At 69.7% G+C, this 56,328-nt stretch carries 55 protein-coding genes (2 of these 55 cut by a window edge); 19 read left to right on the top strand and 36 right to left on the bottom strand.

What is annotated here, in order from left to right; all coding sequences use genetic code 11:
- From K338_RS0106935 to K338_RS0106915, 5 genes are all read right to left on the bottom strand, one after another.
- Positions 1–678: the 5' portion of a carbohydrate ABC transporter permease gene (locus K338_RS0106935; protein WP_022917451.1), read on the bottom strand. The gene continues 276 nt to the left of window position 1, outside the view; 678 of the gene's 954 nt are visible here — the first part of the coding sequence; it begins with the start codon at positions 676–678; the stop codon falls past the left edge of the window.
- 12 nt (positions 679–690) lie between these two features.
- Positions 691–1,593, bottom strand: coding sequence for a carbohydrate ABC transporter permease (locus K338_RS0106930; protein WP_022917450.1), 903 nt, complete (start codon positions 1,591–1,593; stop codon positions 691–693).
- A gap of 47 nt (positions 1,594–1,640) precedes the next feature.
- Positions 1,641–2,882, bottom strand: a complete 1,242-nt coding sequence (locus K338_RS0106925; RefSeq protein ID WP_051154703.1) for a Gfo/Idh/MocA family protein — start codon at positions 2,880–2,882, stop codon at positions 1,641–1,643.
- Between the two features lie 41 nt (positions 2,883–2,923).
- A complete protein-coding gene (locus K338_RS0106920) occupies positions 2,924–4,105 on the bottom strand; it encodes an ROK family transcriptional regulator (protein ID WP_169579527.1) in 1,182 nt (393 codons plus the stop codon).
- Between the two features lie 151 nt (positions 4,106–4,256).
- Entirely contained in the window at positions 4,257–5,438 is a 1,182-nt protein-coding gene (locus K338_RS0106915; protein WP_022917447.1) for an N-acetylglucosamine-6-phosphate deacetylase, read from the bottom strand.
- Between the two features lie 334 nt (positions 5,439–5,772).
- Here K338_RS0106915 and K338_RS20995 point away from each other — a divergent pair, with 334 nt between their 5' ends.
- Positions 5,773–6,489 (top strand): methyltransferase family protein, encoded by a 717-nt coding sequence (locus K338_RS20995; RefSeq protein WP_245542911.1) that lies wholly within the window; start codon positions 5,773–5,775, stop codon positions 6,487–6,489.
- 60 nt (positions 6,490–6,549) lie between these two features.
- Here the strand turns inward: K338_RS20995 and K338_RS20990 are convergent, their stop codons facing one another.
- Positions 6,550–7,809, bottom strand: coding sequence for a type II toxin-antitoxin system HipA family toxin (locus K338_RS20990; protein WP_040653152.1), 1,260 nt, complete (start codon positions 7,807–7,809; stop codon positions 6,550–6,552).
- Positions 7,806–8,045, bottom strand: coding sequence for a helix-turn-helix domain-containing protein (locus K338_RS0106900; protein WP_040653232.1), 240 nt, complete (start codon positions 8,043–8,045; stop codon positions 7,806–7,808). The genes K338_RS20990 and K338_RS0106900 overlap by 4 nt, the downstream gene beginning before the upstream one ends.
- A 145-nt stretch (positions 8,046–8,190) precedes the next feature.
- On the opposite strand from K338_RS0106900, the gene K338_RS0106895 reads away from it, so the two are divergent.
- Entirely contained in the window at positions 8,191–9,111 is a 921-nt protein-coding gene (locus K338_RS0106895; RefSeq protein ID WP_022917445.1) for an LLM class F420-dependent oxidoreductase, read from the top strand.
- 50 nt (positions 9,112–9,161) lie between these two features.
- Here K338_RS0106895 and K338_RS0106890 read toward each other — a convergent pair whose 3' ends face one another.
- From K338_RS0106890 to K338_RS0106880, 3 genes are read right to left on the bottom strand one after another with little or no spacing between them, the layout of a single operon-like run.
- Positions 9,162–10,244, bottom strand: a complete 1,083-nt coding sequence (locus tag K338_RS0106890; RefSeq protein WP_022917444.1) for an alpha/beta hydrolase — start codon at positions 10,242–10,244, stop codon at positions 9,162–9,164.
- A gap of 48 nt (positions 10,245–10,292) precedes the next feature.
- A complete protein-coding gene (locus K338_RS0106885; RefSeq protein ID WP_022917443.1) occupies positions 10,293–11,306 on the bottom strand; it encodes an LLM class flavin-dependent oxidoreductase in 1,014 nt (337 codons plus the stop codon).
- A complete protein-coding gene (locus K338_RS0106880; protein ID WP_022917442.1) occupies positions 11,303–11,659 on the bottom strand; it encodes a TIGR04076 family protein in 357 nt (118 codons plus the stop codon). Before K338_RS0106880 ends, K338_RS0106885 begins: the two co-directional genes overlap by 4 nt.
- A gap of 149 nt (positions 11,660–11,808) precedes the next feature.
- Between K338_RS0106880 and K338_RS0106875 the strand changes: the two genes are divergently transcribed.
- On the top strand, positions 11,809–13,260 hold the full coding sequence (locus K338_RS0106875; protein ID WP_022917441.1) for a Na+/H+ antiporter NhaC family protein: 1,452 nt from the start codon (positions 11,809–11,811) through the stop codon (positions 13,258–13,260).
- On the opposite strand, the gene K338_RS20985 is transcribed toward K338_RS0106875, so the two are convergent.
- Positions 13,212–13,799 carry a hypothetical protein gene (locus K338_RS20985; RefSeq protein ID WP_211218197.1) on the bottom strand — a complete coding sequence of 196 codons (588 nt, stop codon included), beginning with the start codon at positions 13,797–13,799 and terminating at the stop codon, positions 13,212–13,214. The genes K338_RS0106875 and K338_RS20985 overlap by 49 nt on opposite strands.
- Before the next feature lie 260 nt (positions 13,800–14,059).
- Between K338_RS20985 and K338_RS0106865 the strand changes: the two genes are divergently transcribed.
- Together K338_RS0106865 and K338_RS0106860 are read left to right on the top strand one after the other, a co-directional pair.
- The gene (locus tag K338_RS0106865) at positions 14,060–14,800 is read left to right on the top strand and encodes a GAP family protein (protein WP_027286526.1); all 741 of its coding nucleotides are present in this window, start codon (positions 14,060–14,062) and stop codon (positions 14,798–14,800) included.
- 28 nt (positions 14,801–14,828) lie between these two features.
- On the top strand, positions 14,829–15,860 hold the full coding sequence (locus K338_RS0106860; protein ID WP_022917439.1) for an LLM class F420-dependent oxidoreductase: 1,032 nt from the start codon (positions 14,829–14,831) through the stop codon (positions 15,858–15,860).
- 2 nt (positions 15,861–15,862) lie between these two features.
- Here the strand turns inward: K338_RS0106860 and K338_RS20980 are convergent, their stop codons facing one another.
- The gene (locus K338_RS20980) at positions 15,863–16,507 is read right to left on the bottom strand and encodes a phosphotransferase (RefSeq protein WP_245542910.1); all 645 of its coding nucleotides are present in this window, start codon (positions 16,505–16,507) and stop codon (positions 15,863–15,865) included.
- A gap of 498 nt (positions 16,508–17,005) precedes the next feature.
- On the opposite strand from K338_RS20980, the gene K338_RS0106850 reads away from it, so the two are divergent.
- From K338_RS0106850 to K338_RS0106820, 7 genes are all read left to right on the top strand, one after another.
- A complete protein-coding gene (locus tag K338_RS0106850) occupies positions 17,006–18,430 on the top strand; it encodes an MFS transporter (RefSeq protein ID WP_022917438.1) in 1,425 nt (474 codons plus the stop codon).
- Between the two features lie 109 nt (positions 18,431–18,539).
- Entirely contained in the window at positions 18,540–19,976 is a 1,437-nt protein-coding gene (locus K338_RS0106845) for a beta-N-acetylhexosaminidase (protein WP_022917437.1), read from the top strand.
- A 124-nt stretch (positions 19,977–20,100) separates the two neighbouring features.
- Positions 20,101–21,405 (top strand): M20 family metallopeptidase, encoded by a 1,305-nt coding sequence (locus K338_RS20975; RefSeq protein WP_022917436.1) that lies wholly within the window; start codon positions 20,101–20,103, stop codon positions 21,403–21,405.
- A gap of 24 nt (positions 21,406–21,429) precedes the next feature.
- Complete coding sequence (locus K338_RS0106835; RefSeq protein ID WP_022917435.1) at positions 21,430–22,140, top strand: VOC family protein; 711 nt, start codon at positions 21,430–21,432, stop codon at positions 22,138–22,140.
- A gap of 137 nt (positions 22,141–22,277) precedes the next feature.
- Complete coding sequence (locus tag K338_RS0106830) at positions 22,278–22,805, top strand: NUDIX domain-containing protein (protein ID WP_157612277.1); 528 nt, start codon at positions 22,278–22,280, stop codon at positions 22,803–22,805.
- Between the two features lie 20 nt (positions 22,806–22,825).
- A complete protein-coding gene (locus tag K338_RS0106825) occupies positions 22,826–23,899 on the top strand; it encodes a VanZ family protein (RefSeq protein ID WP_022917433.1) in 1,074 nt (357 codons plus the stop codon).
- A 49-nt stretch (positions 23,900–23,948) separates the two neighbouring features.
- A complete protein-coding gene (locus tag K338_RS0106820; RefSeq protein ID WP_022917432.1) occupies positions 23,949–24,899 on the top strand; it encodes a helix-turn-helix domain-containing protein in 951 nt (316 codons plus the stop codon).
- A 153-nt stretch (positions 24,900–25,052) separates the two neighbouring features.
- Here K338_RS0106820 and K338_RS0106815 read toward each other — a convergent pair whose 3' ends face one another.
- The 5 genes from K338_RS0106815 to nrdH form a co-directional block, all read right to left on the bottom strand.
- Entirely contained in the window at positions 25,053–25,580 is a 528-nt protein-coding gene (locus K338_RS0106815; RefSeq protein ID WP_022917431.1) for a CarD family transcriptional regulator, read from the bottom strand.
- 213 nt (positions 25,581–25,793) lie between these two features.
- Positions 25,794–26,774 carry a class 1b ribonucleoside-diphosphate reductase subunit beta gene (nrdF, locus tag K338_RS0106810; protein ID WP_022917430.1) on the bottom strand — a complete coding sequence of 327 codons (981 nt, stop codon included), beginning with the start codon at positions 26,772–26,774 and terminating at the stop codon, positions 25,794–25,796.
- A gap of 49 nt (positions 26,775–26,823) precedes the next feature.
- Positions 26,824–28,929 (bottom strand): class 1b ribonucleoside-diphosphate reductase subunit alpha, encoded by a 2,106-nt coding sequence (gene nrdE, locus K338_RS0106805; protein ID WP_084480733.1) that lies wholly within the window; start codon positions 28,927–28,929, stop codon positions 26,824–26,826.
- A 32-nt stretch (positions 28,930–28,961) separates the two neighbouring features.
- Positions 28,962–29,363, bottom strand: coding sequence for a class Ib ribonucleoside-diphosphate reductase assembly flavoprotein NrdI (gene nrdI, locus K338_RS0106800; protein WP_022917428.1), 402 nt, complete (start codon positions 29,361–29,363; stop codon positions 28,962–28,964).
- A 131-nt stretch (positions 29,364–29,494) separates the two neighbouring features.
- Positions 29,495–29,749, bottom strand: a complete 255-nt coding sequence (nrdH, locus tag K338_RS0106795; RefSeq protein WP_022917427.1) for a glutaredoxin-like protein NrdH — start codon at positions 29,747–29,749, stop codon at positions 29,495–29,497.
- A gap of 470 nt (positions 29,750–30,219) precedes the next feature.
- Between nrdH and K338_RS0106790 the strand changes: the two genes are divergently transcribed.
- Complete coding sequence (locus tag K338_RS0106790; RefSeq protein ID WP_027286523.1) at positions 30,220–30,441, top strand: hypothetical protein; 222 nt, start codon at positions 30,220–30,222, stop codon at positions 30,439–30,441.
- A gap of 70 nt (positions 30,442–30,511) precedes the next feature.
- The gene (locus tag K338_RS0106785) at positions 30,512–30,691 is read left to right on the top strand and encodes a DUF6440 family protein (protein ID WP_022917425.1); all 180 of its coding nucleotides are present in this window, start codon (positions 30,512–30,514) and stop codon (positions 30,689–30,691) included.
- Positions 30,692–30,777: 86 nt separating this feature from the next.
- On the opposite strand, the gene K338_RS0106780 is transcribed toward K338_RS0106785, so the two are convergent.
- The 8 genes from K338_RS0106780 to K338_RS0106745 all read right to left on the bottom strand — a co-directional run bounded on the left by K338_RS0106780 (position 30,778) and on the right by K338_RS0106745 (position 39,117).
- Positions 30,778–32,460: an FAD-binding oxidoreductase gene (locus K338_RS0106780; RefSeq protein WP_022917424.1), complete on the bottom strand. Its 1,683-nt coding sequence runs from the start codon at positions 32,458–32,460 to the stop codon at positions 30,778–30,780.
- Entirely contained in the window at positions 32,457–33,209 is a 753-nt protein-coding gene (locus K338_RS20970) for a lysophospholipid acyltransferase family protein (protein ID WP_022917423.1), read from the bottom strand. Before K338_RS20970 ends, K338_RS0106780 begins: the two co-directional genes overlap by 4 nt.
- A gap of 171 nt (positions 33,210–33,380) precedes the next feature.
- Positions 33,381–34,154 carry an SDR family NAD(P)-dependent oxidoreductase gene (locus tag K338_RS0106770; RefSeq protein ID WP_022917422.1) on the bottom strand — a complete coding sequence of 258 codons (774 nt, stop codon included), beginning with the start codon at positions 34,152–34,154 and terminating at the stop codon, positions 33,381–33,383.
- 23 nt (positions 34,155–34,177) lie between these two features.
- Entirely contained in the window at positions 34,178–36,445 is a 2,268-nt protein-coding gene (locus K338_RS20965; RefSeq protein WP_022917421.1) for an HAD-IB family hydrolase, read from the bottom strand.
- 38 nt (positions 36,446–36,483) lie between these two features.
- Complete coding sequence (locus K338_RS26140; protein WP_022917420.1) at positions 36,484–37,257, bottom strand: hypothetical protein; 774 nt, start codon at positions 37,255–37,257, stop codon at positions 36,484–36,486.
- Between the two features lie 49 nt (positions 37,258–37,306).
- On the bottom strand, positions 37,307–38,101 hold the full coding sequence (locus K338_RS0106755; RefSeq protein WP_022917419.1) for a ferritin family protein: 795 nt from the start codon (positions 38,099–38,101) through the stop codon (positions 37,307–37,309).
- A gap of 156 nt (positions 38,102–38,257) precedes the next feature.
- Positions 38,258–38,827: a TetR-like C-terminal domain-containing protein gene (locus K338_RS20960; protein WP_022917418.1), complete on the bottom strand. Its 570-nt coding sequence runs from the start codon at positions 38,825–38,827 to the stop codon at positions 38,258–38,260.
- A 23-nt stretch (positions 38,828–38,850) separates the two neighbouring features.
- Positions 38,851–39,117, bottom strand: coding sequence for an HPr family phosphocarrier protein (locus tag K338_RS0106745; protein ID WP_022917417.1), 267 nt, complete (start codon positions 39,115–39,117; stop codon positions 38,851–38,853).
- A gap of 192 nt (positions 39,118–39,309) precedes the next feature.
- Here K338_RS0106745 and K338_RS20955 point away from each other — a divergent pair, with 192 nt between their 5' ends.
- Positions 39,310–39,483 (top strand): CsbD family protein, encoded by a 174-nt coding sequence (locus tag K338_RS20955; RefSeq protein WP_022917416.1) that lies wholly within the window; start codon positions 39,310–39,312, stop codon positions 39,481–39,483.
- A 22-nt stretch (positions 39,484–39,505) separates the two neighbouring features.
- Here K338_RS20955 and K338_RS0106735 read toward each other — a convergent pair whose 3' ends face one another.
- Positions 39,506–40,333, bottom strand: coding sequence for an HAD family hydrolase (locus K338_RS0106735; protein WP_022917415.1), 828 nt, complete (start codon positions 40,331–40,333; stop codon positions 39,506–39,508).
- A 36-nt stretch (positions 40,334–40,369) separates the two neighbouring features.
- On the opposite strand from K338_RS0106735, the gene K338_RS0106730 reads away from it, so the two are divergent.
- From K338_RS0106730 to K338_RS20950, 3 genes are all read left to right on the top strand, one after another.
- Positions 40,370–40,939, top strand: a complete 570-nt coding sequence (locus K338_RS0106730; RefSeq protein WP_027286521.1) for a phosphoribosyltransferase — start codon at positions 40,370–40,372, stop codon at positions 40,937–40,939.
- A gap of 257 nt (positions 40,940–41,196) precedes the next feature.
- Complete coding sequence (locus K338_RS0106725) at positions 41,197–42,108, top strand: aminoglycoside phosphotransferase family protein (protein ID WP_022917413.1); 912 nt, start codon at positions 41,197–41,199, stop codon at positions 42,106–42,108.
- Between the two features lie 9 nt (positions 42,109–42,117).
- Positions 42,118–42,510, top strand: a complete 393-nt coding sequence (locus K338_RS20950; protein ID WP_022917412.1) for a hypothetical protein — start codon at positions 42,118–42,120, stop codon at positions 42,508–42,510.
- 8 nt (positions 42,511–42,518) lie between these two features.
- On the opposite strand, the gene K338_RS0106715 is transcribed toward K338_RS20950, so the two are convergent.
- From K338_RS0106715 to K338_RS0106670, 10 genes are all read right to left on the bottom strand, one after another.
- Positions 42,519–43,316, bottom strand: a complete 798-nt coding sequence (locus tag K338_RS0106715; protein ID WP_022917411.1) for an SDR family oxidoreductase — start codon at positions 43,314–43,316, stop codon at positions 42,519–42,521.
- 87 nt (positions 43,317–43,403) lie between these two features.
- Complete coding sequence (locus K338_RS0106710; protein WP_157612271.1) at positions 43,404–45,047, bottom strand: threonine/serine exporter family protein; 1,644 nt, start codon at positions 45,045–45,047, stop codon at positions 43,404–43,406.
- Between the two features lie 191 nt (positions 45,048–45,238).
- Positions 45,239–45,832: a biotin transporter BioY gene (locus K338_RS20945; protein WP_022917409.1), complete on the bottom strand. Its 594-nt coding sequence runs from the start codon at positions 45,830–45,832 to the stop codon at positions 45,239–45,241.
- Between the two features lie 175 nt (positions 45,833–46,007).
- The gene (locus tag K338_RS0106700) at positions 46,008–48,041 is read right to left on the bottom strand and encodes a glycoside hydrolase family 31 protein (protein WP_022917408.1); all 2,034 of its coding nucleotides are present in this window, start codon (positions 48,039–48,041) and stop codon (positions 46,008–46,010) included.
- A 15-nt stretch (positions 48,042–48,056) separates the two neighbouring features.
- Positions 48,057–49,847 carry a beta-L-arabinofuranosidase domain-containing protein gene (locus tag K338_RS0106695; RefSeq protein ID WP_022917407.1) on the bottom strand — a complete coding sequence of 597 codons (1,791 nt, stop codon included), beginning with the start codon at positions 49,845–49,847 and terminating at the stop codon, positions 48,057–48,059.
- Between the two features lie 25 nt (positions 49,848–49,872).
- A complete protein-coding gene (locus tag K338_RS0106690; RefSeq protein ID WP_022917406.1) occupies positions 49,873–50,583 on the bottom strand; it encodes a YesL family protein in 711 nt (236 codons plus the stop codon).
- Positions 50,583–51,488: a carbohydrate ABC transporter permease gene (locus K338_RS0106685; RefSeq protein WP_022917405.1), complete on the bottom strand. Its 906-nt coding sequence runs from the start codon at positions 51,486–51,488 to the stop codon at positions 50,583–50,585. The genes K338_RS0106690 and K338_RS0106685 overlap by 1 nt, the downstream gene beginning before the upstream one ends.
- 11 nt (positions 51,489–51,499) lie before the next feature.
- Positions 51,500–52,480, bottom strand: a complete 981-nt coding sequence (locus K338_RS0106680) for an ABC transporter permease (RefSeq protein ID WP_022917404.1) — start codon at positions 52,478–52,480, stop codon at positions 51,500–51,502.
- A 57-nt stretch (positions 52,481–52,537) separates the two neighbouring features.
- On the bottom strand, positions 52,538–54,154 hold the full coding sequence (locus K338_RS0106675) for an extracellular solute-binding protein (RefSeq protein ID WP_040653145.1): 1,617 nt from the start codon (positions 54,152–54,154) through the stop codon (positions 52,538–52,540).
- Between the two features lie 89 nt (positions 54,155–54,243).
- Positions 54,244–56,097: a glycoside hydrolase family 127 protein gene (locus K338_RS0106670; protein ID WP_022917402.1), complete on the bottom strand. Its 1,854-nt coding sequence runs from the start codon at positions 56,095–56,097 to the stop codon at positions 54,244–54,246.
- Positions 56,098–56,279: 182 nt separating this feature from the next.
- On the opposite strand from K338_RS0106670, the gene K338_RS20940 reads away from it, so the two are divergent.
- On the top strand, positions 56,280–56,328 hold the beginning of the coding sequence (locus tag K338_RS20940; RefSeq protein ID WP_022917401.1) for an alpha-L-arabinofuranosidase C-terminal domain-containing protein. The gene runs 2,267 nt beyond the window's last position; the window shows 49 of its 2,316 coding nt (coding positions 1–49); it begins with the start codon at positions 56,280–56,282; its stop codon lies beyond the right edge, outside the window.

Below are 56,328 nucleotides of genomic sequence, written 5' to 3'. Positions count from 1 at the left end.
GATCAGGGCGAAGAACACCCGCACCTTGCTCGCACCGTCGATCAGTGCCGCTTCCTCCACCTCGGTGGAGACGTTCATGAAGAACTGTCGCAGGAAGAAGATCGCGAAGGGGGTCATGAACAGTCCCGGCAGCATGATGCCGAGCAGCGTGTCGACCAGACCCAGCTCTCGGATCAGCAGGAAGTTCGGCAGCAGGGTGAAGATCACCGGCACCATCAGGGAGAGCAGGAAGATGCCGAACACCCGGTCACGGGCCTTCCAGTGCAGCCGGGAGAACGCATAGGCGGCCATCGCGGAGAAGAACACCTGGCACACCGTGATGCCCGTGGCCACGACCACGGAGTTGCCGAGGTAGCGCCAGAAGTCGATCGAGGCTCCGGAGCCGCCCTGAGCGATCGCCTCCTCGGTGCTCTGCATCCCGAAGACGCGTTCGAACCCGCCCCAGCTGAAGTCCACCGGCAGCCACGAGGTCGCGTTGGCGTACAACGCGCTGTTGCTGGAGAGTGCGGTACGCAGCATCCAGTAGAACGGGAACAGGGTGATGATCAGGAGCACGATCATCACCACCCAGGCGACGATCCTGCCCGGACTCATCCGTCGGCGCCGCTGGCGTGGCACTTGGTCACCGGTGGTAGCGCCGGCCGGTGCCAGCCCAGGGACTGCTGTGGTGTCAGTCATCGTTCCCGCCTCCTAGTTCAGGTCCGTCTGGCCGGCGCGGGTGATGCGGTACTGCACGAAGGTGACGACCATCAGCAGCACCAGCAGGGCGACGCTCAACGCGGAGGCGTAGCCGAAGTCGAACTGGGCGAAGGCCTTGTCATAGATGTAGAGCTGCAGCACCCGGGACGCATCGACCGGTCCACCGTTGGTGGTCACGGCCACCGTGTCGAACACCTGGAAGGAGCCGATCACCGAGATGATCAGCACCAGGCCGAGGATGGGGCGCAGCAGCGGCACGGTGATCCGGAAGAAGGTCCGGGTCTCGGAGGCTCCGTCCATCCGGGCGGCTTCGTACACCGTGTGCGGGATGGTCTGCAGCCCGGCGAAGATCAGCAGCGCCGTGTACCCCATGTGTCGCCACACGTTCACCAGTGCGATGGTGGGGATCGCCCACGTCTGGCTGGTGAAGAAGCCGATGCGGTCCAGGCCCAGCCAGGTCAGCAGCTGGTTGCCGATGCCGAGCTGGAAGTCCAGGATCCACAGGAACACCAGGGCGGCCACCACGTTGGACACCAGGTACGGCGCCAGCACCAGCGAGCGGAGCAGAGTCGACTGGCTGAGCCGCTGCATCAGCACCGCCAGCAGCAGTGCGGCCACGGTCTGCACACCGATGTTGATCACCACGTACAGCGCGGTCACCCGCAAGGCGTTCCAGAACACCGGGTCTGCGGCCATGTCCCGATAGTTCTGCAGGCCGACGAACTCTGCCGGGCTGAGCAGGTCCCAGGAGGTGAGGCTGAGCCAGAGGCCACGGATCATCGGCCAGAAGTAGAAGGTGACCAGGCCGACCGTGGCCGGCAGGATGAACAGCAGGGCGAGCCTGGTGTCGTCGCGACGGGTGGCTCGTCGTGCGCGTAGCGGTGGGGCGCTCATGGGATCCTCCTTGCGTCGTTGCAGGTGGGTGCTCGGCGGCGGGTCGGTCAGTGCCGCGGACCGTCGCCGAAGTCCGGGATGGTCAGCCGTTCACCTCCTGCTCGGGCGGAGGCGTGCGCCACGATCCCGGGTGCGGTGAAGTGCGCTGCGCGCCAGGCGTGCACCGGCGGGTGCTGCCCGGTGACCACGGCGCGGACGAAGTCGTCGGCGAGGAAGTGGTGCGATCCTTCGTGGCCGTTGGGGGCATCGGCATAGCAGGCGGGCAGCCGGGTCCGGTCGTGCACCGGCGCCGAGCCGGAGGTGAACGCCTCTCGCAGCGCGGGTGCGACATCGTCGAGGTCGCTGCTGTCGGTGCTGCGGATCGGGACGAAGTCTGCCGAGATGTCGCGGGAGCTCTCCTTGTCGTGCCACACGCTCTGGTGCGCCAGCTGCTCGAAGCTGGCCTCGGTACCGAAGAACCGGAACCGGGACTCGCGGATGGGCGAGGGATAGCCGACCCGGCGCATCTCGTTGGTGCGCATCGCCCCGCCGTCGGAGAGCTCGAACAGAGCGCTAGCGTTGGAGAAGTTGTTGTCGAACTGGCTGATCTCCCGGTCGAAGACGCCGTCGTCGCGGTCGTCCTCCACGCCGAGGCAGCTGACGCTGACCGCCCGGGCGGGGAGTGCTCCGAGCACCCCGCCGATCGCGTGGGTGGGGTAGAGCATCGGTGGATAGCTGGCCGTCGCCTTCCAGTTCTCCCCGCCGCTGTAGGCGTAGGCGTCGTAGAAGCCGAGGTCCATGTCGTGCACGTAGTCGCCCTCGGAGTAGAACACCCGGCCGAGCGCGCCCTCGGCGATCTTGCGGCGCAGGAAGACTGTGGCGGGGTTGTAGTAGCTGGTCTCGCCCATCATGTAGGTCAGGCCGGTGCGTTCGACAGCGGCGATGATCGCCTCGATGTCGGTGAGCTCGGTGGCCATCGGGACCGCCGAGTAGACATGCTTGCCGGCCTCGAGGGCAGCCAGCACCAGCGGAGCGTGGGTCCACCGCTGGGTGAAGATCGCTACGGCATCCAGGTCTGAGTCCAGCATCTGCTCGAAGCTGTCGGCCACACTGGCGTGCTCATAGCGCTCCGCGAGCGCGTGGGCACGCTCGGGCAGCAGATCGGTGATCTCGATCCGGCTGACGTTGGGGTGCCGGTCCCACAGCGTGGCGAAGCTCCGGGAGAACTGTCCGGCACCGACGATGCCGATGCTGATCGTGCCGGCCTCGGGGTTCAGCGGCTCAGTCGGTTCGGGGGGCAGCTCGGGCATGGTGTTCTCCTCCTGGGGGTCGTCTCGGTCGTCTGGACAGGTCATGGTCGGGTATACCGGTGTCGTGGCGGATCGAGCAGCCATTGGCACGCGACCACGGCCGCCCCGCGGGCCCACTCGTCGAACCCGGAGGTGAATGCCACCACCTTCGGGCGACGCGCCACCGGATCGAGGTGCTCGGCAAGCGCGGCCTGCATGCTGTCCTCGGCGTAGCTGAGCAGCTCCAGACCGTCACCGGCGAGGATGACTGCGGGCAGGCCGAGGATGTTCACCAGCTGGGCGATGATCACGCCGAGCGCGCGCCCGGCGTCCGCAAGCACGCGCCGTGCCACCGGATCGCCGTCGGCAGCCAGCGCACAGCCCTGCGCCAGGTCGATGTCGACGCGACCGTGCGGCACACCGATGGCGGCGGTGATCGCGGCAGTGGTGAGGTAGCTCGAGGCGCAGCCGCGGTGGCCCAGCTCGCAGAGGGGGCCCGAGTCCGAGATGCGATGGTGCCCGATCATGCCGACCAGGCCGCTCGGTCCGGAGAGCACCTTGTCCTCGAGCACGATGCCCAGGCCGATGCCCACGCCCACGGTCAGGACGGCGAGCTCGCTCATTCCCTTACCAGGTCCCGACCACTGCACCCCGGCGGTGAGTGCGCGGGCGTCTCCGCTGAGCACGGTGGGAATCCCGGTCGCCTCCTCGACCAGCTGGGCAAGAGGCACCTGGTCCCAGCCGAGGTAGTGGTTCCGGCGGACCGTGTCGTCGAACCGGGTCTGCTCGCCCGCAAGCCCGATCCCGAGCGCCTGGATCCGATGGTCACCACCTATTTCGTTTACGATTGCAACAATCTCGGCGACGACGGCGGTCACCTCGGTGCTCTCGATCTGAACGCTCTGGCTCACGTCGACACGGCCGCGCGCATCGGCCCGGACCGCGAAGACCTCGTCGGCAGTGAGCTTCACGCCGATGAACTGATGCCGGGCCGCATCGAGCACCAACGGCGCACCGGGACGACCGCGTTGCTCCGAGACAAGTGCAGCTCCCTCAGAGATCAAGCCAGAAACAAGCAACGGTCGAGCGGTCTTCGTCAGGCTTGCCGGCGACAGGCCAAGGCGGCGGGCGAGCTCGGCCCGGGTGAGCGGACCGCCGAGCAGCAGCGCCCGCACCACCCCGCGGGCCGCTGGCCCCAACGTGGCCAAGGATGGCGCGTCGTCGATGTCTGGGCTTCGTTGCACAGCCAGAACGATGCCCTTTTTCGTTCACCATGTCAAGTAATAGCGGTGGCAGAGTCAGCCGCAGGGCATCTCGGGAAGCTACGGCCGAGGAGGCGATGATCTCGGTTGTGGTCGACCAGGGCCGGGCCCGGTCGGTGGGCCGCCAGGGTCGCTACGGTCGCACGAGGCGGCCGCGCACCACGGTCGCCCACGGGGAGAGGTCGTCCTCGACGACGAGCAGGTCGGCGTCATAGCCGGGCATGATCCGGCCCTTGCGGTCGCCGAGGCCGACGATCTGAGCGGGTCGGGTGCTGCCCATCGCAAACAGCTCGGCCACCGGCCAGCCGAGATCGGCATGCAGGTAGGCGAGCATCGCCTCGAGCGTGGTCGTGCTGCCGCCGAACGCGTCCGCACCGACCACCACACCCACACCGTCGCGCACCTCGCAGACCACATCGGCCAGCGCGTACCGGCTCCCCTCCGGCAGACCGGCACCGGAGGTGGCGTCCGAGACCACGATCAGGTCCTCACCCAGGCAGCGGCGGGCGATCTCCAGCAGGGCTGGTGGTAGGTGCTTGCCGTCGGCGATCACCTCGGCGGTGAGCCCGGTGGAGGCCAGAGAAGCCTCGAGCAGACCGGGTACCCGCCACGGTCCCTCGCGCACCAGCGCGGACTGCCCGCTCCACAGGTGGGTCAGGTGGGTCAGTCCGGCAGCCTGGGCCGCCTGCAGGTCCGGCACGCGGGCCTCGCTGTGCCCGGCCGCCACCACCGTGCCGGCGGCACGGAACTGCTCGACGGCGGAGACTCCCCCGGGCAGCTCCGGCGCCAGGGTGATCATCGCAGGACGGAGCGAGGCCAACCTGGCCACGGCGTCCGCGTCGGGATCGCGCAGCACCGCCGGGGAGTGCGCACCCGCCTGCGCCGGTGTGAGGAACGGTCCTTCCAGGTGCACCCCGGCCACCTCGGCCGTCCCAGGCAGCGGATCGTCCCGATACCGGTGCAGTGCGTGAACGGTGCTGACCATGGTCTCCACCTGGTCCGAGGCGAGCGCCGCGAGCACCGTGGTGACCCCTCGGGAGGCGAGGTGGCCCACGATGGCCGCTACGCCGTCGTCATCTTCGGCCTGCTCGAAGCTGTGCCCGGCGGCCCCGTGGATGTGGATGTCCACCAGGCCAGGACCGATGAGCCGGCCCCCGACGTCGAGCACGCGGCCGGCCGGCGGGTCGTCGACGAGCGCCGCGATCTGCCCATCGCGGACGACCACGCTGGTCTCCACGACGCCGTCATCGATGAGCACCCGCCCTCCGGTCAGGACCAGGGGGTTCTCGGCACTGCGGCTGCTCAGAGGTGGCATCTGGTCATTGTGCCGCAGTGGTGGGCTGACCGGACGACCGGCGATGCGCTGAGCGGTCCGCGCGTCGGTCGCTCGTAGAATGCGGCCATGGGGCCGTCCGAGGCGCGCGAGGGCACGAGCCGCCTGACCGACCGGCACGGGCGCGGCTACTTCGCGCTGCAGGCGGCGGCCGGCGCGCTCTGGTGGCTCGCCGTGGCGCTGCTGCCCGCCGTGCGCCAGGCGACGCTCGGGACGCTGGACCCGGTGCTGGTGGCGGCGCTGGACCTTCCGTTGTTCGTGGCTGCCTCCGCGTTGGTCGCGCTCGGTCGGCGGTGGGCGGTGGGCGGTGTGGGTCGTGGTGCCGTGGACGCTGCTGGTCGCAGCGGGGATGGCCGGGTACGCGACGATCACTGGCGAGGCCGGTGGGGGCGCGCTGCTCATGGTCGTCGCCAGCCTGGGCAGCGTGGCTGCCGGCCTGCTGGTGGTGCTCGGCCGGCTGCCCGGGGAGTGGCTGCTCGTCGGGCCGTTCGCCTTCCGACCTGCTGAGCCGGCACCGGCGCGGGTGCACGTGCGGCGCACCGGGGTGCAGATGCTGGGCTTCTGGGGAGCCTTTCTCGTGCTGCTCCCGCTCGGGCTCGCCGCGCTCGAACGGCGTTGGGGACTGCAGCTGGCGGCCCCGGGCGGGGTGCGGCTGGCCGGTGCCGGCCTGCTCGTGCTGGCCAGTGGGCTGGGCGTGTGGTCGGCGTGGTCGATGTCCCGCCGTGGCGCGGGCACACCGTTGCCTGCGGTGACGGCGCGCCGCCTGGTGGTCACCGGCCCCTACCGCCTGGTCCGCAACCCGATGGCGATCGCCGGGATCACCCAGGGCGTGGCCGTGGGCATCCTGCTCAGTTCGTGGATCGTCACCCTCTATGCGTTGTGCGGGTCGATCGTGTGGAACACGCTGATCCGCCCGGCGGAGGAAGCTGACCTGCAGGCTCGTTTCGGCGCCGAGTTCACCGCCTACCAGGAGAACGTGCCCTGCTGGGTGCCGCGGCTACCGCTCACGGAGCAACGCCCGCAGCAGGGCTGATGACCGGGAGCGCGCCCAGAGGGGACCGGCCCGCCCGCGCGGATGCGCACCGGTCGCCGCTCAGGTATAGCGCGCTGCGTGACGGCGCAGCTCAGGCAGCAGGCGTGCGGAGAGATCCCGAGCCTGACCATGCCAGTCGTCCACCTCTGCCAGCGCAGCCTCGAACGCCGCCGGGGCTTGCTCGGCGATCTCGGCCAGACGAACAAGCAGGCGTTCGTCGTCCAGTCGTGCACTCTGGGCGAAGCGTCGCCATGCCTCGCGGGTCACCTCGGTGAGCAGGAAGGTACCGCCGATGCTCATCGAGAGCTTGCGCGCTGCGCCGCCGGCACCGTAGCCCAGACCGGAGGCGACGTCGTAGAGCGGCGCAAGGTGCACCTGGTCCCCCTCGAGCAGCACTGCGTAGTTGCGCGCGTGCGCATCAGGCGCACCGATCACCGTGTTGAAGATCAGCCCGTCCACGAAGGCGTCCACGTTCGCGCGGGCCGCTCGGGGAGTCTCCGAGGCAGCGCGCAGCAGGTCGACCACATCGGCGGCCGACGGGCCGCCGTACTCCTCGTACTTCTCTGACAGGCCCAGGGCCTGGCACAGGTCCTCCTGGTGCCGGCGCACCAGGAGACCTCGCTCGTCGATCACCCGGTCGAAGCGGGTGATCACGATCGCGAGCTGTGACTTGAACTCGGTGAACTCGGTGTGCGCCGCCGGCAGGCCGAGCGCGGTGGCGGCGCGCATGCTGACGTGCTCGGCAAGCGCCTGGGCCTTGAGGGCGCGCACACCTGGCTTGACGATGTGGGTGGTGGGCTCTGCCCCGTGCGCGGTGTGCCAGCCGTCCTGCCAGCGCAGCGCAAACTTCTGCTGGGTGCCGCCCAGCGACCAGTGCTCGCCGGGCAGGATCCAGGAAGCCTCCTCGTCCACATCCATCTCGGCCAGCCGCTGCTCGATCTCGGCGTCCGCGACGGGGACCAGCTCCCCGTGGCGTGCCTGCACCTGCGCGATCTCCTCCGGGAGGCAGAACTGCACGGCGCCGGCGCAGTCTTTGCCGATGGCCGCCAAGATGCTCAGCTGGTCCTTGGTGTCCACCCCGTACTGGTTCTTCAAGGCCGTCAGCGCACCGTCGCTGTCCGGGACCAGACCATCGAGGTAGGACTCGACCGCCGCTCCCGAGTGTGTGCCGAGCACCGGCGCAAGGGCAAGGGAGAGTGGTGTCACGTCCGGGCGCCGCACGTGCTCCAGATAGGTCAGCCGCAGCGTCGAGCGCGTGCGCTCCACCATCGCGACGTGCTCACCGCCGAGCAGCACCGCCAGCTGTCGGGGCGGCCTCACGGCGCCTCGTCCCGGATCATCAGGCTGGCGTCCAGCGCGTCCAGCACGTGCAGGACCAGACCGATCTCCAACCCTGCGGTCTTGCCGGCCTCGAGCTTGATCAACCATTGCCGGGACACGTCGGCGAGCCGGGCGAGCTCGGCCTGGGTCAGTCCGCGTCGCATCCGGAGCATCCGGACGGCGGTACCCAGCCGGGGCAGAGATCTCACGTTGGTCAGCGCAGGAGAACCGGACATGATGTCATCATACGGCGACACTACGACAATGTCGATGAGCGACGACATTGCCGCAACGTCTGCGTACGACGACATCGGTGCCGTAGGGCGCGGTCATGTCCATCAGGCCGGCTGTCCGAGATCGAGCTCATGGCAGGCTGGAGCCATGCAGCTACGGATCTTCACCGAACCTCAGCAGGGCGCCTCCTACGACGACCTGCTCGCCGTCGCCAAGGCGACCGAGGAGCTCGGCTTCGACGCATTCTTCCGTTCCGACCACTACCTGGCCATGGGCACCGACGGGCTGCCCGGACCGACCGACGCCTGGACCACGCTCGCCGGGTTGGCGCGAGAGACCTCGCGCATCCGCCTGGGCACGCTGGTCTCCTCGGCCACGTTCCGCCATCCCGGCGTGCTGGCGATCCAGGTGGCACAGGTGGACCAGATGTCCGGCGGCCGGGTCGAGCTCGGCCTGGGCACCGGCTGGTACGCCGAGGAGCACGCCGCCTACGGTATCCCGTTCCCGGCCAAGCGGTTCGGGATGCTGGAAGAACAGCTGGAGGTGGTCACCGGCCTCTGGCACACACCGGCCGGGCAGACGTTCTCCTTCACCGGCGAGCACTACCAGCTGACCGACTCCCCCGCACTACCCAAACCAGCGCAGCCGCAGGTGCCAGTGCTGGTCGGCGGGCACGGCAAGCGCCGCACCCCGGCGCTGGCCGCGAGGTTCGCCAGCGAGTTCAACATCGCCTTCCCACAGCTGGGCGACATCCCCGCCGGTTTCGCCCGGGTGCACCAGGCGTGCCAAGACATCGGTCGCGATCCGGCCGACCTCACCTACTCGGTGGCACTGGTGGCCTGCGTGGGTGCTGACGAGGCGGAGGTGGGCCGGCGGGCGGCCGCGATCGGTCGGGAGCCGGCGGAGCTACGGGAGAACGGGGTGGCCGGCACCCCGGCGGAGGCGGCGGCCCGGATCCGAGAGGTGCAGGAGATGGGCGCGGAGCGGGTGTACCTGCAGATCCTCGACCTGGCGGACCTGGACCACCTGGACCTGATCGCCCGTGAGGTGGCCCCGCAGCTGAGCTGACCGTGCGCGCCGGCGCCCGCCCGGAGCAGCGTGACCTGCCTGCGCGCCGGCTACTGCACCTGTGCCTGCAGGAAGTCCAGCACCCGCGTCAGCGCCAGCTGCGCCGGTTCGGTGTGCAGGGCCACCTGGTACTCGTGCGGCACCGGCGGGTCGGTGTCGGCCGGGAAGAACAGCGCGTCCACGTCCGCTCCCGCGGCGGCCAGCGCCTGAGCCATCGAGTGCGAGTGCGCCTCGAGCGGGTCGCCGTTGCCGGCGGAGATGAACGTGGGCGGGAGCTCGCCGGTCACGTGCTGCGGCAGGGAGGCGTACGCCAGGGCGGGGTCGTCCAGGAATTCCTTCTGCCCGGTGTAGGCCCAGATGATGTCGCGCTGGAACCTGCCCGTGATCCCGTCGTCGTAGTCCGGCAGGTGCAGGTCGTAGGCACCGCACATCAGCACGGTGCCGACCAGCTGCTCGGCATCCAGCGGCCGCTGCAGCCCGGCTGCCTCGGCGTAACCGGGCTGGGAGATGGCCATCGCGGTCTGGGCGGCGATGTGCCCGCCGGCGGAGTCCCCGCCGAGCACGATGCGGCTGGGGTCCACGTGCAGCTCCTCGGCGTGCGCGTCCACGTAGGCGAGCGCGTCAGCCACCTGGCCCAGCTGGTAGGGGTACTGCTCCTCCGGTGCCTTGGTGTACTCCACGGAGATGGTGGTGTAGCCGCGAGCGGCGATCGTCTGCAGGTAGGTCGTGGTGCCGTCCTTGGTGCCGGCGACGAATGCACCGCCGTGCACCCACACCACTGTGGGCAACGGCCCCTCTTCTCCTTCGGGCCAGAACACGTCCATCCGGCCGTCCTCGTCACCGGGACGGTAGACGACGTCGAAGCTCGAGCTCACACCTGCTGGGGCGGCGACCTGCCCGGCGGCCGGGTCATCCCCGTTGAAGGCGGGCAGGTTGCGCAGCAGCAGCGTGGTGGGCCAGTAGCTCACCTGGAACGCGATCACCACCACCAGGGCGAGCGCCAGGATGCTGGTCAGCAGGCCGATCCCCACCTTCAGCAGCCGACGGGGCCACCGCCGGGGCAGGCCGGAGTCGTCAACCTCCGCACCCGTCGGCTGAGCCTCGCCCGCAGGTACCTCTTCTCCTTCTGCCATCAGACCCTCTCTGCGCTCAGGCCGCCGCCAGCTCAGGCCGCCGCCAGCTCAGGCCGCCGCCAGCTCTGCCCGCACGGCCGGCAGCACGGCCGACCCGAGGAGCTGGATGCCGCCCGCCCCGGTGAGGCCGTGCGGTGTGCCGAACTCCACCCGGTCGGCACCGGCAGCGGCCAGCCGGAGCGTGTGCTCCACCACCTGGCTGGGCGTGCCGGCCAGGCAGAACCGGTCCAGCAGGTCGTCGCTGAGCAGCCCGCCGGCGTCCTCGGCCCGCCCTTCGGCCAGCAGCGCCCGCAACTGCACCAGCAGCTCCTCCTCCACCTGCACGGTCGGATCCAGGCGAGCGACGACGTCGACGTACATGGCCACCTCCCGGCGCGCGAGCGCGCGGGCCCGTGCGCCGTCCTCGTCCACCACGGTGACCGCACCGGCACACACCCGCACCGCCCCGGCGCCCCGACCCGCTGCAGTGGCAGACGTCTCCAACCAGGTGCGCATCTGCTGGACCATGTCCGGGTTGGCGGACCCGCCGATCTTCACCTCGTCGGCGATCCGCCCGGCCAGGTCGGCCCCGCGCGGACCCCAGACGCCGAGCAGCACGTCCACCTCCGGCCGCACCGGTGGGTACTGCAGGCGGAAACCGGGTTCGACGGAGAACGCCCGCCCCTGGTAGCCGCCGTCGTCCCCGGCCACGAACCGGCGCACGATCTGCACAGTGTCCTCCAGGTGCGCCAACGGCCGGTCCTGGGCGGTGCCGACCTGCTGCAGCCAGGAGCCACGCGCCAGACCGAGGTAGGCGCGCCCGCCGCTGGCCTCGTCCAGCACCGCGTGCTGCCCGGCGATCTCCACCGGGTGCAGCAGGTAGGGGTTCAGGCAGGAGGGCCCCAGGCGGAGGCTGCGGCTCGCCCCGGCCGCGGCCAGCAGCGCAGCCAGCGGCGGCTGGAAACCGAGGTCGGAGTACACCGACAGACCGTCGAACCCGTGCTCCTGCACCTGCCGTGTGAGCCGGGTGTACTCCGCGGTGGTCTTGTCCGACTGCAGCGCGATCGTCAGTGCCAGGCTCATGTCAGCTCCTCGGTGGGGATGCTGGCAGTGCCGGTGCGCTCGATCCGCATGATCAGCCGTTCCTCCGGATCCGGGCAGGCCACCTCGTTGTCGGTGGCGAGCCAGTCACCCGCAGCCACGGCCCGCTGGGCGGCGGGCAGCAGCGGGAGCACCGCCGAGAGCGCGTACAGGCAGAAGTGCCGACCCTCGGGTAGCGAGATCCGGCTGGAGCAGGTCAGGTCGAAGTGATCGCCCGGCCGCAGTCCACACACCGACCGGCCCTCGATCCGGTCCACCACCACCCGCAGGTCGTACAGCTCGGTGCGCCGCTGCTCAGCGCGGGTATCGGCAGCCATGTCCCGGTCTTCGCTCATCACATCCTCCTCGCCCCAGTATCGCCTCCTCCCCCGGGCTCGGGCACAGTCGCCCCGAAGCGTGGACACCCCACTCACCGCACCCGCTGGCCCGTGTACCCTCCCGGCCAAGCCGCCCAGCTGTACCGTCCGCGAGAAGAGGACCTGCGATGAGTTCCGACACCCTGACGTTCCGCGGTGGCTGGGCGATGGCGTTCATCCCCGTGGCGATCTTCGTGGTCTTCTGCGTCGTCTACTTCGTGGTGCTGGACGCCTTCGACATGACCGTGCTGGCGGCGGGCGGGTTCATCGCGCTGCTGCTGGGCGCGTTGCTGGCGCGCGGCTACACCAGGTTCTGGGATGCCGTGATCGCCGGCGTCGGCAGTGCGACCTCGGTGTCCATCGTGATGATCCTGGTGCTCGTCGGCATGCTCGGGCAGCTGATCAAGGACTCCGACGTCTCCGCCGGTTTCGTCTGGATCGCCGAGCAGGCCGGCCTACACGGCGCTGTCCTGACGCTGTTCGTCTTCCTCGCCTGCTGTCTGATCGCGATGGCCACCGGGTCCTCGATCGGCACGATGTTCACGGCGTTCCCGATCTTCTACCCGGCGGGAGTCCTACTCGGCGCGGACCCGGCAATGCTGGCCGGGGCGATCGTCTCCGGAGCCATCTTCGGGGACAACCTCGCACCGATCTCGGACACCACGATCATCTCCGCCTCCACCCAGCGGTTCCGCCGCAAGGACGGCGCAGCCGATATCGGAGGGGTGGTCACCAGCCGGGCCCGGTACGCGCTCGTGGCGGCCGCGCTTGCCGCGATCGGCTACCTCACCTTCGGCAGATCCGGTGCATCCGGCGCAGCAGGTGTGGATCTGACCGAGCACTCCGACCCGCGCGGGCTGATCATGCTGGCGCCGATCGCCGCACTGCTGCTGACGGCGTTCCTCTCCCGGAACATCTATCTGGCCGTGACCGTCGGTCTCGTTCTCGGCACGGCGACGGCGTTGCTCGCCGGGCTCCTGGAACCGTCCGGGGTGCTCGGCGTGGCCGAGGGAGCTCCGACGGGATACCTGGTGACCGGAGTGACCGCGATGCTCCCGACTGTGGCGCTGGTGGTCGCGGTGTTCGGGATCATGGGCGTGCTCCGCGCGGCCGGTGTGCTGGAACGGATCGTCGCCGCCCTCACCGAAGGGCGCCTCGCCGGCACGCCTCGCGGTGCCGAGGCGGCGATCGGGCTCGGGGTGAGCGCCACCACGGTGCTCTTCGGTGGGGTGAACTCCGCCTCGATGCTCATCTTCGGACCGGTGGCGGACGAGATCGGTGCCCGGCACGGGCTGCACCCGTACCGGCGCACCAACGTGATGGACTGCTTCGCGATGGGCCTCGCCTGTGTGGTGCCGGTGTTCAGCGCGTTCCTGTTCATCGGTGCGATGCTCACCGCCGGGCACGAGCAGGCACCGGAGCTGGCCACCACGGAGCTGTTCGGGGCGACCTTCTACCCCTTGCTGCTCACCGTGGTGCTGATCGCGGCAGTGGCCACCGGGTGGGGGCGCCGGTTCGAGGGGGAGGGTGGTCAGCCGGTCAGGCGCCGCGAGGACGCGGGCGCTCCAGCGGGGGCCTGACCTACGACCTCGCCCTCCTCCGGTTCGGCGGGGGTGATCGCGGTCGGTACCGACGAGCCGGTCTGTGCACCTTCCTCGGGTTCGCTCTTGTAGAGCCCGTAGTAGACCGGCCCGGTGGCGAACCAGAGCACCAGCACCGCGCTGGCCCGCCCGATCCACGCCCACATCGGGTCACTGCCGAACAGCTCGGGCAGCGAGGTGGGCACATACCAGCCGGAGACGACCACCATCGCCAGCAGCAACGGCACGGCCAGCGCCCACGCGATCGCCATCCGCTTGAAGCTGTGCCACTCGTGCCGCATCCGCTCGGGGCCAGCGGTCGGCAGCTTGGCCGGCTTCGGCCCGCCGGCGTACCGGTGCGCGAACCAGCCGTCCACTCGGCGCACGATGTAGTGCCCGAAGGCCACGCTCACGCCCAGGTAGATGGCGGCCAGGCCGTGCACGTTCCCCGGCTGGGAACCACCGGCCAGGTCCACCAGGGTGAGCGTGACCAGCACCAGGTCGGCCAGCGGCACTCCGAGCAGCAGCACCGTGCTCAACCGCGGTGCGCGCAGCAGGTACCCGCCGCGAGGCCGCCGAACAGCAGCACCCAGAACAGCACTTCGGAGGCGATGATGCCGCCGACCAAGATCGTCGAGCTCGAGTCCATACCGGCTATCCTCGGCGCCGGTCGCTGAGCGAACATCGGCCGAAGGAGCCCTCTTCCGGTGTGCGCATCCGACGAAGGATGTACACAGCGTGCGCACAGATGAGCCACCCTGCTGATGTACCGGCGCACCGCGGTCACCAGGCTGGTTCCATGTCCCTCTCCCTCGTCGGCGGCCTGACCGTGCTCGCGCTCATCGACTCCACCAGCATCGGCACCCTGGTGCTGCCGATCTGGCTGATGCTGCAGCGTGGCCGGCTGCTCGCCGGCCGGATCGGCGCCTTCCTGCTGGTGGTGGCCCTGTTCTACTGGGCGATGGGGCTGGCACTGCTCGCCGGGGCGCTCACCTTCGGCGACCAGCTCATCACCTTCTTGGACACCCCGGCCGGAGCGTGGGTGCGCCTGCTCGTCGGACTGGCGCTGTTCGCCGTCTCCTGGAAGATCCCCGGGAAGAAGGCGGCGGTGGCTCGGCAGGAGGCCCGCAAACGAGGCGAGGACGTTCCTCGGGGCCGGCTGGACCGGTGGCGGGAGCAGGCGATGACCCAGCGCAGCTCCAGCAGGAGTGTAGTCGCCCTGGCCGCGTTCGCGGTGCTTGCCGCCTCGGCAGAGATCCCCACGATGCTGCCGTACCTGGCGGGGATCGGGCTGCTCAGTGCCGCAGACCTGGGTGGCGCGGCGCAGGCGGGTGTGCTGTGGGGCTACTGTCTGGTGATGATTGCCCCGGCGGCGGTGCTGCTCGTGGTGCGCCTCGCCGTCGGAACCCGGTTGGACGGCGCCCTGCGCAAGATCGGTGACTTCCTGGAGCGGGAGGCCGGGGAGACGATCGGCTGGCTGATCGGCATCGCCGGCGCGATCCTCGCGCTGCGCGCCGGTACCGAGATCTTCGGGTTCTGACCGGCCCCGCTACGGCATGATGGGCAGGATGCGGATCGGATTTCACACCGGATACTGGGCTGCTGGCCCGCCACCAGGAGCTGCCGAGGCCGTGGCCGCAGCGGACGAGCTGGGACTGGACTCGGTGTGGACGGCCGAGTCCTACGGTTCGGATGCGTTCACCCCGTTGGCCTGGTGGGGCGCGGGCACCTCCCGGGTTCGGTTGGGCACCGGGATCGCGCAGCTCTCCGCGCGCACCCCGGCGGCCACGGCGATGACCGCGCTCACCCTGGACCACCTCTCCGGTGGCCGGTTCGTGCTCGGTCTGGGGGCCTCCGGTCCGCAGGTGGTGGAGGGGTGGTACGGCCAGCCCTACCCCCGGCCGTTGGAGCGCACCCGGGAGTACGTGCAGATCGTTCGTGAGGTGCTCGCCCGGGAGGCGCCCGTCACGTTCTCCGGGAAGCATTTCTCGCTCCCGTACGACGGCGGAGCTCACCAGGGAAAGCCGCTGCGGTCCACTGTGCATCCGTTGCGAGCGGACCTGCCGATCCACCTGGCGGCGCAGGGCCCGCGGAACACGGCGCTGGCCGCCGAGATCGCCGACGGCTGGTTGCCCGCGTTCATCTCCCCGGCCTTGGATGCCGAGTACCGGCAGAACCTGGCCGACGGCTTCGCCCGGCGCGATCGGGCACGGACGCCGGTCGCCGACTTCGAGGTCAGCGCGGCCGTGCCGGCGGTGATCGGCACCGATCTGGAATCGGCGGCCGATGCGGTGCGCCCGCATCTGGCGCTGTACATCGGCGGGATGGGCTCGGCAGCTGCGAACTTCCACCGGGAGGCGATCGCCCGGCTGGGCTACGCGCAGGTGTGCGAGGAGGTCCAGACCAAGTACGCCGCCGGGGACAAGGCGGCCGCAGCGGCAGCCGTTCCCACGGAGCTGGTGACGGACGTGGCCCTGGTCGGGACGCCGTCGGACCTGGCTGGCCAGCTGGCCCGCTGGCAGGCGAGCTGCGTGACCACGCTGATCCTGCAGACCGACCCGCGGATGCTCGCCCCGCTCGTGACCGCACTGCGCGGCTGACCTCAGCCGGGGCTGAAGGTGATCAGCCGCATCCCCCGCCGCAGCGCTCGCGACGGTGCACTACTACTACGCGAGCGAGGACGACCTGCGTGGAGGGCATCAGGTGGGGTCGAGCTGACCGCTCGGTGCTCCTCCTCACCGGTGTGCAGCGCGAACAGGCCGTAGTCGACCGGGCCGAAGGCGAGCAGCTCAGCGCAGTGGGCCGCCAGCCCAGGCCAGGTCTGCCCACCAGCCTCGGCGTAGGCGGCCAGGAACGTGGAGAAGGCCTCGGGCGGGGCGAACCCGGCCTGGAACATCAGATCCTTGCCCGGGTCGCCGATCCCGGCAGTGGTCCAGTCCAGCACCCCGGTGATCGTGGCCTCGTCGCTGACCAGGAGGTGTGCGTGGTACAGCTCCCCGTGCGTGAACACTGTGCGCTCGGGCCAGCCGGTGTCATCGGCGAGCCAGGCGTCCCACCGCTCGCGCAGCGCCGGGTCGATGGTGAACGCCTCGGCCACGCGGGCCAGGTCGGCCGCACGTGCATCGCGGACCTCGGCGATCGTCGGCGTGGGCAGCCCGGCCGCCGCGACCTCCTCGCGGGGCACCTGATGCAGCTGGCCGACCAGGTGGCCGTACGCCTGGGCGAACGGCTGGGAGGCGACGTCCACGTGCCAGGTGACCTCGCCGTCGTCGATGGTCAGGCCCGGCTGACCCGGGAAGCAGCGGGTAGGCGATGAGTTCCTCGGTGTGCACCCGCCACTGCGGCACGGCCGGTGAGATCCGGTCGCGCACGAGGTCCAGCAGCAGCGCCTCGGCCCGCGCCCCGGTGGCCAGGTCGGCCCGGCGCGGGATGCGCAGCACCCAGTTCGCTCCGGTGGCATCGCGGGCATAGGCGACCCGGTAGTCCAGACCGCTCTCGTTCAGGTGCACGCTTGCTGGGTCCAGCTCCAACCCGTGGCGTGCGGCGAGCGTGGTGATCTCCTCCGGACGGGATGTCATGGGGTCATCGTCGCAGTCCAGCGCCATCCGGCCGAGCGAATATCGGCGTCGTGGGCGTGCGCACCAGCCGAGCAGCTGCGCAGGCTCGCCCGACTGCGGCCCTCCGGCTGTCCGCCAGCACTAGAGTTCGGATCAGTCCCTTCCCACCCACCTCTGATCGAGGTCTGATGACTGACCCAGGTCCGACCACCCGCCTCACTCGCACCGAGCGTCTCGACCGGCTTCCGTTCACCCGCGCGCACGGCAAGCTGCTCGGTGCATCCGGTGTGGGCTGGGCGCTGGATGCGATGGACGTCGGGCTGATCTCGTTCATCATGGCCGCTCTGGGTGCCGAGTGGATGCTCACCGATGCGGAGAAGTCCTGGATCGGGTCGATCGGGTTCGTCGGGATGGCGATCGGTGCCAGCGTGGGCGGGTTGCTCGCCGACCGGTTCGGCCGCCGGCAGGTCTTCGCACTCACGCTACTGGTGTACGGGCTGGCCACCGGGCTCTCCGCCGCGTCGATGGGGCTGGCGATGCTGCTGACGCTGCGGTTCGTGGTGGGGCTCGGCCTCGGTGCCGAGCTGCCGGTCGCCTCCACGCTGATGAGCGAGTTCGCACCCCGCAAGATCCGCGGCCGGGTGGTGGTGATCCTGGAGGCGTTCTGGGCCTTCGGCTGGATCGCGGCGGCCCTGATCGGCTACCTGGTGGTGCCGGCCGCGAACGGGTGGCGGTGGGCGCTGCTGCTGGGCACCGTACCGGCGCTGTGGGCCCTCGTGGTGCGCTGGCGGATGCCGGAGTCGGTGCGGTTCCTGGAACGGGCCGGCCGGCACGACGAGGCGGAGGCGGTGGTCCGCAGCTTCGAGTCCTCCCCCGAAGTTGCTCGTCGATCCGGCCCCGCGGGGCAACCCGATCAACGAGCAAGTTCACCTGAGGAGGTTGCCTCACCTGTCGAGACGACCGGGGCCGATGACGGCGCAGCCTCCGTTGCCGGGGCCGGTGCACCGGGGCAGAGGGCCGGCTGGCGGGACCTGTGGCAGCCACGGCTGCGCCGCCGCACCACGGCGATCTGGCTGGCCTGGTTCGGCGTGAACTTCGCCTACTACGGGGCGTTCATCTGGTTGCCGTCGCTGCTGGTGGCCAAGGGATTCGACCTCGTGCACTCCTTCGGGTACACGCTGATCATCACCCTGGCCCAGCTGCCCGGGTACGCCGCAGCGGCGTTCCTGATCGAGAAATGGGGCCGTCGGCCCACGCTGGCCACATTCCTGGCCGGCTCGGCGGTGGCGGCGATCTGGTTCGGGCAGGCGGACTCGGTGGGGATGATCATCGCCGCGGGGATGACCCTCTCGGCGTTCAACCTGGGGGCCTGGGGTGCGCTCTACGCTGTCACCCCGGAGCTCTACCCCACCCCGCTGCGCGGCACCGGTGCGGGCAGCGCCGCAGCCTTCGGGCGGATCGCCTCGATCGTGGCGCCGTTGAGCGTGCCGCTGCTGCTCGGGGTGGGCGGCACCGCGTTCGCGTTCGTGGTGTTCGCGATCGCGTTCGCACTGGCCTGCGGGGCGGCGCTGGCGTTGCCTGAGCTCACCGGGACTGCCCTCGAGGAGGGCTGACCACGCGACAGGGATCCCCGACACGGCCACGGGAGGGGCACAGTGCCCGCAGCCCGCTCCGGCATACTGAGCGGCCAGGCATCCAGCGCCGTCGCAACCAAGGAGACCCGTGTCCGACACCGCTCTGCCCGCTATCGTGCCGCAGCCCCGCCTGCTCCACCCCTCCGACTCCGCCCTGACCACCAGCGACGTCGCCACGGCGCTGAGCGAACAGCTCACCACCGCCCTCGCGCCGGAGGCCTACCGGTTGACTGTGACTGCTGAGGGCGCCACGCTCGCGGCGGGCAGCGAGGCCGGGCTGCGCAACGGACGCGCGACCTGGACCCAGCTGCTCGACCACGCCACGACCGACGAGGACGGGCGCACCACGGTGCCCGGCGTCGTCGTCGAGGACGAGCCGCGCCATGCCTGGCGCGGTCTGATGGTGGACTGCGCCCGGTACTTCACCCCGGTGGCCGAGCTGGAGAAGCTCATCGACGCGCTCGCCCTGCACCGGATGAACCGGCTGCACCTGCACCTGACCGACGACCAGGGCTGGCGGGTGGAGATCGACGGCTGGCCGCGGCTGACCGAGGTGGGCTCCACCCGCCCGCGCACGCTCGCCGGGCACCACCGCAGCGCCGAGAACTCCGGTGGCGAGCCGCAGTGGACCACCGAGCCGCACAGCGGGCACTACACCCAGGAGGAGCTGCGGGCACTGGTGCGCTACGGCGCGGACCGCGGTGTGACCCTGGTGCCCGAGATCGACCTGCCGGGGCACATGCAGGCGGCAGTCGCCGCCTACCCCGAGCTCGGCAACCTCGACCAGCCGGTCCGGGTCCGCGAGACCTGGGGCATCTCCGAGCATGTGCTGGCACCGACCGAGACGGCGTTCCGCTTCGTGCGGGACGTGCTCACCCAGGTGGTGGACATCTTCCCCAGCGAGTGGATCCACGTCGGCGGGGACGAGTGCCCGACCGTGGAGTGGCGCAGCTCGCCGGTGGCGCAGGAGTTCATGGCCGCCCACGGGCTGTCCACCGAGCGGCAGATCCAGCGGGAGTTCCTGAAGGTGGCTCGCGAGGTGCTCTCGGCTGCGGGGCGCACCCTGGTCGGCTGGGACGAGATCCTCGAGGCGGAACCGCCAGCAGACGCCATCACGATGCTGTGGCGACGTGGTAAGGACGTCACCGACGCCGAGCAGCATGGACTGCGCTGCGTGTACGCCTGCTCGGACACGCTGTACCTGGACCACTACCAGGCCGACCCCGAGCACGAGCCGCTGGCGCTCGGGGGTCGGTCCACGCTCGAGGACGTGTACCGCACCCAGGAGCTGCCCGCCGGCGCCAGCCAGGAGCAACGCGACCTGCTGCTCGGCGTGCAGGGACAGCTGTGGCGGGAGTACGTGCCCACCAGCGAGCACCTGGAGTACATGCTGTTCCCACGCCTGTGCGCCCTCAGCGAGGTCGCGTGGGGGCACCGCACCAGCTGGGAGGACTTCCGCCAGCGGTTGCAGCAGCACCTGCCCCGGCTGGCGGCACGCGGTATCGGCTACCGCCAGCTGGACTGACTACCGGCGCGGGCCGACTCTGCGCTGTGCGTCCGCGCGGGCGCGCGGACCATCGCTGATCTCACGGGTTGGGACTGGCAGTCCAACTCCGGCACCGTGGTCGACGGGCTCCTACGGTCGCAGCATGACCACCACCCCTGCGGTCGCCCGCGCCGAACGCATCCGCGAGCGCGTCGAGCTCCTCGCCGAGCAGCTGGACGCATTCTCCCGGGACCTGCACGCTCACCCTGAGCTCGGCTACCAGGAGTTCTACGCCCTGGAGGCGTTCACAGCCGCACTAGCCGAGGCCGGCATCACGACCGAGCGGGGCGCCGGTGGCATCCCCACCGCCTTCACCGCCCAGCTAGGCACCCGGAAGTCCGGGCCGCAAGCGGTGATCACCGCCGAGTACGACGCCCTGCCCGGGGTGGGGCACGGCTGTGGGCACAACGTGATCGCAGCGTCCTCGCTGGGCGCGTTCCTCGCCCTGGCTCCCCTGTTCGACGGCGATGCTCACCTGCCGGGGGGCGTCACCTTGGTCGGCACTCCGGCAGAGGAGGGTGGCGGCGGCAAGGAGCTGCTCATCCAGGCCGGTGTGCTCGAGGGCTTCGACGCCGCGGTGATGGTGCACCCGGGTGCACTCGACGTCGCGGCAGGGCCGTCCGCTGCAAAGCGCCAGGCGGTGGCCACGTTCACCGGGCGCACCGCGCACGCTGCTGCCAACCCGCACCTGGGGCGCAATGCCTTGGATGGTGTGGTCACCGCCTACCAGGCCATTGCCCAGCTGCGCCAGCACATCCCGACCACGGACCGGGTGCACGGGGTGTCCCTGGAGGGCGGCACCCGGCCGAACATCGTGCCCGAACGGGCGGTGCTGGAGTTCTTCCTGCGCTCGCGCAGCATCGACGGCCTGCTGGCGCTCTCCGAGCGGGTCGAGGCGGCGTTCCGGGGAGCGGCGCTGACCGCCGGGGTGGCAGTGGACGTGACCTGGGACGCCGAGCCGATCTACCTGCCGCACCGGATCAACGAACCGCTCGCGCAGCGGTACGCGCAGAACCTAGCCGACCGGCGCGAGGTGCTGCCTGTGCGCTGGGAGGCAGACAGCCCAGGCTCGAGCGACATCGGCAACCTCTCCCACCTCGTCCCCACCATCCAGCCGACGGTGGCGATCGGCGACCCGGACATCCCCGGGCACTCCCGGGAGCGGGCCGACTCCACCCTGACCCCGGAAGGCCGGCGCGGGATCGTGGACTCTGCCATCGGTCTGGCGCGCACTGTCGCCGATGTGCTCACCGACGAGGAGCTGCGCGCCACCGCCTGGGCGGCGTTCACGCAGGCCGGCGCGCCGGTGCGGGTCGGGGACCTGGTGCCGTTGGCCCCCTGGCCCGACTTCCCCACCCCGCCTCTTGGGCCTGCTGCTGCCCACCGGGGTTCCGCCGTCGAGAACTGAGGATGAGAACTGAGGACCCCTGCCATGACCAGCACCAGCACCAGCACCAGCACCAGCACCAGCACCAGCACCAGCACCAGCACCAGCACCAGCGTGCCAGACGTGCTCGACCACATCATCTTCGCCGGACCGGACCTGGCCGAGGCGGTCGACGCTGTCGAGGTAGGCACTGGGGTGCGCGCGGCCCCGGGCGGCACGCACCCGACCGGGACTGCGAACGCGCTGATCGCCTTCACCCGCGGCGGGCAACGGGTCCCGCACTACCTGGAGGTGATCGGCCCGGACCCGCACGGCGACACTCCGGCCAGCGCGATCAGCACGTTCGGCATCGCCAGCCGCACCACCCCGGCAGTGGCCACCTTCGCCATCCACCCCGGCGACTTCGTAGCCGCGGCGGCGCGGGCCGCCCAGGCAGGCGTGTCCCTGGGCGAGATCCGCCCGCTGTCTCGGCGCACGCCTGCCGGTGAGCTGCTCCAGTGGCGGCTCACCCGTGGCGAGGACCGGGATCCGGACCCGGCAGTGCCGTTCCTCATCGACTGGGGCGCCACCACCCAGCCTGGTCTGGGCGACCTGCCGACCGTGGAGCTACTCGGGCTGCGGATCGAGCACCCGGAGCCGGCGGCGCTGGCGGCCAAGTACGCCGCACTGGAGGTGGAGCTCGAGGTGGTGCCCGCCACGCAGGTGGCGATCGTGGCCACGGTGCAAGGACCGGACGGCCCGGTGGAGCTGCGCTGACCGGCTGCCCCGCCGTCGGAGGTTGTCGGAGCGGTCTGAGGTACCTGAGGAGTGCCTCCGTCCCCTTCCTGTACCTCAGACGGGCGTCACCAGGTGCGGCTGCCAGTACCGCCGGTGCGCGGGCATAGGCTGCATGGGTGCAGACGCTCTGGCAGACGCGATTGATGCGACCGGCCTACGTGGCCTACGCCGGTTGCGACATCCAGTACCACCGCGCACCGCCGCCGCCGGATCTGGTCTCCCGGTTGCACCTGGTGGCGCGCACCGACGAGGGCCTGGTGGTGGTGTGCCGCAGCGTGGAGGGCTGGCGGTTCCTGCCGGGCGGCACGCGCGAGCCGGACGAGCCGGTGCCGCACCTGGCCGCACGCGAGCTGACCGAGGAGGCTGGGGCAGAGCTCCGCAGCGAGATCCGGCTGTTCGGCGCGCACGAGGCGATCAGCCGACTGGCTGCCCCGTACCGTCCGCACCTGCCGCACCCGCGCGCCTACTGGGCCTACGCCGTCGCGCAGGTGGAGCTGACCGGCCCGCCCACGAACCCGGATGACGGCGAGCAGGTCGTGGCGGTCACCCCCCTATCGCCGCCGGAGGCGGTCACCGAGCTGGCCAAGCACGATGCGCTGCACGCTGACGTGCTCGCCGAAGCCATCGACCGCGGGCTGGTCTGAGCGGGAGATAACCTCGACCCATGTCCGGTCCGGTGCTACCCGCGGTGATCGCGATCGTGACCGGTGTGGCGGTCGGGTTGGGTCTGTTCGTACCGTTCGTAGCCCTCAGCTACCGGCGGCGGGGGCGGCTCAGTGCCGGACGCCTGCTCCTCTGGGCCGCTGCTCTGGTGTACTTCTGGGCGCTCTGGGCCTACACGCTGCTCCCGTTGCCGAGCCGCACGGAGGTGCAGTGCGCGGGGACGAACCTCGACGTGCTCGAGCTCGTCGGCACCCTGCGGGAGGCGGCGGGCGGCCCCGGGAGTCTGCTCACCGACCCTGCGGTGCTGCAGCTGGCGCTGAACGTCGTGCTGTTCCTGCCGCTCGGCTTCTTCGTGCGCGTGCTCGGCGGCCGCGGCATCGTGGTGGCGCTGCTGACCGGCCTGGGCACCTCGCTGCTGATCGAGCTCACCCAGCTGACCGGCGTGTGGGGGGTGTATTCCTGCGCATACCGGGTGTTCGACGTCGATGACCTGCTGACGAACACGCTCGGCGCGATCATCGGGTCCGGGCTGGCGCTGATCGTGCCGCGCCGGCACCGCGGGATGGCGCGCGTGGTCGGTGCCGACCAGCCGCGGCCGGTCACCCGCAGTCGCCGAGGGTTGGCCATGGTCTGCGACTGGCTGGGCTTCACCGTCACGGTCGCCGGAGTGGCCGTCCTGGTGCAGATCCTGCTGAGCGTCACCGGGAACGAGGCGCTCATGGGCGAGGGGCGGGTGGCCTCGCTGGTGGGCGCGGGGCTGGCGCTGGTGGTGTGGGCGGTCGTCGTGCTGGCCACCGGCCAGACGATCGGCGACCTCGCCGTGGAGCTGCGGTACCAGAGCGGGCCGCTGCCCCAGCCGGTCGCCCGGGTGCTGCGCCTTCTCGGCGGGATCGGCGGCTATGGGGTGTTGACGGCCATTCCGGGTGCGGCGTGGCTGGGCTCGCTGTTCGCCGTGGTCAGCGTGCTGCTCATGCTGCTGACCACAGCCGGGCGAGGGCTGCCCGGGCTGGTCAGCGGCCAGCACCTGGTTGATACGCGGCAGCCCCGGCATGAGGACCACGCCGGCCGCAGCTGAGCAAGAACTGTCGGGCGCACCCGGCCTGCCGCTTGTCACACTGGTGCCCATGACCACACCCGGCCGCGACCGCCTCCGCGAGCTCCTCGACGCTGTGCTCGATGAGGAGCACACCGACCTGCCCGACATGGCAGCCGGTGCCTTCGCCACCCCCTGGCACTTCAGCCGGCAGCTGAGGCATGGGGCCGGTGAACCACCGGTGGCGCTGCGGCGGCGCGTGGGGCTGGAGCGGGCCGCCTGGCAGCTGCGGCAGGGCGCCTCGGTCACCGACGTCGCATTCGGCGCTGGTTATGAGTCGGTGGAGGGATTCTCCCGGGCGTTCGCGCGCGCCTACGGGTATCCGCCGAGCGGCGTGCGGACTGGGGAGGTCAACGCGCGGGCGCACTGGTTGCCGGCACCGAACGGGATCCACTTCCATCCGCCGATGCACCTGTGGGTCAGCGAGCATGAGCCGGCCGGGGCGAGCCTGCAGGTGGTGGCCCAGCTGGTGCAGCACGACCTGGACGAGACCACGGCGCTGGTCCACCGCGCCGGTGAGCTTCCGGAGGTCGAGTACCGGCGGGTGCGGCTCCCTGGGTTCCGGGTGCTCGCGTGGGACGGGCCGGAGGAATCCATCGCCGCGGTGCTGGATCATCACGTGCGGACGAAGGAGGTCTGGCTGGCAGCCATCGAGGGTGCCCCGTTCCCCGAGCAGCACGGCGACGACCCGGCCACGGTCCTGGTCCGGCAGAGCAGGGTGGGCCCGCGGTGGGTGGACGCGGTGCGCCGCATCGACCGGGAGGGCGCCTGGGGCGACCGGTTGATCGACGCCTTGTGCGACCCGCCGCAGAGCTTCGTGCTCAGCAGTGTGGTCACGCACGTGATCACCTACGGGGCCCATCGGCGCCAGCTCGCCCGGCAGCTGCTCCGCCAGGCCGGGCTGGACCTGGGCGACGGCGACCCGATCCGCTGGTTCCGCGACCGCGGAGTCACCAGCCCGATCCGGCAGGAGAAGGCCTGATGGCCCGCAACGTGCGCTGCGGACAGGAGCTCGCGCGCCTCGCGGGTACGGTCGTCGGGTCCACGGCAGATGTGCGGGCCGGCGCTCGTGGGCACGTCCGGGCGCACTGACGCGCCCGGACGTGCCGCACCGATTCTTGCGACCTGCTCGGGATCAGCTGGCGCGGGCCAGCTCCCCGCCGGTCAGGGCGGGCTGGGTCCCCTCCAGCACGGCGGCTTCGATCATCTCCACGGCCGCCTCTTCGGCGGCGCCCAGGGCGACCTCCACCTCCGCGCCGACCAGCCGCCTGGCCTCCAGGAGCAGGTTCATCTCCCCGTAGGAGACCTTCTTCTCCGCGTTCTGGCGGATGATGTCACGGACCAGGGCGGCCACAGTGTAGATGTCGGTGGACCGCAGCCGTTCGGTGTAGTCCTTGATCCGTCGCGACCAGACCTTGTCGAATGCCTGGCCGGGGCCGGTGAGGATCTCGAAGAGCCGCTCGAGCCCTTCGGTGTCGAGCACGGAGCGCACGCCGATCTCCTCGGCGCGCTCGACCGGAAGGGAGACCTCCAGGTCGTCCCGGCGGATGCGCAGCGTGAGGTAGCGGGTGCGCTGATCGCCGACGGTTCGAAGTGCCAGTTTCGTGACCGTTGCCGGCCCGTGGTGGGGGTGGACGACAATCTGGCCCTTGGCGAACTGCAACGCTATTCCCTTCTCAGACGACGCTCCAATTATGTCATAATTGCTTCAATTGTGCTAGTTATTGTTGCGTAAATCTGGTGCTGCAGAGCTGCGCACGTCACACAGACGGCGGAGCCCGGGTGACGCAGGTACGTCACCCGGGCTCCGCCGTCGTGCTGGTGCTTCTGCAGACCCGACCGGGGCACGGTCCAGGTCAGCTGGATGGGGACCGGCTCAGAAGTCCCAGTCCTCGTCCTCGGTGTCCTCGGCCTTGCCCATCACATAGGAGGAGCCGGAGCCGGAGAAGAAGTCGTGGTTCTCGTCGGCGTTCGGGGACAGCGAGGACAGGATCGCCGGGTTGACCGCGGTCTGGTCCTTGCCGAAGAGGCCTTCGTAGCCGAGGTTCATCAGCGCCTTGTTCGCGTTGTAGCGCAGGAATGCCTTGACGTCCTCGGTGAGTCCCAGCGGGTCGTAGAGGGCCTCGGTGTAGTCCTCCTCGTTGTCGTACAGGTCCAGCAGCAGCCCGAAGGTGTAGTCCTTGAGCTCCTCGCGGCGGGCCGGGCTCTCCTTCTCCAGACCCTTCTGGTACTTGTAGCCGATGTAGTACCCGTGCACGGCCTCGTCCCGGATGATCAGCCGGATGAGGTCCGCGGTGTTGGTCAGCTTCGCCCGGGAGGACCAGTACATCGGAGCGTAGAAGCCGGAGTAGAACAGGAACGACTCCAGCATCGTGGAGGCGACCTTGCGCTTCTGTGGGTCATCGCCCCGGTAGTAGTCCAGGATGATGGCGGCCTTGCGCTGCAGGTGCTCGTTCTCCTCGCTCCACCGGAACGCCTCGTCGATCTCCGGGGTGGAGATCAGCGTGGAGAAGATCGAGGAGTAGGACTTCGCGTGCACGCTCTCCATGAACGCGATGTTGGTGTACACCGCCTCCTCGTGCGGGGTGAACGCGTCCGGGATGAGGCTGACCGCACCGACGGTGCCCTGGATGGTGTCCAGCATGGTCAGCCCGGTGAACACCCGGGTGGTCATCCACTTCTCGTCCTCGTTCAGCGTCGCCCACGACTGGATGTCGTTGGACAGCGGCACCTTCTCCGGCAGCCAGAAGTTGTTGGTCAGCCGGTTCCAGACCTCGACGTCCTTCTCGTCCTCGATCCGGTTCCAGTTGATGGCTTGCACCCGGCTGACGAGCGGGAGCTTCTCCGAGACGGTCATGTCCTAGTCCTTCAGATACAGATGGGGTGGGTACAGCAGGGAGGCGGCGTCACAACATGCAGCTGACACAGCCCTCCACCTCAGTGCCTTCCAGGGCAAGCTGACGGAGCCGGATGTAGTACAGGGTCTTGATGCCCTTGCGCCAGGCGTAGATCTGCGCCTTGTTCACCTCGCGGGTGGTCACCGTGTCCTTGAAGAACAGGGTGAGGCTCAGCCCCTGGTCCACGTGCTGGGTGGCCGCCGCGTAGGTGTCGATGATCTTCTCGTAGCCGATCTCGTAGGCGTCCTGGAAGTAGTCGATGTTGTCGTTGCTCAGGTACGGCGCCGGGTAGTAGACGCGGCCGATCTTGCCTTCCTTGCGGATCTCGATCTTCGCCGGCACAGGGTGGATCGAGGAGGTGGAGTTGTTGATGTAGGAGATCGACCCCGTCGGCGGGACAGCCTGCAGGTTCTGGTTGTAGATGCCGTGCGCCTGTACCGAGGCCTTCAGCTCGCGCCAGTCTTCCTGGGTGGGGATGTGCACCCCGGCGTCGGCGAACAGCTGCCGGACCCGGTCGGTGGCCGGTTCCCAGGTCTGGTCGGTGTACTTGTCGAAGTACTCCCCGCTGGCGTAGCTGGACTCCGCGAAGCCCTTGAACGCCTTGCCGCGCTCGATGGCGATCTTGTTCGACTCGCTCAGGGCGTGGAACAGCACCGTGTAGAAGTACATGTTGGTGAAGTCGATGCCCTCTTCGGAGCCGTAGAAGATCCGCTCCCGGGCGAGGTAGCCGTGCAGGTTCATCTGCCCCAGGCCGATGGCGTGGGAGTCGTTGTTGCCCTGCTCGATGGAAGGCACCGAGTAGATGTGCGTCTGGTCCGAGACCGCCGTCAGGGACCGGATCGCAGCACCGATGCTCTTGCCGAAGTCCGGGGAGTCCATCGTGGCCGCGATGTTCATCGAGCCCAGGTTGCAGGAGATGTCCTTACCCACGTGCGCATACGACAGGTCGTCGTTGTAGGTGGATGCGGTGGAGACCTGCAGGATCTCCGAGCACAGGTTGGAGTGGGTGATCTTGCCCTCGATCGGGTTCGCCCGGTTCACCGTGTCCTCGAACATGATGTACGGGTAGCCGGACTCGAACTGCACCTCCGCGAGGATCTGGAAGAACTCGCGGGCCTTGATCTTCTTCTTCTTGATCCGGCCGTCGTCCACCAGCTCGCGGTACTTCTCCGAGACGTTGATCTCGGCGAACGGCACCCCGTAGACGCGCTCCACGTCGTAGGGGGAGAACAGGTACATGTCCTCGTTCTTCTTCGCCAGCTCGAAGGTGATGTCCGGGATCACCACGCCCAGGGACAGGGTCTTGATCCGGATCTTCTCGTCGGCGTTCTCCCGCTTGGTGTCCAGGAACCGCAGGATGTCCGGGTGGTGGGCATGCAGGTACACCGCGCCGGCGCCCTGGCGGGCACCGAGCTGATTGGCGTAGGAGAAGGAGTCCTCGAGCAGCTTCATCACCGGGATCACCCCCGACGACTGGTTCTCGATCCGCTTGATCGGCGCCCCGTACTCGCGGATGTTGCTCAGCAGCAGCGCCACGCCACCGCCGCGCTTGGACAGCTGCAGCGAGGAGTTGATCGCCCGGGAGATCGACTCCATGTTGTCCTCGATGCGCAGCAGGAAGCAGGAGACCGGCTCCCCGCGCTGCTTCTTGCCCGAGTTCAGGAACGTCGGCGTGGCCGGCTGGAACCGGCCGGAGATGATCTCGTCGACCATGTCCAGAGCGAACTGCTCGTCCCCGTCGGCCAGGGTGAGCGCGACCATGCAGACCCGGTCCTCGAAGCGCTCCAGGTACCGCTTGCCGTCGAACGTCTTCAGCGTGTACGAGGTGTAGTACTTGAACGCGCCGAGGAAGGTCTGGAACCGGAACTTCTTCGCATAGGCGTGGTCGAAGAGCTGGTGGACGAACTCCCGGGAGTACTTGTCCAGCACCTCGGTCTCGTAGTAGCCGTTCTCCACCAGGTAGTCGAGCTTCTCGGCGAGGTTGTGGAAGAAGACCGTGTTCTGGTTCACATGCTGCAGGAAGTACTGCCGGGCGGCCTCTCGGTCCTTGTCGAACTGGATCTCCCCGTTCGGCCCGTACAGGTTCAGCATGGCGTTCAGCGCGTGGTAGTCCATCTCCGGCGCGCTGGTCTCGATGCCACCCTCGGTCAGTGTTGCAGCCACGTGTGCCCCAATCCTTGGCGGACGTGCATGACGTCCTCAGCGGTTCCTAGTAACTCGAAGTCGTACAGGTGCGGCACCTTGCACTTGCGGGCGATGATCCGCCCGGCCAGGCAGTAGGCCGCACCGAAGTTGGTGTTCCCCGCCGCCACCACACCCTTGATCAGGGACCGGTTGTGGACGTCGTTGAGGAACTTGATCACCTGCTTGGGGACGGCCCCCTGGCCGTTCCCGCCCCCGTAGGTGGGGGTGAACAGCACATACGGGTGGTCCACCCGCAGGTGCCCGTCCTTGGGTCGCAGCGGGATGCGCTCGGCCGGCAGGTCCAGCCGCTCCACGAAACGGCGCGTGTTCTCCGAGACGGAGGAGAAGTACACGATGCCGGTCACGATCGATCACGCCTTCACGAAACGATGTGGGTGCGCTCACGCCCCGCCCTGCTGGCGCCGGACGGGGGTGAGAGCGGTATGGAACTGGAGTGACGCCGTCGTGAGCTGGTGCCCGCTCCGGCGCCGGAGGGTCAGGCCAGTGCGGCCTGGGAGTCGGCGGCGACGGCCGCGAGCGCCTTGATCTTGTCGGGGCGGAAACCGGACCAGTGGTCACCGCCGGCGAACACCACCGGGGCCTGCTGGTAGCCGAGCGCCTTGACCGACTCCAGTGCCTCGGCGTCGGTGGAGATGTCCACCACCTCGTACTCCAGGCCGTGCTTCTTCAGCGCCCGGTAGGTGGCGTCGCACTGCACACAGGCCGGCTTGCTGAAGACGGTGATGGTCATGATCGGCGTCCTTCCAATGCTTCGTCGTGCGGGTCCCGCCCTTGAGTTCCCGCGGTGTAACTACATTCATGTCATTCATAGGAGCCGCTGCTGGTGCCCCGGCAACCCCTGACTCCCTAGACACTACACCTTGTGGTGCGTAGATGGGCAGACCCCAACACTTTGTGTTGGCGTGTCGGGTTACGGGCGTGTCATCCACAGCTAGACGGCGTGTTGCTGTGGACTTCTAAGCCTTCGGTGTGTAGTCGCGCCGGGAAACTGTGGGTAACCCTGTGGGCAACCTCCGGACGGCGCAGCTCCTGTCCACAGCAAGCGGCAAGTTGTACACAGCTCAGCCTTCTCGAAGCGCTCGTACCCGGGCAGCATTCCACCGCGTTGTCCACCGCCGTCCCCAGGCGGACAGCACCCGATCACGGGTCAGACCCCGATCCGATAGCGCCTTTCTCCGCGAAGTGGTGGATGCTGGGGTGATGGCCACCAACCGAGGACGTCCGCTCGCCACCAGCCCCTTCAACAACCTGCGCGTGCCGCCCCCGCCGCCGGAGCCGTTCGTCGTGGGCCAGCGAGTCACCCACGACCGGCACGGCCTGGGCCGCGTGGTGGCGCTGGAGGGTGACGTCGCCAGCATCGTCGACTTCGGCGACCGCAAGGTGCGGGTCACCGTGGCCTCACGCAACCTGCACGCGCTCTGACACCTCGAGTCCACCGACCGTGGGGGTGTGGTTGCCTGCTCGGTGGCCCTGGCACCAGTAGCCTGACCGGATGACGGAGAGCACCAAGCGGTTCCAGGTCGTCCACGAGGAGAAGCAGATCGGGGAGTTCACGCGGATCCTGCGTGACACCGAGACCGGAGTCTGCTATCTCTACGTCTGGACGATGAGCGGGGGTGGGGTCACCGTGCTGGTGAACCCGGACGGCTCACCGGTCGTGCACGGCGACTGACCCCCTCCCCACAGTTCGCGAACGCCCGCTTCCGCGACGTGAATCGGTTCAGCGGCCGCGAACCAGAGCGTTCGCGAACACCGGGGTCACCACTCGCGGTGGCTGGGGATCAGCGTGCCCGGATTGAGGTTGCGCCCCGGGTCCGCCGAGGACAGCAGCCCCACCATCAGGTCGGTGCCGGCGGAGGAGATGTCCTCCTCCAGCCACGGCGAGTGGTCGTTGCCCACTCCGTGGTGGTGGCTCAGCGTGCCGCCATGGTCCACGAACGACTGCTGGATCGCCGACTTCACCACGTCGTACTGCTCCAGCTGGTCCACACCCTCCTTCGGCGGGAACGCGAAGGTGAAGTACAGGCACGCACCGGAGTGGTAGGAGTGCGACAGGTGGCACATGATGAAGCCCTGCACGCCCAGCTCGGCGTACGCCGCGCGAGCCGCCCGCACCGTGGAGGTGTACACCTCACCGAGGCGGGACCAGGGCGCTGCCGTCTCGGACACGTCACCCAGCGCGCCACGGTCCAGGAGGAAGTCGCGCAGGTAGGGGGTGTCGAACTTCTTCTGGTCGTACATCGAGCCCGGGCCCTTGCCGAGCTTGATGCCGCCGTGCTTGCCGATGATCTTGCCGACCACCGACTTGTCGGCCCGGACCTTCGCTGAACCGCCCTCGTAGCCGATGTAGGAGATGGCGACCTTGTCCAGGTCCCAGCCGCGGCGGCGGAGCAGCTCGAACAGCCCCTCCCCCACCTTCGAGGACAGGCTGTTCGAGGCTTTCCGGGTGGCCAAGGAGAACGCCGTCTCGGCGGCGTCCGACACGCGGGTGATGCTCGGGGAGGCGTCCGAGGTGGACACCTCCTGCATCGCCGCCAGCCCGGCTGCCCAGTTCGGGAACAGGTAGGCGATCACCTCGCGGTTCTCCGGCAGCCGGTGCACGTGCACCCACGCCTGGGTGATCACGCCGAGCCGGCCCTCGCTGCCGATGATCATCTCCCGCACGCTGGGGCCGGTGGAGGTGCTCGGCAGCGGCCGCAGCTCGACCACCTTCCCGGGCAGCACCACGGTGAACCCGCGGGTGATGTCGGCGATGTCGCCATACTTGTCCGACTGCATACCGGAGGACCGGGTGGCGATCCAGCCGCCGAGCGTGGAGTGCTTGAACGAGTCCGGCTGGTGCCCCATAGTCCAGCCCTCGGCATTCAGCTGCTCCTCCAGGTCCGGGCCCAGACCACCAGCCTGGATGAGCGCCAGACCGGCGTCGGCGTCGATCTGCAGCACGCGGTTCATCCGGCCCATGTCCAGGGAGACGACCACGCGCTGCTCACCGGCCGGCGGGGTCAGTGACCCAGAGATGTTCGACCCGCCACCGAACGGGATGAGCACACCGTCGGCCTCGACCACGGCGTCCACCACGGCCTGCACCTCGTCGGAGTTCGCGGGGTAGACCACCACGTCCGGTACCCGGGGCAGGTCCCCGGCGCGCACTCGCACCAGGTCACGCAGCCCTTTGCCGTAGGTGTGCACCACACGGTTCATGTCCCCGAGCGACACGTGGTGGTCACCGACGATCTCCCGCAGGCGCGCACCGAGGTCCTCGTCCAGGATCGAGGCCGGCACCTCCAGGTCCTCGAACGACGGCGGTCGTCCGGCGGGGCCGTGCAGGTCCAGTCCGATGGCCTTCCGCACGAACGGGGCGAACTCTGGCTTGTCCTCGTGGTGGAAGGCGATGCCCTCCACTCCCCAGCCCCACCACTTCTGGTGGACGACGTCGGTCATGAGATCCCTTCCTGAGCGTCCGGCAGGTCCTTGTGCTCCGGCTGCGGGGCAGCGTTGTCCTCGGGGACGAGCACGTAGGACGTCTGCATCGTGTGCATCGCCCGCACCCGCGCCTCGGCGCGGGTGTTGAACTCGGGCAGCTTCTCCCCGGGCCGGACCCGTAGCGGTTTGCCGATCAGCACCTTCACCGGCATCCGGCCGGGCTTGGGCCAGAATGTGCCCACCGGCATCGCATCGTGCGCCCCGACCAGCGCCACCGGCACCAGCGGGAGCCGCAGCGCCCGGGCCAGGGCCGCGGCACCGGGGGTGAACTCAGCCATCTCGCCGGTGCGCGAGCGGGTGCCCTCCGGGAAGATCAGCAGCGGCACCCCCTGCCGCAGCAGGGTGACCGACAGTCCGGCCGACTTGCCGCGGGTCTTGCCGCGTTCCACCGGGTAGGTGTTGAAGAACAGCGAGGTGAGCATGCTGCGCCACTTCGCGTTGTAGAAGTAGTCCGCGCCAGCAGCGGTGGCCACGTTCTTGGTCACCCGGTAGGGCAGCGCGGTCAGGCAGAGCGGAGCGTCCAGGTGCGAGGAGTGGTTCGCGACCATGATGAACGGACCGTCCAGCCCGGCCAAGTTGCGCTCCCCCTCCACAGTGATCCGGAGGTTGGTGCTCAGCACGGTCTTGAGGATGCCCCGCTGCGCGACGTACCTGGCCCACCGGTGCAGCCGGGAGTGGTACCTGCCGGTCTTGCGCCGCTCACTCATCAGTGCTCCTCTGGTCTGAGCACTGCGGTGCCTCGCTCCGCCGGCGCTCGTCCCTCACGCCGACTCCGCGGGGGCTCCTCGTCCTCAACAGCGCTCTGTGGTCTGAGCACTGCGGTGCCTCGCTCCGCCGGCGCTCGTCCCTCACGCCGACTCCGCGGGGGCTCCTCGTCCTCATCTGCGTCCCTTCCGGATCAGCGCCGTTGCTCGCCGGACCAGTGCTCGGGGCATCCGTTGCGCCAACCAGGCGATCACCTTGAACCGTCGTGATGGTACCGACCTGGTCCGCCCCGCTTCCACATCAGTGAGGCAGTCGGCCACCAGCCGGTCGGCTTCCAGCCACAGGAACGACGGTATCGCCGAAGTGCGGATCTTCGCCCGGCCGTGGAACTCGGTGCGCACCCATCCGGGGATCAACGTCATCACCTGCACTCCGCTGCCCTCCAGCTCCAGGCTCAGGCTCTCAGAGTAGGTGTTCACCCACGACTTGATCGCGGAGTAGGTGCCCATGGCCACCAGTCCGGCCACCGAACCGACGTTGATGATCAGCCCGTTGCCGCGGGCCTGCATCGTCCGGCCGGCGGCGGCCCCGAGCACGAGCACACCGCGGATCATCAGGTCGATCGCGGCGTCGTGCACGTCGATCTGCTCGGTGAGCGGTGTGTGCACCCCGTGCCCGGCGTTGTTCACCAGGATGTCCACCGGGGCGCTGGTGTCCTCCAGCCGGCGCGCCACCGTGTCGGCATCGGCCCGGTCGGTCAGGTCAGCCACGATCGTGTGCACGGCGATACCGTGCGCGGCGCGCAGCTCTTCGGCGGTCTCGTCCAGCCGCTGTCGGTTCCGGGCGACCAGCACCAGGTCGCAGCCGCGGGCGGCCAGCGCACGGGCGAAGGCAAGGCCGATCCCGGAGGTGCCGCCGGTGACCATCGCGGTCCCGATGATCGGCACCGGCGTGGTCCGCGTCCTGCCCCTCATCGCCCGGCCGGCCCTGTGATCGAGCGGACCACCGGGGAGAGGCGACCCTCCGCCGTCGTGGTCCAGGAGTGCACCGGCCAGCGCTTCTCCCGGGCGTAGCGGTACAGGCTGGAATCAGGGTTCACCACGCTGGCGTGACCGACGACGTCCAGCCACGGCCGGTCGGAGTAGGTGTCGCCGTAGGCGTAGGAGGCGGCAAGGTCCACGCCCTCCTCGCGGGCGTAGCGCACCAGCCAGGCGGCACGTGCCTCGTCCACCAGCGGGGAGGTGGCCAGGTGCCCGGTCCAGCGCCCACGGGCGTCCTTCTCCATCTCCCCGGCCACGATCACGTCGAACATGTCCGCCAGCGGTTCCACGAACACGTCGATCTGGCCGGTGACCAGCACGGTGCGGTGCCCGGCGGCCCGGTGCCGAGCGATCCGTTCGGTGGCCTCAGCGTGCACCCGGGCACGCAACGAGGGGGTCACCTTCGTGGCGATCACCTCCCGCAGCTCCTCCTCGCTGATCCCGGCGTAGCGGCGCATGAAGGAACGGATGAAGTCTCCCCGGTCCCGCCGCTCGGCCTGCAGATAGGTGCCGGAGGAGGCCACCATGCCGCCGAGCTCGCGCAGCGCGGGCAGCGCCCCCTTGGCAGCCAGCTCCACCCAGACGTAGTGCTCGATCAGGCTCGCGGCAGCCACGGTGCCGTGCAGGTCGAAGACGGCAAGCACGTCCTCGCGCGCGGGCAGGTTCTCGGCGTCGATGGACGGCTTGGGCCGCGAGCGGCGCTCGCGCATCAGGCCCGGGACCTTCGGGACGTGCACCTCCTGCAGGTAGTGCGCCCAGTCGATCGCCGTGACGTCGAATCCGTGCTCGGCCTTGCGGTCGTCGGCGACCGCCTCGTGCAGCGCACGGGTGTTGGTGTCGTCGAAGACCACCTCGGTCTGGGTGTAGGCCTGGTACAGGTCGGTGAACTTGCGCAGCGTGCCCAGGTCCCGCTTGGCCTTGTAGATCGTGGAGATCCACTGCCGGGTGGTGTCGTTCGCCGGCAGCCGCCCGACCAGCTTGTCCGCGGTATCCACGGCAATCTCCCGGCGGCGCAGCGAACGCTGCACCGCCGGACCGTTCGGGAAGGTCCAGTTCGGCACCTGCACGAACGAACCCTGGGCGTCGGTGAGCGGGTGCTTGCGGAAGTAGCCCCGGATCAGCCGCAGCAGCGTGCCGAACCGCAGCGGGTTCCGCGACCCGGAGGAGACCTGGAAGTACTGCGGCTCCGCCACCGGCGGCGGGCTCGCGGCTGCTGCGAGGATCGCGTTCACCACGTGGTCCACCGGGATCACGTCCAAGATGGTGTCCGCCAGCGCCGGGAACTCCGGCAGCATGCCCCGCCCGTAGGCAGCGATCAGCGGGTCGGCCACCTTGAACCCGTCGATCCACCCCGGGAACGGGTGCTGCAACGAGCTCTCGATGATCGTCGGGCGGACCACAGACAGCCGCCGGCTGGCGCCCCAGAGGTCCTCGGCGACCCGCTCGCCGAGCGCCTTGGTGAACGTGTACACGTCCGGCCACCCCAGCGAGGTGGCACGGGTGCGGCCGGCCTCCACCAGCTGGTCGTGCACCCAGGCGCGGCGGGCCTGCTCGGCGGCCTGGGCCACCGCCTGGGCACCGGCACGGCGGTGCTGGGCGCGTGCCTTGGCGACCATCCGGCCGAGCGGCTGCGGGCGGCGGGAGGCGGACTCGGCGCCGGTGCGCGCAGCCAGCGCCCGGGCCATCTCCGCCTCGCGGTCCACGTCGTGCTCCAGGCTGCGCTCCTCGGCCAGACCCTTGCGCAGACCAGCCACGTAGCAGGTGGACACGTGCACGACGTGCGGGTCGGAGCCGGAGGCGGCGATCGCCTGGTACAGGTTCACCGGTCCGCCGACGTTCGAGGCGAACGCCTCGTCGATCGGCAGGTCGAAGGAGACGGTGGAGGCGGAGTGGATCACCACGTCCAGGTCCCCGGGCAACGGTGGGACGTCCTCGAGGTCGCCCGCCAGCACCGTCAGCCGCTGTGCCGCCTCAGCCTCGGCCTGCTCGGCCCCGACGCGTTCGCGCCAGGGCTCGAACACCGGCTTGCGGAGCAGCTTATCCACTCGCGCCTGCGCGCTGAGGGCGCCGCGGGGGCGGACCAGCACGGTGATCCGGGTCGACGGATACGCGGACAGGAGCTTCTCGACGACAGCCTGTCCGACGAATCCGGTCGCACCCGTCACCAGGACGTGGGCGTTCTTCAAATCCTCCGACACTCCGGTTACTGTACGCGGAAGCGGGGCCGATCGTTGCCTCAGCGGACGAATCGGCCCAGTGCCGAGCGCACAGCTGTGAGCGGTGCCACGTCCAGCAGCTGTTGCAGCCGGGTGTCCACGGTGGTCACGTCGGTTCGTGCGGCCGGGTCGGCCAGCAGGGTCTCCACCACCGGCAGCACTGCGTCGTGCCCGGTGTACCGGGTGCCCGGCCAGCGCCAGGAGCTGGCGGCGCGGCGGGCGTGCCGGGCGGCGGCAGGCTCGCCGATCCGCTCCCGCAGCTGTGCGGTGTAGAAGTCCAGATGCCGATCCTTCATCGGCAGCACCGCCTCGGTCAGGGCCGTGCATGCTGGGACCAGGCTGCCCAGGCGCCGGTAGCACAGCGCGAGTGCGGCGGTGTCCAGCCAGCCTGCGGCCAGGTGACCGGCCACCACCTGTTCACCGAGCAGGTTGGTCCGCACCGAGTGCAGCATCGGGCGGGCGCGCTCGTCCCAGGCACGCAGCACCACACCGACGGCGGAGTCCCGGCCTGCGTCGCTCGGCCCACCGTGGGCAGTGAGCACCTCGTGCAAGGAGCGGGCGAGCCAGTACTGCTCATAGCCCCAGGTCACCAGGAAGGCGGTCACCTCCGACTCGGCGTGGGTGGGGGTGACCAGCACGTCCCGCATCAGGTCGAGCACACCGTGCTCGACCTGCCACAGATAGTCCAGGACGGCCAACGTGGGGCCGTCCAGGTCTGCCAGGGCGGACAGGTCGAGGTTGTCCGGGCGCAGGTCGATCGGCGTACGGGTGTAGGCCTTGACGTCGAAGGTCACTGCGCCTCGCTCCGGCACGCCGGGGTCCTCGGCGCACCTCGGTGGGGGCTCATGCGGCGATCCCGCGGGCGTCGAGCGCGTCGCCCACGATCGTCAGACCGTCCATCCCGGGCAGCTTGGAGATGTGTCGGTCGATGGCGTCGATCTCCTTGCGTCCGGCGGCGCCGCCGAACAGGTGCCCCATCACATGGGTAACCTCGTCGTCCGAGGCGATCCCGGAACCGACCGGGCGCCAGGCTGTGGACAGCGCGAGCCGGGCGAGCTTCTGCGCCCTGGCGTTGTCGGTGAGGCGGGTGCGGGCCTGGGTGGCGTAGAACGCGACGTGCCGAGCCTCCTGAGCGGCGATCCGGCGCACCAGCACCGCCAGACCCGGGTGCCCCTCGAGCACGGCGAGCCGCTTGTAGGCGGCCGAGGCGGACCACTCGTTGACCGCTCCCCAGATCATGTGCACGGCCACGAAGTCCTTGCCCACCAGGTTGGACAGCACCGACTGCTTCAACGGTGCCAACCGGTCCTTCCAGCCGAGCTTGACCCGCTTGGCCTTCAGCTCGTCGTAGGAGACGGTGATCCCGTGCAGCGAGAGCACGTGCGCGAGCGCCTCGCCGTGCCAGAACTCCTCCCGGTTCCACATCGTCATGAAGGCGTTCACCTCGGTCTCCCGGCGGGACCGGGTGACCAGCATGTCCCGCAGGTAGCAGACGGTGTGGTACTCCACATCGCACATGTAGCGCAGCGTGCGCAGCGACTCCGGGGGCAGCGGGTCGGTGCGGAACACCTCCAGGTCGAGGTCCTCCCAGCCGACGCGCACGGAGTCTCGTGCGAACCGGTCGATGTCGAATGCCATACGGTCCGCCCTCGCTGCGAGTGTTGGTGGTGGTGTCAACCAGAGCCGGTATCGATACGCTACATGCACTGTAGCGATCGCTGGTCCCAGGGTACGCCGTCAGCCAGGGTGCACCAAACCCAATACCGCCCAGAGCAGAACCGCTCGGCGAGGGACCTACGGCGCGCTGGCTCCGCCGTCGGGCTCGAGCGACCGACGCATCAAGGCGACCACCGAGTCGATCCACTCCGGCGGGAAGGTGCCCGCGTGGGCGAACCGGGCCGCCACGGCGCCCAGCACCAGGTCGGCCACTGTGTCCACGTCGGCGTCCGCGCGCACCTGACCGGTGGCGATCCCGGCGCGCAGCCGCGCCACCCCCAGCTCCATCCGCGGCCGCAGCAGCTTCTCCCGGATGAGCTCGACCAGCTCCGGGTCGCCGCTCTGCACTAGCCCCAGGAACACCCCCACCCCCCTGTTCTGCAGGAAGGTGGCGATGGTGATCTCGATCGCGGTCCGCATGTCCACCCAGACGTCCTCAGTGGGGACGAACGGGTTCGTAGCGGCCATCTCCTTCAGCGCCGACTCCAGCACCTCGCCGCGGTCCTTGTGCCGGCGGTAGATGGTGGTGCGGGCCACACCGGACTGTGCGGCGACAGCCTCGACGGTCACCGCTGCGGGTCCGTGGGCGCGCAGCAGGGCCATCGCAGCCTCGTGGATCCGCCGGTCGACCTGTTCACCACGTGCCACAGTTGTCTCCCGGGTCGGTTCGGTCAGGCGGTCAGGTCCTGCGAGAGCAGGTCGGCCAGGTGGTCGAGCACCTCGTCGACGCGCGGACCTTCCGCGTGCAGGGTGACAGTGTCGCCCTGCTCCACAGCGAGCGTCATCACCCCGAGGATGCTCGCAGCGTCCTGGGGGACCGAGCCGTCCTTGGAGATCCGCACGTTCACCCCGGTGTCCTCCACCGCACGGGTGAACACCGCGGCGGGCCGCGCGTGCAGGCCCACAGGGGATCCGATCGTGACTGTCCGGGTGGCCATCCTCAGTCCTTCATCAGCGCTGGTGCGTGTACATCCCAACCTACCCGGTGCCGCTGGGAGTTCCCTGGGACCAGCGGCCCGATGTGACCAAGGCGACGGCGGAGCGTCGTGTGCACCGCCGCTCCGGTTGCGGCACCGCGCCAGCCACCGCACGCTTGGCTCGTCCGCACACTGCGACACCAGGAGGACACCATGGGAACTGACGACAAGATCGAGCACGCGGCCGAGGGCGCCGCAGGCAAGGCGAAGGAAGCAGCCGGGAAGGTCACCGACGACGAGCGACTGGAGGCCGAGGGTCGCAAGGACCAGGTGGCGTCCGACGTGAAGAAGGCGGGCGACAAGATCAAGGACGCCTTCGACCGGTGAACCGGTGGGCCGGGTCGGCCGTTCAGCGGCCGGCCCGGTCCGAGGCGAGCTCCGCCTCGATCACCTGGGCGACGCCGTCGTCGAGGTTGCTCACGGTGACCTCGTCGGCAGCAGCCAGGGTGACCGGCGCCGCGTTCGCCATCGCCACCCCGCGCCCGGCCCAGGCGAGCATCTCGGCATCGTTCGGCGCGTCCCCGAAGGCGAGCACCTCGCGGGCCTCGATGCCGAGGTGGGTGCACAGCTGCTGCAGCCCCCAGGCCTTCGACACCCCCGGAGCCAGCACCTCCACGAACGGTGCACCGGAGTGCGTCACCTCGAAGCCGTCCAGCCCGAGAGCGCCCACGCGGGCGACCAGGTCGTCGTTGCTGAGCTGGGGATGGCGCACGATCAGCTTCAGGCTGGGTTCGGCGAGCACGTCTGCCAGCGGTGCCACCACCATGTCCGCAGGGTCGCGCTTGTGGTCGCTGAACGCGGCCGACCGGGCGTAGGCGTCCTGGGCCACGAACACCTCACCGCCGTCGCGGACGGAGGCGAACATCACCTCGGGCAGGCTGCGCAGCAGGGCGGCTGCGAGCGCCTGCGCAGTGGCCGCCTCCAGGTGCGCCTCGAACAGCCGCTCCCCGGTGGTCAGGTGCAAGCCGTGCCCGCCGTTGCCGCACAGTGCCCAGCCGGTGAAGCCGCCGATCTCGGCGATCGGGCGCAGCGCCCGGGGCTGGCGGGCGGTCACTGGCACCACCTCCACGCCCATCGCCCGGGCCGCGTCCAGGGCGGCCCGGTTGCGCTCGGAGATCGTGGTCGGGTCGGCGAGAAGAGTGCCGTCAAGGTCGGTCGCGATCAGCCGGATAGTCACCCCAGCACCGTAGCCCGCGGCAGGTAAAGTCTTCCCATGACGACGCCCCCGCCCGCGATGGAAGTGCTCCCCTGGCAACGGTTCGGGGAGGCGGTCCGAGACCTGGCCCGCACAGTGCATGCCAGCACCTGGATGCCCGACCTAGTGATCGCCGTGGCCCGCGGCGGCTTGGTGCCGGCCGGGTCGATCGCCTACGCGCTCGGGGTGAAGGCGATGGGCACGATGAACGTGGAGTTCTACACCGACATCGAGGAGACGTTGCCCGACCCGGTGGTGCTGCCGCCGCTCCTGGACACCAGCGTGCTGGCCGGGGCGAAGGTGCTGGTGGTGGACGATGTCGCCGACTCCGGGCGCACCTTGCAGGTGGTGATGAACCTGCTCCGGGAAGGGACCGCCTCCCCGGAGCCGGAGGACGGTGCCGACCCCGAGCGGCCGACGCCGTTGCGAGTGGCGCACCTGCCCAGCGAGGCCCGCTCCGCAGTGCTGTACACCAAGCCGCGTTCGATCATCGAACCGGACTACACCTGGCGGCACACCGACCGGTGGATCTCCTTCCCGTGGTCGGCCCAGCCGCCGGTGACCGCGGCGGCGAACACCGAGGCCTGACCCAGCCCCTTCGCCGCTCCCCTCCGCCGCTCCCCCTCCGCCGTTGAATCGAATCATGCGATACCTGGCCCGCGGGGTCGTGCTCCTGGGTGCCGCCCCCGTGCAGCAGGTATCGAATCCGTGCCAGGCCCGCCGCGCCCGCCACGCCCGTCGCCGCCCGCCACGGTCGCCGCAACCCGCCACGCTCGAGGCCACCCCGTGCCACGCTCGATGTATCGTGCACCCCGCGAAAACCACCCCACTTGGAGGTGCTGTCGATGGTCCGGATGCCTGCTGCCGAGGTGATCGTCGACGTACCGCTGGTGCGCCGGCTGCTCACCGACCAGCACCCCGACCTGGCGCACCTGCCGTTGCGGCTGGCGACCAACGGGTGGGACAACGCGATGGTCCGGCTCGGCGAGGACCTGGTGGTCCGTCTGCCCCGGCGGGCCGTTGCCGCTGAGCTGGTGCAGCACGAACAGCAGGTGCTGCCCCGGCTCGCCGCCCACCTACCGGTAGCGGTCCCGGTCCCGGTGCGTACCGGAACACCCACCGACTACTACCCGTGGTGCTGGACCGTGGCACCCTGGCTACCGGGCACCCCCGCGGCCGACCAGGACCCGACCCAGCGGGACGTCTGGGCGGGTCAGCTGGCGGACTTCTTCGCCGCGCTGCACCGACCCGCCGATGCAGATGCTCCGGCCAACCCGGTACGCGGCGTGCCCCTGGCGGACCGGGCCGGCGTGATCCGAGCACGGCTTCAGACTGCCGCCTTCGCCGGTGCCGCCGACCTGCTGCACCTGTTCGACCAGCTGGTCGACTCCCCCGCCCACAGCGGCCCACCGTTGTGGTTGCACGGCGACCCGCACCCGCTCAACCTGCTCGCCAACGGGGACCGTCTGACGGCAGTGATCGACTTCGGTGACACCACCGCCGGCGACCCGGCGACCGACCTGGCCACCGCCTGGCTGACGTTCACCTCAGCCGGTCGGGCGGAGTTCATCGACCGGTACACCACCGCCACCGGCGCAGGCGACGCCACCTGGGCCCGCGCACGGGCCTGGGCGACCAACTACGCGGCTGTGCTGCTCGGCAGCAGCGACAACCATGCCGGTCTGGCTGCCATCGGGGCGCACGCCCGCGGTGAGCTCTTGGACCAGGGCGAGGCTCCGCCGTCGGCGGATTGGTAGCGTGAGCGCGTGTTCTGGCGCAAGAAGAAGACCTCCGAGCCCCCCGACGACCCCCGGTTCGGACCCGCCAGCGCGGCGTCCAGCCCGACACAGGCGCCTGTGAGCGCCATGTCCGGGGGCGCACCAGGGGGGCCGGGAGTCACCGTCGAGAAGGCGTTCACGATCACCGGGTCCGGTGTGGTGGCCACTGGTGTGGTGACCGGAGGTACCGTGCGCGTGGGGCAGCGGGCTGCTGTGTATCGCGGCAGTCAGCTGGTGGCAGCAGCCGCGATCATCGGCGTCGTGGGCGCATCCGGCGAGCGGCTGGAGGCCGGTGAGCCGGGGAACACGGTGGGTCTGTTGCTCCAGACCGAGGAGCGGCAGCAGCTGCAGGCCGGCGACCAGGTCGTCGCCACCGGCTGAGCAGCGGGTCAGGAGGCGGCTCGTGCTGGCTGCCGGGCGATCCAGTCGGAGAACCCGACGCCGCCGATGCGGGCGTCCGGTCCGGGCAGGTTGGACCGGTCGGCGAACGCTCGCAGCGTGCGGCCCACCGTCGGCACGCGCAGCCCGCGGGTGGCGGGGCGGCCCTCATGTGCGCGCACGGCCTCGGCCGCGTCGGCGACGGTGAGCAGCTCCGGGCCGGCGATGTCCCGGGCGCGCACTGCACCGCCCGGCGGAGTTCCGAGCGCGTGGTCCACCAGCTCCCGGGCGAACCAGGACACGTCCACCGGCTGGGCGGAGAAGTCCAGGTCGAGGCGGGTGCGCCCGATCGTGGCCATCCGCGCGATCGTGTCCACCAGGGTGTGGAACTGCGTGGCGCGGACCACAGTGGCTGGCAGCCCACTGGCGAGGACGGCCTCCTCGGCGCGCACCTTCGCCCGGTAGTACGGCAGCGGGTTCGCGTCGCAGCCGACGATGGAGACGTGCACGAGGTGCGCTGGCTGCGGCATCGTTGCGATCGCGCCGAGCAGCTGCACTGTGCCTTCTACGTCGGTGCGCCCGGGCCGCACCGGGTTGCTCGCGCAGTGCACGACGGCGTCCGCACCCACGAGCGCTGCGCCCAGGCCTTGGCCTGTGGTCAGGTCCACGCCCCAGCGCCGACTTGCCGGGATCGCCACGTGTCCCAGCTCGCGCACCCGGGCAACTACCTTGCTGCCCAATCCCCCGGAACCACCGGTGACCACGATCCGCACGGACAACTCCTCGTCGTCGGTTGTCCTCTCCATCATGCGCCCGTTGTCCGGGTGACGAAAGTGGGCGCGCCCACAGGAGGGTCAACTCGCCGGTGTGCACACCGGCGACCAGTCGTGCAGCGGTCAGATCCGGGTCCCGCGGGCCTGGCGCCGGATCCGCCGCTGCCACTTGTCCGCCTCGGCGGACAGCGGCCGGGCCAGGAACTCGCCCAGCGTGACCCCCGCGGCCAGCGCCAGCCCGATCGAGACGGCGCGCACCAGCAGGTCCAACCCTTCCACGAGGTGGCCGGAGTCGACGATGTTGTACATCGCCCGGTAGATCGCCAGACCGGGCAGGAACGGGGTGATGCCGCAGACGGCGAGCACCATCGAGGGGATGCGGAGCCGGTCGGTGAGCCCACCGGCGATCAGCCCGACGGTCAGTGCCGCCACGAACGCCGCCACGGTGGTGCCGAACGGTCCGCTCTCCGGGCTGAGGCCCAGGTAGGAGACGAGTGTGAACATCGCCGAGGCGACCGCACCGACAGCCGCGATCAGTGCGACCACCCGCATCCGGGTGTAGGAGGCGATCGCCCAGGCTCCGGCGATCATCGCGCTGGCTGCCATGGTCACCACGGAGGCGACACCGCCGCGTGCTTCCAGGTCGCCGATGCTCAGCGTCACGCCCAGGCGTTGTGCGATCGCGAGCATCACACCGATGCCGATGATGATCCCGATAGTAGAGAGCACCACCTCGAACGCGCGGGCGGCGGAGGTCAGCGGAAATCCGGCGATCGCGTCCTCGGCGGCACCGACCACGGACAGCCCGGCCAGGAGCACCATGATCCCGGAGGCGACCACCAGGGAGGGTGGCAGCAGAGCGCGGTCCCAGCCGAAGATCTCCTGCCCCCACAGCAGCAGCACTGCCACCAGCGTGGCGATTCCCGCGCCGAGCGTCTGTTGGAACAGGTAGGGCAGGCCGCGGTGCCGCAGGAACCGCATCACCCGGTCCACCACGACCGTGGTCAGCGCCGCCACGATGGACACCGCCCATCCCCCGCCGAGCAGCACCGCAACGCCTGCGGCCATCAGCCCGAGGGCGGCGGTGACCACCAGCCTGCTGTAGGGGTGGGGCGCGGACAGGATGGACTCCAGCCGGGCGTGCGCCGTCGGGATGTCCACCCCGCCTGCGGTCACGTCCATGACGAGGCGGGAGATCTCGGTCAGGCGGCTGTAGTCGGAGGTGCGGGTCCTGATCACCCGCACCTTGGTGACCGGGTCGTCGTCCCGGTCGATGGTGGCGTGCACCGAGGTGAACGTGATGTCGACGGTGAGGTTCTTCACGCCAAGCCCGTCCGCGAGGCGGAGCATGTCGATCGTGGCGTCGGCGACGGGGGCGCCGGTGCCGATCATCGCCTCCCCCACCCGGAGCACCAGGTCGAGCACGGAGCGCTCCTCAGCGGCGCCCAGCCCGCTGTCCCGGCGCAGCTGCACCAGCGGCACGGTCGGCGGCCCTTGTCCGACCATCATCCGGCGGGCCTTGTCCCGCAGGAATCTGCCGGGGGCGTCCGGGCGGCGGGGCTTGAGGTCCGCTGTGCGTGCTGGTGCGCGCAGCGGCGGTACCGGGGCGGCGGCGGGCACGGCGTCGGTGTCGACCAGCTCGGCGGCCTCGAGCTCGCCGGTGCCCACGCGCGCAGTGGGGTCGGCGCTGGAGGAGCGCCTCGCCCGCAGCGACCGCGCGGGCCGGTCCCGGCGCGCCGAGGATGCCGGTCGCACTCGCCTGTTCACACCGCCGATCTTACGGCTCCGGCGCCCTGCTGAACGGGCGTCGGCCGGTGCGATCACGCGCTCCTTACCCAGTTCTCACACGGCGGTCACCGCGGGTGTGGTCGAGCGCACGGAAGCGGGCTCGACCGGGCCCGTGCGCCGGTGTCCGGCCGGGCCGACCGGCACCGCGCCCCCTCGGTCCGACGGCAGGCTCAGCGCCGCTGCTTGCCGCGGACCAACCGCCAGGCAGCGGGTAGCAGCGCAGCAGCCACCAGCCCCTTGATGACCCCACCGACCAGGAACGGGGTGACGCCGGCCGACATGGCGCCAGCGAAGTCTAGACCGGCAGCGAACGCCAGCCACGGCACGCCCACCCCGAAGATGAGGCCCTGCCCGACCAGACCGAGCAGCAGGGTACGCAACGGGGTGCGGTCCCAGCCGCGTTCGGCCGCCCAGCCCATCACAGCCGCAGCGAGCACGAAGCCCACCAGGTAGCCGCCGGTGGCGCCGAGCAGCACCTGCAGGCCCGCGGTGCCGTCGGAGTACACCGGGAGCCCGACCAGCCCGACCAGCAGGTACAGACCCATCGCAGCCGTGCCCCGGCGCATGCCCATCGTCGTGCCGACCAGCATCACCGCCAGCGTCTGCCCGGTGACCGGCACCGGGGAGCCCGGCACGGGGATGCTCACCTGGGCGAGCACAGCGGTCAGCACGACGGCGCCGCTCACTAGCAGCGCGTCGCGCACCCAGGTGCCGCTCCAGGGGCGCAGCAGGTAGTCGTGGGCGGGAACGGGCAGTGCAGTCACGCGGTCTCCTCGTCTCGGGGGTCTCAGGCGCCGCGCACGTGCGCTTCGTGTCGCCGGCTCGCTCCTGGAGCGACCACAACCCCACGTTCGCGGACCTGGCTAGTGTGCCAGCACCGCTGCTCGACGGCGGAGACCGGCCTGGTCTGTCTTGTTCCGAGAGAGGTGCCCGCCCTGGTCAGCCCAGGTGCAGCTTGGCGAGCGCGCCGTCTCGGCGGAACACCGGGATCACCTCCAACGGAGCCGGTTCATCGACCCAGGTACCGCCGTCGTGACGGGTACCGGTGTGCAAGGAGGTCCACTGCGCGCCCTCAGGCAGGTAGAGCCGCCGGGTGGTTCTCCCGGGGTCCGTGACCGGCGCGACTAGCAGGTCCGGTCCGAGCAGGAACTGATCCGGGGTGTGCCAGGCCTGCCGGTCCCCGGGAAACTCATGAAACAGGCCGCGCATCACTGGCTGCCCGTCAGTGTGCGCTGCGGCCATCACCTTCCGCAGGTAGGGGCGCAGCCGCTCCCGCACGCGCAGGTACGTCGTCATGACCTCGAGCGCATCCGGACCATAGCTCCACGGCTGGTTGGGCGCTCCGCTGTGCATCCGCCGTGTTCCGTCCGCCGCCTGCACCTTGCGCCCCGGGCCGCGGTCTCCGTGCAGTCGCATCACCGGCAGGAACGTGCCGAGCTGGAACCAGCGCAGCAGCAGCTCCACGAAGTCGGGATCGTCCACTCGTCCTCCGCCGAATCCGCCGATGTCAGTGGTGAACCAGGGGATGCCAGCGACCCCGATGTGGATCCCGGCGGCGATCTGGGCTCGCAGCGCCGACCAGGTGGAGGCGATGTCTCCTGACCAGACCAGCGCGCCATGGCGCTGGCTACCTGCCCAGGCGCACCGGACCAGGGACACGCCCGCGTCCTGACCGCGACGTCGGCGACCGTCAGCGATCGCGCGGACGAAGGACTGCGGATAGATGCCGCCCACCTGGCTGACCGGGCCGGCGTGCATGTGGTAGGCGTCGTAGTCGTAGAACGCGAATTCGGGTTCGGCCTCGTCGAGCCAGAACAGGTCGATCCCATACTGGCGGTACCCCTCGGTGAGCGCACGGTCGAGGAAGTCCCGCGCACCCGGATGGGTGGTGTCCAGGAACCGGCTTGGTCCCCCGAATGCCATCTGCACGTCCACGCCCCGCTCGGAGCGGACCAGGTGACCGTGGCGGCTCAGCTCGTCATAGTTGCTCGAGGCGGGTGATACCTGCGGCCACACCGAGACCATCAGCTCCACACCGAGCTCGCGCAGCTCGGCGACCATCGCTCTGGGGTCTGGCCAGAACTCCTCCTCGAAGCGGTAGTCACCCAGCTCAGGCCAGTGGAAGAAGTCGGCGACGATCACATCCAGCGGCAGCTCCAGGCGAGCGAACTCCCGGGCTACCTCCAGCAGCTCGTCCTGCGAGGCATACCGGAGCGTGCTCTGCCAGAAGCCGAGCCCGTACTCGGGCATCATCGGAACGTGCCCGGTGACCTCGGCATACCGTGCAGCGACCTGGGCTGGCTGCCCGGCGCTCACCCAGTAGTCGATCTGGTCGGCAACACGGGCTTCCCACTCGGTGCGGTTGGTGCCGAACGTCGCTCTGCCCACTGCGGGCGTGTGCCAGAGCATCCCGTAGCCGGCGCTGGACATCACGAACGGGATGCTCGCCTGGGAGTTTCGGTGGGCCAGCTCCAGGGTGCTGCCCTTGAGGTCGCCGAGGGCGTCCTGGTACTGACCCATGCCGTAGAGCACCTCCGCCGGGTCGCTGCGCAGCTGGAGCAGCGTGCGCCAGGACCCGCCAGGTAACGGGTGGTAGTCCCGGGCGCGGACCTTCAGCGCTCCGCCGGCACCGACTTCCTCGAACAGCAGCCGACCGGAGCGGTCCTCGATCCGAAGCCGACAGGAATGGCGCAGATAGCCGGCTTGCGCGTCTGTCCCGGAGCGGGCGGTGAGGGCCACCACGATGGCACCGTTGGTCAACGTGGCCCGGTCACCGTCGACGGCGATGTGCACCGCGTGCGCGTCCGCCTCGGGGGGCAGCAGGGCCCACTCGGTGTCCTTGATCGGGCCGAGTGCACTGCGGATCCGGATGCTGTCCCGGCCCCAGGCCTCGACCCGGAGCGTCTCACCGTCGCCACACCAGGTGATTGCGGTCGCAGTGGTCTGGAACAGTTCGGTTGCTTGTCCGGGCAATGCGGGCTCCTCGGGTCAGATGATGCGGGGGGCGTCCAGGTCGGCATAGACGCGATAGGGGACGCGTTCGGGCACCTCGGCCAGTGGCCGGAGCAGGCCGAGCGGCAGGCGCGCCGTGCCCACTCCGGCGGGGCGGTAACCGAGCCCGTCAGCGGTGCGGGTGAAGGCGGCGTCCAGGTCTACCATCGACCAGGGCGTGGGCAGGGACACCGGCATCGTCCAGTCGGCGTTCTGGGCGAGCACGACCGGTCCGTGCGCGAACGCCACACGGTTCGGGTGCCACCGGTCTACCGGTAGCACGCGCAGGCGCCCGCCGAGAGTGACGTCGACCCGGTCCCCGTCTGCCCAGTCTCGCTCGATCTCCAGCCAGCCCCCTTCGACCACCCGCGGCCGGACCAGCTCGCCCTTCACCCGCACGGTGAGCCGTGAGCTCCACGGTGGCCGCCGCAGCCGCAGGCGGAACCGAGCCGGCCCGCCCCCGGTGCGGACGGTGAGCGTGCTTGTGTCCGCGGCCGGAAAGTCGGTCCGCTGGCTGAGGCTGAGCTCGCGTCCGTCCTGGGACCAGGAGACCTCGGAGGGGACGTACAGGGCCACCGACACTCCGCCGTCATGCTGCTGATAGACCAGGTCCGGGAGATGCGCCACACCCTGCACGTAGGTGCCCGAGCAGCACGGCCAGTCGTCCCAGTGCGCGAGCTTGGTCGCGATGCCCAGCCGATAGTCATGGTAGTAGGGCGAGCGGCCCCCAGGCCGGACCGGTGTCACCGCACCGAGCCCGGAGTAGACGAGCTGCTCGGCCCAGTCGGCGTAGCGGGCCTCGCCGGTGTGGCGCAGCAGCGCCGTGCACAGCTTGAACGCCGCCCAGCTGCCGCAGACGATCTCCGCAGTGTCGGTGCGCCACTCCAGCGCCCGGCCCAGGGAGCCGTCCTCGGGCAGCGTGAGCTCGCTGGGCCCGTACCCGCCGGTGGCGTAGATCTGGGTGGTGGTGAGGTACTCGTAGGCTCCGCGAAGCACGTCCAGGTAGTACGGCTCGCCGGTGACCTCGTATGCGGCGGCGGCCGAGGCGAACGTGTTCACGTGCGAGTAGGCGTGCAGCCACACCGGCACGTCCCACGCCTGCCCGGGAGCGGGGTGCTCGGCGAAACGGTCCCAGTAGGAGTCGTAGTGCCAGACGGCGGCGAAGTCGCGCACCGCCGTGGACGCACCCGCGAGGTGGCCGCGGTAGAGGTTCTCCGCGAGGGTGTACCACTCGATGGTGCGCGCGTGCCGGTCCGGGGTGATCACCCCACCGGCGAAGTTGGCGGCGTGCGGGGTGGGCCGGTCGCGCTCGATCGTGTGGGCCGCCCACTCGGCGGTGCGCTCCAGCAGGCCGATCGCCTCGTCGTGCCCGGCGTAGCAGGCGGCATCGACCAGGCCACAGAGCAGCTTCTCGTATCCGTACAGGCTCATCTGCACGTCGCCGTCGGCACCAACGGTCTCGGCGTAGCCGCCGAGCAGCTCGCCGGCGCGTTCCCTCGCCTCCGGGATGCCGGCGGTGACCGCGAGCCTGGCCAGGCCGCTGAGCCACTGGCCGAAGGTCGGTTCGCTGGTGGTGCGGGACCATCCGGTCAGCCCTTTGCCGGGGGCGGGTAGTCCGGCGCGTCGGCGGAACCCGTGCAGTACGTCGTCCACGGAGAGGCCGAGGTAGGTCTCGGCAGCGTCGGCAATGCGCTCGCCGAGGGGCCCGTGCAGGCGTACCCGTCCGGCGTAGCCGAGCGACCGGAGCACCGGTTCGGGTGCGTGATGGGAGGTGGGGGGCAGGCTCATCTGTGTCCGTTCTGGTGGCGGTCCGTCAGCTGGGACGCGGCGCGGGTGCTGCACCCGGTGCGCGGTGTACCCGCAGCTGGGGGTCGCGCTCGGTGGCGGGTATCGGCGGTGCGGTCAGGATTCCGGTGCGCCACAGGCACGCTGTCGCGGCGGCGGCGAGTGCGGGGATCCCGAAGACCGGGATGAATCCGGGTACCAGGTAGTAGGCGTACAGCAGCAGCCCGATCGATGCGGCGGTGAGCGCTGCCGCGGCTGGGCGGCCGGCGAGGAGGACGAGGCTGCGCCGCAGCAGCGCCGCCGTTCCTTCGGCGAACTGCGCCTGCAGCACCCAGATGATGGCGGTGAGCACGACCAGTACGACTCCGGCGACAGTGTGGGCGCCGGCCAGCACCGGCCCGAGCCCGCCGAGGTCGAGCTGGCTCACCAGGCTGCGATCGACCAGCAGCAGCGCCCACACAGCGGCGAGAGTGAGCCCGAGCCGGTTTGCCGCCGCGAACTCCTGGCGGAAGTAGGCACGGAACTGCGCGCGCACACCGCGCAGCTCGAGCTCGACTTCCGGATCGCCCAGCCGGTGCCGCTCGTCGCTGCGCAGCACCGCATGCACAGCGGCCGTGGCGGGGAAGGCCCCGAGCAGGATGCCGCCACGCAGCGTCCAGGCGCACCAGAGCAGGTGCAGCCAGAGCAGTCGCAGGCCGAGCCGGCCGGCCCGGGTGTGCCAGTCCACGAGGCGGCGCATCAGCCCTTCACCGACCCGATCATCACGCCCTTCTCGAAGTAGCGCTGCAGGAACGGGTAGAGCACGATCACCGGCAACGTGGAGACGACGATCACGCCGTACTTGATCTGGTCGGCGTACTGCTGGGCGTAGCTGCCTCCGGTAGCACCGGCACCCCCGGCGCCGCCGGCGAACGCTTGGTTGGAGATGAGGATGTCTCGGAGCACGATCTGCAACGGTTGTTTGTCGTAGGTGCGCACGAACACCAGGCCGGTGAAGAAGTCGTTCCAGTGCTGCACCAGGTAGTACAACCCGATCACCGAGATGATCGCCATCGAGAGCGGCAGTGCCATCTTGATGAAGAACTGGAAGTAGTTCGCACCGTCGATGGTGGCGGCCTCGAACAGTTCCTCGGGCAGGGAGTTCTCGAAGAACGCCCGGGCGATGATGAGGTTGTAGACGTTCACCGCCGACGGGAGCACGAACACGAGCCAGTTGTCCAGCAGGCTCAGGTCGCGCAGCAGCAGGTACATCGGGATCAGCCCGCCGTTGAAGAACATGGTGAACGCGAACAGCAGCATCAGGACTTTGCGCGGTGCGAACTCCCGGCGGGAGAGCGCGTAGGCGGCGGGCAGCGTGACCGCCAGGTTCAGCGCGGTGCCGACCACGGTGTACAGGATCGTGTTCCGGTAGCCGGTCCAGATCCGGTTGTCGGCGAAGATCTGCTCGTACCCGAACCAGGAGATCCCTCGAGGCCAGAAGGACACACCGCCGGTGGCGACCAGGGTGGGGTCACTGACAGAGGCGATCACCACGAAGTAGATCGGGTACAACGTCAGGAACAGCAGCAGCGCGCAGGTCAAGCCGAGCACCACCGTGAAGGCGATGTCTCCCGGGGTGCGCAGGCGCAGCGTCTTCAGTCGCATCGTTCGACTCCTCACCACAGGCTCGTGTTCGAGACGCGTTTGGCGATCTGGTTGGTGATCACCAGGAAGGCGAAGTTGATCATGGTGTTGAACAACCCGATCGCGGTTGCGTAGCTGAACTGGTTGGACAGGATGCCGATCTTGTACACGTAGGTGGCGATCACCTCGGAGACCCCGAGGTTCAGCGGGTTCTGCATCAGGAAGATCTTCTCGAACCCGGTGTTGAGCACGTTGCCCATGTTCAGGATGAGCAGCACGATCATCGTGGGCACCAGCGCCGGGAAGTCGATGTGCCGGATGATGGTCATCCGGCCCGCCCCGTCGATACGCGCTGCCTCATACAGCTGGGTGTCCACACTGGCCAGGGCCGCCAGGTAGATGATCGAGTTCCAGCCGCAGTGCTGCCACACCTCGGAGATCACGTACACCGGGACGAAGGTGGACGTGTCGCCGAGGTAGTTCACGTCGGTGGCACCGAAGAACTGGGCGACCCTGGTGATCAACCCGGACGTGGGCGAGAGGAACACCTGCAGCATGCCCACGATCACCACGATCGAGATGAAGTGCGGCAGGTAGGTGACGGTCTGGAAGAACTTCTTCCGGCGCCGCCCGACCACTTGGTTCACCAGCAGCGCGAGAAAGATCGGGGCGATGAACCCCACCACCACCGTGGTCACGCTGATCACCACAGTGTTGCGCATCAGCGTCCAGAACTGCGCACTGTCGAAGAACTGCCGGAAGTACTTCAGGCCCACCCAGTCCCCACCGGTCAACCCGGCGGAGAAGTCGAACTCCCGGAACGCCAGCTGCAACCCGTACATCGGGAAGTAGGCGAAGATCGCGACAAACACCATCGCCGGCAGAGCCATCAACCACAGCTGCCAGTACCGGCGGACGTGCCGCAGCAGGCCGCGACCACCCGAACGTCCGGCTCTGCTCGGCGCGTGGCGGCGGCCGTTCAGCTTCAACGGCGCCGTATCGGTCACTGTCATGGTGATCTCCTTCGATCCCAACGGTGCCCGCCGAGTCCGGCGGGCACCGCTCGAGGGTCAGCCCAGGGACGCCACGTAGTCGTCGTAGTAGCGCTGGTAGATCTCCAGGTTCTGGTTCACTCCCGCGGCGTCAAGCTCCTGAAGGTAAGCGTCCCAGGCTGTGTCCACACCTCCCTCGGTGACCCAGGTCGCCCAGTTCTGCATGGCGATGCTGGCGAAGTTCGCCTCGTTCAGGGAGATCGTTGAGGAATCCTCCGACCTCAGCGAGAAGAACTGGATGGGGAACACGTCGGCCACCGGATCCACGTGGGACAGCGCTTCGGCGAGCGGTTCGGCCTGGGTGACCGCCTCGTCGAGGTCCGCCGGTAGCTGTACGTCGATGTCGTCGCGTATCCAGCCCGGGCCGAGGTCGGCGAGCGTGGTGGTCCACTTCCACGTGGATGGGTCAGTCTGACCGTCTGCGGGAGGCAGCACCGTGTAGGAGTCGTCGCCGGTCTTCTCGATGTTGGTGCCGAAGTCACCCCAGAGCACCTGGAGTGACATGTCCTGGTCGTAGAACGCGTCGATCACCCGCAGCGCCGCATCGTGCACATCGGTCTGGGCGGACATGGTGATGGCGTTCACGCCGTAGTTCAGGTAGTAGTCGTCGTAGGACCACACCACCTCGCTCGGATCCACACCCTCGGCAGCCAGCGGGGCGGTTGCGGTGTACTGGTCGGCCAGCTGCGGGCCGAACCGGTCCGAGGCGGTCCAGCCCCAGCTGAAGCCCACGGTCGCAGTATCGCCGTTACCGCGGCCCACTGACTGGTACGTCGAGTAGTCCTGGGTCATCACCTCCTCGCTGATCAGTCCAGCGGCATAGCACTCGCGCAGGAACTCCACCACAGTGCGGTAGCGCGGATCGGTGAAGATGCTGCCGACCTGCCCGTCCTCCACGAAGTAGGTCGAGCTGCCACCGTCGGAGATCGGCATGCCAAGGCTGCTGAGCAGTGAGGTGGCCTGGAAACCGCCGAAGCCTGAGTTGCCTGGTGGCGCCCAGTCCATCGGGATCTCGTCGTTCGGGTCACCGTTGCCGTTGGCGTCCTCTTCCTTGAACGCCGTGAGCACGTCGAAGAGCTCGTCCCAGGTGGTCGGTACCTCCAGGTCGAGGTTGTCCAGCCACTCCTGGTTGATGTACTGCCGGGTGGTGGTCTCGGGCCAGAAGCGTCGGTAGCTCGGCACGGAGAAGATCTCACCGTCAGGCTGGGTGGCCATCACTTCGGTAGCCGGCACCGCGTCGAACATGCCCTGCACGTTCGGCAGCGCATCCATGTCATCGGACAGGTCCTCGAACAGGCCGTTGAAGGTGACCAGGTCGGCGTCGGTGATCGCGTTGACGCCTACGATCAGGTCCGGGATGTCACCTGCCGCGAGCATCGTGGACTTCTTCTGGTCCCAGTCTGAGGAGATCTCTTCCCAGACGATGGTCACGTCGGCCATCTCCTCGAGGTCGCTCACCCAGGCCATGTCGGCCATGGGCCCGGTGAGCGCATGCTTGGTCACGAGGATGTGCACGGTGTTGCCGTCTCCGCCGCCACCGTTCTCGCCGCCACCGCTGCAGGCGCCGAGCATCAGGGCGGCGACTGCTGCCACACTCACTGCGGCGGTCGTCCGCCGCCGTACTGATCGCTTCATGGAACTCCTCCTTGAGTGATGTGCCTCGGCACCGCCCGGGTTGGCTCGGGAGTGCCCGTGCGGCGCGCCGGACCCTCCGGCACGCCCGGTCAGCGGGCGGGCATCCACACCCGCATCGCATCGCCACCACGGTTGCCCCAGGTGGCGAATGGTCTGGCCACCAGCGGCACGCTCGACGGGCCGGTGGCAGGTGAGGGCGGTGTCGGCCGGTACAGGTCGGCGGGCCCCGGGTCGCCTGCCGTGCCGGTCAGCTCCAGTGCGCCGGTGCCCACGGTGACCGCCTGGTCGGGTGAGACGACCACGTCCTGGAGCGCTACGCCGTCGGGAAGGTCCACCTCCTCCAGGCAGTACACGAGCGGACCCCGCTCCAGGGCCACGGTGCCCCGGACGGCGTCGATACGTGGGTGCGGATACGTCCAGCGGGGCGAGAGGTCCAGCGCCACGGTGTGTTCCGTCGTCGGGTTCAGCCGTAGGTACCCGTCCTCGTCCGGTTGGACCTGCTCGCCGTCGAGACGCACCTGCGGCGACCAGCTGGGCACCCGCAGCGCGATCTGTACCCCGGGCCGGGCGGAACCGGTCAGGGCCACGGTGATCTCGCCGTTGTCGGGGTATCGGGTGGTGAGGCGCACGGTGCCGGTGCCGAGATGGTCCGGCAGGTCGATCTCGGCGTCGGCGATCTGGTGCACGGCGAGCTCGTCCGCGGTGCTGGAGGCCAGGTAGGCGCCGAGCTGGGCGACCACGCGGGCGATGTTCGGCGGGCAGCAGGCGCACGAGTACCAGGACTGCCGGTCGCGCGGAGCGTTCTCCTCGGAGGTCCGGTCCGGGCGCAGCTGCAGCGGGTTGGCGTAGAAGAACCGGGTGCCGGTGGCGTCCACGGCCGCGGCGAGCGCGTTGTACACCTCCCGCTCGATGACCTCGGCGTAGCGGGCACCGCCGTGGGCGAGCAGCATCCGCCAGGTCCAGTGCAGGTCGGCGATCGTGGCACAGGTCTCCGCGTACGCCCGGTCGGCGGGCAGCTCGTAGTCATCGCCGAACGCCTCACCACTGTGCCGCGCACCGAACGCTCCGGTGAGGTACATCTTGCGCTGGTGCACGTTGCGCCACTGCGCGTCCATCGCCGTGGCCAGCGCCTCCTCCCCGGTCTCCAGGTAGAGGTCGGTCACCCCCGCGTTCAGGTACAGCTGGCGTACGGCGTGTCCGACGGCGGTCCTCGCCTGCCGTACCGGCGCGTGGTCCTGGAAGTACTCGCTGCCGTGGAAACCGGCCTTGAGCAGACCGGTGCCGCGCAGGTCGATCATTCGCTGGGCCAGGTCCAGGTACCGGCGCTGGCCGGTGTGCCGGTACAGCTCGACCAGGGCGGTCTCGATCTCCGGGTGTCCGCAGATGCCCCGCTCGCCGGCCGGGCCGAACCGCCGGTCCACCAGGTCCGCGAACGAACGGGCGATCTGGAGCAGGTCAGAGCGGCCGGCTGCGCGGTCCAGGGCGACGGCTGCCTGGATGAGGTGTCCGAGCACGTAGAGCTCGTGCGTCCACTCCAGCTCGGCGAACTTCTTCTCCGGGTGCACGCCCTGGATCCAGGTCATCAGGTACCCGGTCGGCTCCTGCACCCGAGCGGCGAGCGCGATGACCTGGTCCAGCCAGCCGTCGAAGGCGTGGGTGCCGCTGCGTGCGATCTCCCAGGCGACCGCCTCGATGACCTTGTACAGGTCGGAGTCGGCGAACACGAAACCGCGGTACTCGGCACCGGACTCCCCGACCACTCGGCGGAAGTTGTCCAGCACCCCGGAGCTCTCCAGGGCCTCGATGCAGTGCGGAATGGTGACCTCCGCGTTGCGCTGCTGCCAAGCACCGAGCTGGCCGGTGGCACTCAGTCGCACAGACCGCAGGTCCAGCGGTCTGTGCGCGGCGAGCTCGGCTCGGAGCAGAGCGGGAGTGGCTGTCACGTCACGAACTCCTTCATCGACCTTGAAGGCGACAGTACGAGCAATCTTTCAGCGTTGTCAATAGCGAGACTTACGGAGCCAAGAACCCTCCTCGCACTCCGTTGTCCTGTGATTGATAACGCTGTACGGTCGGTTGTCTACTGCATCTAGCAGCCCATCCACAGTCTCGTGAAGGAACTCTCGTGAGCGATACGCCCACTGTGATCATCGGCCGACCAACAGGACGCGAGG

The sequence above is a fragment of the Ruania albidiflava DSM 18029 genome (assembly GCF_000421225.1).
GTDB classification, from domain to species: Bacteria; Actinomycetota; Actinomycetes; order Actinomycetales; family Beutenbergiaceae; genus Ruania; species Ruania albidiflava.
Note: the sequence above shows the minus strand (reverse complement) of the source record. Positions and strands in the feature narration are given on the sequence as shown.

Excerpts from the sequence above, each read along its gene's own strand:
- K338_RS0106820 (WP_022917432.1), top strand. The coding sequence starts at position 23,949 with ATGACCACACCCGGCCGCGACCGCCTCCGCGAGCTCCTCGACGCTGTG.
- K338_RS0106745 (WP_022917417.1), bottom strand. The coding sequence starts at position 39,117 with ATGGCCACCCGGACAGTCACGATCGGATCCCCTGTGGGCCTGCACGCG.
- K338_RS0106790 (WP_027286523.1), top strand. The coding sequence starts at position 30,220 with ATGGCCACCAACCGAGGACGTCCGCTCGCCACCAGCCCCTTCAACAAC.
- K338_RS0106825 (WP_022917433.1), top strand. The coding sequence starts at position 22,826 with ATGTCCGGTCCGGTGCTACCCGCGGTGATCGCGATCGTGACCGGTGTG.
- nrdE (WP_084480733.1), bottom strand. The coding sequence starts at position 28,929 with ATGGACTACCACGCGCTGAACGCCATGCTGAACCTGTACGGGCCGAAC.
- K338_RS0106880 (WP_022917442.1), bottom strand. The coding sequence starts at position 11,659 with ATGAGCGAAGACCGGGACATGGCTGCCGATACCCGCGCTGAGCAGCGG.
- K338_RS0106730 (WP_027286521.1), top strand. The coding sequence starts at position 40,370 with ATGACGACGCCCCCGCCCGCGATGGAAGTGCTCCCCTGGCAACGGTTC.
- K338_RS20970 (WP_022917423.1), bottom strand. The coding sequence starts at position 33,209 with ATGAGTGAGCGGCGCAAGACCGGCAGGTACCACTCCCGGCTGCACCGG.
- K338_RS0106860 (WP_022917439.1), top strand. The coding sequence starts at position 14,829 with ATGCGGATCGGATTTCACACCGGATACTGGGCTGCTGGCCCGCCACCA.
- K338_RS0106685 (WP_022917405.1), bottom strand. The coding sequence starts at position 51,488 with ATGCGACTGAAGACGCTGCGCCTGCGCACCCCGGGAGACATCGCCTTC.
- K338_RS0106890 (WP_022917444.1), bottom strand. The coding sequence starts at position 10,244 with ATGGCAGAAGGAGAAGAGGTACCTGCGGGCGAGGCTCAGCCGACGGGT.
- K338_RS20975 (WP_022917436.1), top strand. The coding sequence starts at position 20,101 with ATGACCACCACCCCTGCGGTCGCCCGCGCCGAACGCATCCGCGAGCGC.
- K338_RS0106850 (WP_022917438.1), top strand. The coding sequence starts at position 17,006 with ATGACTGACCCAGGTCCGACCACCCGCCTCACTCGCACCGAGCGTCTC.
- K338_RS0106725 (WP_022917413.1), top strand. The coding sequence starts at position 41,197 with ATGGTCCGGATGCCTGCTGCCGAGGTGATCGTCGACGTACCGCTGGTG.
- K338_RS0106895 (WP_022917445.1), top strand. The coding sequence starts at position 8,191 with ATGCAGCTACGGATCTTCACCGAACCTCAGCAGGGCGCCTCCTACGAC.
- K338_RS0106755 (WP_022917419.1), bottom strand. The coding sequence starts at position 38,101 with ATGGCATTCGACATCGACCGGTTCGCACGAGACTCCGTGCGCGTCGGC.
- K338_RS0106675 (WP_040653145.1), bottom strand. The coding sequence starts at position 54,154 with ATGAAGCGATCAGTACGGCGGCGGACGACCGCCGCAGTGAGTGTGGCA.
- K338_RS0106885 (WP_022917443.1), bottom strand. The coding sequence starts at position 11,306 with ATGAGCCTGGCACTGACGATCGCGCTGCAGTCGGACAAGACCACCGCG.
- K338_RS20955 (WP_022917416.1), top strand. The coding sequence starts at position 39,310 with ATGGGAACTGACGACAAGATCGAGCACGCGGCCGAGGGCGCCGCAGGC.
- K338_RS0106695 (WP_022917407.1), bottom strand. The coding sequence starts at position 49,847 with ATGAGCCTGCCCCCCACCTCCCATCACGCACCCGAACCGGTGCTCCGG.
- K338_RS0106930 (WP_022917450.1), bottom strand. The coding sequence starts at position 1,593 with ATGAGCGCCCCACCGCTACGCGCACGACGAGCCACCCGTCGCGACGAC.
- K338_RS0106715 (WP_022917411.1), bottom strand. The coding sequence starts at position 43,316 with ATGATGGAGAGGACAACCGACGACGAGGAGTTGTCCGTGCGGATCGTG.
- K338_RS0106690 (WP_022917406.1), bottom strand. The coding sequence starts at position 50,583 with ATGCGCCGCCTCGTGGACTGGCACACCCGGGCCGGCCGGCTCGGCCTG.
- K338_RS0106680 (WP_022917404.1), bottom strand. The coding sequence starts at position 52,480 with ATGACAGTGACCGATACGGCGCCGTTGAAGCTGAACGGCCGCCGCCAC.
- nrdH (WP_022917427.1), bottom strand. The coding sequence starts at position 29,749 with ATGACCATCACCGTCTTCAGCAAGCCGGCCTGTGTGCAGTGCGACGCC.
- K338_RS0106925 (WP_051154703.1), bottom strand. The coding sequence starts at position 2,882 with ATGCCCGAGCTGCCCCCCGAACCGACTGAGCCGCTGAACCCCGAGGCC.
- K338_RS0106785 (WP_022917425.1), top strand. The coding sequence starts at position 30,512 with ATGACGGAGAGCACCAAGCGGTTCCAGGTCGTCCACGAGGAGAAGCAG.
- K338_RS0106900 (WP_040653232.1), bottom strand. The coding sequence starts at position 8,045 with ATGTCCGGTTCTCCTGCGCTGACCAACGTGAGATCTCTGCCCCGGCTG.
- K338_RS0106780 (WP_022917424.1), bottom strand. The coding sequence starts at position 32,460 with ATGACCGACGTCGTCCACCAGAAGTGGTGGGGCTGGGGAGTGGAGGGC.
- K338_RS0106915 (WP_022917447.1), bottom strand. The coding sequence starts at position 5,438 with ATGCCACCTCTGAGCAGCCGCAGTGCCGAGAACCCCCTGGTCCTGACC.
- K338_RS0106835 (WP_022917435.1), top strand. The coding sequence starts at position 21,430 with ATGACCAGCACCAGCACCAGCACCAGCACCAGCACCAGCACCAGCACC.
- K338_RS0106875 (WP_022917441.1), top strand. The coding sequence starts at position 11,809 with ATGAGTTCCGACACCCTGACGTTCCGCGGTGGCTGGGCGATGGCGTTC.
- K338_RS0106865 (WP_027286526.1), top strand. The coding sequence starts at position 14,060 with ATGTCCCTCTCCCTCGTCGGCGGCCTGACCGTGCTCGCGCTCATCGAC.
- nrdF (WP_022917430.1), bottom strand. The coding sequence starts at position 26,774 with ATGACCGTCTCGGAGAAGCTCCCGCTCGTCAGCCGGGTGCAAGCCATC.